This is a genomic window from Alkaliphilus peptidifermentans DSM 18978 (genome assembly GCF_900101495.1).
GTDB lineage: Bacteria > Bacillota > Clostridia > Peptostreptococcales > Natronincolaceae > Alkaliphilus_C > Alkaliphilus_C peptidifermentans.
Genome location: NZ_FMUS01000034.1, coordinates 1 through 51269, shown reverse-complemented (window position 1 = coordinate 51269; position 51269 = coordinate 1). Strand labels below are relative to the sequence as shown.

The following is a 51269-nucleotide window of genomic DNA, read 5'->3' as shown; positions in this document are numbered from 1 at the left end:
AAAAAACAACAAAATATTTTCTTAGTATTTACTCTTTAACATTGTATAGTTTTGAGGGTACAATAGTATTCTCGGTGCTAACGCACCTCAAAACAAATTGAAAATGAAAAATTGAAAATGGAAAATTAATAGATTAAATCTTTTAAGGCTCTAAAATCAATCTTCAACTTTCAATTTTAAATTTAATCCGCAAGGATTAACAAATATCGTGACAATAGCGAAGGGGTCACACCTGTTCCCATCCCGAACACAGAAGTTAAGCCCTTCAGCGCTGATGGTACTTGGCGGGAAGCTGCCTGGGAGAGTAGGACGTTGCGGTTTTAAAAAAACTTCCTTAAGTAAAGGGAGTTTTTTTTATGCCTATAAATAGGGCAGCTTCAACTAATATGAACTTGGCGGGAAGCTTTACTAGTTTATTTTTGATATTAGGTTATATTAAGACAAACCATATAATATATTTTAAGTGGTAATATTTACATAACTGAATTGGGAATAATATATATTTATGAATTATGATATAATAGGATAAAAGGTTTAGGGGGGATATTAGATGACTTTTAGCGAACTTATGAATAATGGCTGCTCCTTCGAAGAATTTATTGACCAAGATAAGGACATTAACAGGGAAAAGACTGTAGAAATATATGAAGGAATTCAACTGGATGAAAATCTTAAGGATAGGATAAAATCCATACATAAACCCTTCAATGTACTTGTATTTGCTGAAATATGGTGCCCAGACTGTATGATCAACGTTCCGGCCTTACAAAAAATAAAGGATATAAATCCTAATATTCATTTTAGTATACTGCCGAGGGACGGTAATGAGGAGTATTTAAGTCAATATAAAGTAGGTGGTAAGGTTAAAATCCCAACATTTCTTATATTAAATGAAGAATTCAAGGTTTTGGGAGCCTTCATTGAGACTCCAAAGGCTGTTAAGGACGTAGTGGACAAAGGAAATCAAGTTGAAATTATTATAGCAAAAAGAAAATATAGAAAAGGTGAATATGTAAAGGATACTATTGAAGAAATATTACAATACCTTGAAAATAGTTAGTATTCTCTATACTGTGAGTCTTTAAGCCCAGCATATGCATGCTGGTTTTTTTTCTGTCGTGATGCGCCCAGCGAAGCTGGGTCACACTGCTTAGGAAATATTAATTGATCTTAAAAGTCAATTTGCGACAAAAGGCGGGAATTTCCATCTAAAAAACAGATGTGAATTGTCAGACCCTATGATATAATGAAAAAGACTATTTACAAGGAGGGACAACATGAATAAATCCAAGAAAATATTACTGATGATCGTTATGGTTATAGCTATTTTGGGTACAGCCATATACTTAAGTGTTAATAATGAACAAATACAAGAAATAACAGAACATATTTTTGATGATAATCAGGTTTGGGCTGACTATGATATGAGAGATATATTATTAGATAGCGATCAATATTTTATTCAACCTGATGTTAGTTGGAGTCCCTACAAAGAATATCGCAAGGTAAAAGGCATTTTCATGACAGGACATAGTGTTGGATTAACCGAACGATTCAATAGAATGTTAGAACTAACTGATGAATCTGTAATAAATGCCTGGGTTATTGATGTAAAGGATGACCATGGTACTATGACATATAGATCCAGTATTCCACTAGTTAAAGAAGCTGGTGCAGATAAAATCGTTAAGGTACGGGATTTCCCTGCTATTATGGACACATTAAGAGAGCATGATATATATCCCATTGCGCGAATTGTTACCTTTAAAGATAAACAAATTACTGCCGCTAGGCCAGATTTAGCAATAAAGACTAATACAGGGCAGGTTTGGAGAGATAGAAAAGGAGATGCCTGGCTAAATCCATATAACCCAGAGTCATGGGATTATGTTGTTGATATAGCAAAGGAAGCTGCTGAAATGGGTTTTAAAGATATACAATTTGACTATGTACGCTTTCCTACAGATGGTAATAGAGCAATTATTGATTACGGCGAAGCAGGTAAAAATGAAACAATGGCAGAAACCATTGCAGCATTTCTAGAATATGCAAGAGAAGAACTCAAGGACTATGGAGTCTATATATCTGCAGATATATTTGGCCTTGTAACAACTGTTTCGGATGATATGAGACTAGGGCAGCATCTTGAAACAGTTGCATTGGCCACCGATGTTCTATTACCAATGGTTTACCCTTCTCATTATGCATTGGGAACCTATGGTGTACCAAAACCAGATTTTGATCCATACACTATAGTATACACAAGTATGAATACTGCGAGAGAAAGAATTGAAGCTATCGATACCGATAGACCAAAGGCAGTGTTAAGACCATGGCTTCAGGATTTTACTGCTAGCTACCTTGGACAAGGTTATTATCAAGTATATGGGAAAGAACAGATAAAGGCGCAAATTAAAGCCACCTATGATGCAGGTCTAGAGGAATGGGTCCTATGGAATGCTGGGAATAGATATACATGGGATGCACTAAAGAATTAAAGTTAATCGTAATAAGTAGTGTGAAATTAGTAATTAAAAGACATAAAATAGAAATCAAATAAAAAACACTGTACTATGGTATCAATGGGCCATAGTACTTTTATTTGTAAATAATTAGCACTACAACTTTCTTTCATGATTTTTTCATTAAATCACTATGCACTTTTCTCCTGTTACTATTTAATTATTCAATTTTTTTTTGAATTTTTATTTCAATTATATATAGATTTATGAGTTTATTGTGTCATTCGATTATTGACTTTGACCACTGCCTTTGGTACAATATATTGTACATGGAAAATCTATGCACACAAAATATAGTTGTTTTGGCTTTGTTTCATTTGCTTAATTAAGGGGTATATTTAGTGTAGCAATAGTACAATTCTTTATATTTTATTAGAATTTACATAAGAGAAGACTTTTATCATCTAAAGGAGAGGGAGGATTTATATGCTTAAGGTTATTAAACGTGATGGGACTATGGTTGATTTTGATAGCATGAAGATCACCAATGCAATCGAAAAGGCTATGGCAGAAACGAAAAACGGTATTGATAGAAATTTGAGTAGAGAAATTACAGCGAAAATTCTAGATGAAATGAAAGATAAAAATACACCTATAAATGTTGAGGATATACAAGATGTTGTAGAAGATATGCTAATGACAAGTCAACGAAAGGATGTAGCTAAAAAATATATTATATATAGAAGTGAGAGGGATAGAATTCGTAGTACAAGAAAGAAAAAGGAAGCTCAGCTAGTATCCGATGAATTTATAAGTAGATATAAACATAGGCCATCACCAATGAGTCAGTTAGGTGATTTTGTATACTATCGCACCTATTCAAGATGGTTATCTGATGAACGTAGGCGTGAGTACTGGTGGGAAACAATAAGGAGGGCAGTAGAATATAACTGTAGCCTTGTTGCTACTACAAGAGAAGAGGCTGAAAAGCTCTTTGATAACATCTATAATTTAAAGCAATTTTTATCAGGAAGAACCTTTTGGGTTGGAGATACGCCTGTTGCTAAGAATTATCCTATGTCAAATTATAATTGTTCCTTCTTAACTATAGATAGCTTTGAATCGTATCGTGATTTATTTTACCTCTTAATGATAGGCTCTGGAGTAGGTGCAAGGGTTTTACTAAAGGATGTAGCAAAGGTACCTAAAGTACGTACTGATTATGAAATAATCCATAAAGATTATACACCAATTGCTACAACTGAAAGGGAAGACAGTACAAGCTTAGAATTCTTCTATAACAATACTGTTAAAATAACAGTAGGGGATAGTAAAGAGGGCTGGGTACAGGCATTAGACTTCTTTTTCAAGATAATATATAGTAATGAATACAGAAACGTAAAAACAATTATAGTAAATTATGATCATGTTAGGCCAAAGGGAGAAAAACTAAAATCCTTTGGAGGAACTGCAAGTGGACATAGCAGCTTAAAGAATATGTTTCATAAGATAAGTAAAGTAATACAAAAAAGAGGCTTTATTAATGGAGCTAAACGGGTTAAGCTTAAGCCTATAGATTGTTTGGATATTGCTAACATTATAGGGGAGAATGTAGTTGTTGGAGGAGTTAGACGTACTGCTGAAATGATTCTAATTGATCAAGAAGATAATGAGTGTATTGAAGCTAAGTCAAATCTATATAAACAAATAGATGGACAATGGATTGTAGATAAAGATATTATTCATAGACAGATGAGTAACAATTCTATTTATTATACAACAAGACCCACTAGAGAACAGCTACACTGGCAAATAGAAAGGATGAGATACTCTGGAGAGCCAGGCTGGGTAAATGCAGAAGCCGCATCCAAGAGAAGAGAAAATATGAATGGAGTTAATCCATGTGGTGAAATTCTCCTGGATTCAAAGGGCTTGTGTAATTTAACAACAATTAATGTATATGCCTTTGTTAAACCAGATGGAACACTGGATATGGATGGGCTGATGGAAGCTCAGCGGTTATCAGTACGGGCAGGCTATAGAATGACTTGTGTTGAATTGGAGATTCCTGAGTGGGATGATGTTCAGAAGAGGGATAAGCTGGTAGGTTGCTCCTTGACTGGCTGGCAGGATATGATCAATGCAGTGGGACTATCAAAAAAAGAAGAGGCTCAGCTACTAAAAAGGCTAAGGGAAGTAGCCCATGAAGAGGTTAAGGCATATGCAGGAGAAATTGGAGAAAATGCCCCTCTATTAGTTACAACAGTAAAGCCAGAGGGTACATTAAGTCAGCTACCAACAGTCTCCAGTGGAGTTCACTATTCCCATTCACCATATTATATAAGAAGAATTAGGGTAAGTGCCCATGATCCGTTAGTAAAGGTATGCGAAGAGCTTGGTTATCCGGTATACCCAGAGGTTGGACAGGATTGGGAAACCTGTGTTACTAAGGTGGTTGAATTCCCAGTTAAGGCTCCATCTGGAAAAACGAAATATGATGTTACTGCTATAGAACAGCTGGAAAACTATAAGTCATTTATGAAAAACTATGTAGATCACAATTGTTCTATTACAATTCATGTTAGGAATCATGAATGGCAAGAGGTTGAAGAATGGGTGTGGAATAATTGGGATGATATTGTTGCACTATCCTTTATTTCACTAGATGATAATTTTTATAAATTATTACCTTATGAGTCCATTGATGAAGATGAATATAATCGTAGAGTACAGTTAATGAAGCCCTTTGTTCCATCATTGATTAGTAAATACGAAAAACAGGAAATAGAAGTAGAAATTGAAGACGACGGCTGTGCATCAGGTGCATGTCCTATAAGATAAGGCTGGCCCTTACCATAAATCAATGGTAAGGGCTTTAATATTTTAGAATATATACTAGTGGATAAAGAGATTATATATTCTTTAAGATATTACGGTGTATAGCCAATAGGTAATACCAGTATACAAGCAGCAATGGTAGTAAATAAGAGATAAATGTGAAAAAGATGTTCCAGCCATTAGTATAAATAACTATATCCATCATAAGTGCAATATACTCTAAGAAGGTTATAATTATACTGGCTATTAATACAATAAAATATGGATTAGCTTTTTTATTCTTTATAAAGACAATCATAAGGCATGCATAAACAGGATATAAACCAAGGTCATAAGGTAGTGTGGAGTAATAATTAAACCTTTCGGGAGACACTTTCCAGTAATGAGAATGATAGGCCCAAGTATTTATAGTATAAGCAAATACAGTTCCAATGGGGGCAATAACAATAAAAATATTTAAGTTTTTCATTATATACTTTATTGAGATTATCCATGGTACAATAAAGCCTATAATATAGTTTAATAGCATCTGTCATCCTCCTTGCATCAGATTTTTAAATATACGATTGTCCACCAAATATAGTATAAGCAAAGGATAGTATAATAATATATTGAGTATGAAAAAAAATGTAATATCAAAATTATTACCTCAAGATTAATGTTTTATGTAATGATATAAATAGTATTAACTGCTATGATATGTAAAAGTAATTTCATTGATGCTGTACTGTTGTTCTTTAAAAAGCTGTTGGATTGTAAAAAAATTTACACAATGTACAAATATATATATAATTAAAGTAAATGGGGTAAAGGGGTGAAGGCATGGAGGAATATAAAAATATATGGGAATCTTTTGTACAAGGAATGGATTTTAATCACAAGCTTATAAAGAAGGATATATTAAATTCATGGCGACGTTGTAAAATCAACAATGTTTCCCTATACGATTTTGATGGAAATATTTTAATGCAGCCAAAAGAAAAAAATAGATATGTTCTAAAATATCTACCGGAATACAAAGAAGCTCCCTATAAAGAATTTTGTAATATAGTAGAAAACTTAGAGCTTAATATCAGTATATATGATAAAAAAGCAAAGCTTAAATACATAGTAAATTACGATGATATTTATGATGATTTGTATCCCCAAATTGGATATTTTGTTGACGCCTCTGAGGAGGTAATTGGTACAAACTCCACCTGCCTGGCTATATTAGAAAACAAACCCTTCATGGTAATAGGCCCTGATCATTATAAATACATCTTTCATCAATTTAGCTGTGTAGCTGCACCCTTCTATAATGAAGATAATTCTATCGCAGGAACAGTTAACGCTTCCTTTGTACATACATCCGTTAACAACGATACCTTAAACGTAGTTTATAGCTTAGCAAGACTTTATGAGTCATTAATACTGAAAAGAGAGGTCGCTACAAAAAGTCAAGAACAACAGAAGGATAATAAAGTGAAAGATCAAAAGGAAAGATACTTCACCTTTAAAGATATTTTAGGGCAATCAGAATGTATTTACCAGACAATAAAAACCTCCAAAAGAGCAGCAGCTGTAGACGCTTCGGTATTAATTTATGGGGAAAGTGGAAGCGGAAAGGAAGTCTTTGCCCAAGCCATTCATAGTGAAAGTAAACGGAATAGGCAACACTTTGTAGCAATTAATTGTGGTGCTATTCCTAGAGATTTGATAGAAAGTGAATTGTTTGGTTATGAGATAGGGTCATTTACTGGAGCAGCTAAAAAAGGTAAAGAAGGTTTATTGGAATATGCTTCAGGTGGCACATTATTTCTTGATGAAGTAGAAAGCATGCCATTATCGGTGCAAGTGAAGATTTTAAGAGCACTTTCTTCAGCATCAATTACCAGAGTTGGAGGATTAAAACCAATTTCAATTGATATAAGGTTGATTGCAGCATCTAAAAAAGATTTAGAGGAAGAAATAAAGAAAGGCAACTTTAGAGAGGATTTATACTATCGAATCAATGTTATTCAACTAAATATACCTCCCTTAAGGGATAGGAGGGAAGATATAAAGCCTATACTAGATTACTATATAAAAGCATTTTCATATAAAAACCAGATTAATATTAATGCTGTAGAAGAAGAATATGTACAATATCTAGAGTCCTATAATTGGCCAGGAAATGTTAGAGAATTATTGAATATTATTGAGAGGTCATTGGTACTATCAGAAAATGGATTAATTGATAAAAAGGTTTTGCCACCCATTATTAAAGAAAGCTATACAATAGCTAAGCTAAAAAAAGATTTTAACCAGGTTTTTGATAAACCATTACCCAAGGACAAAACCCTATTGGAGATTGCAGAAGAGGTTATATTAGAAAGGGTACTTTTGGAAGAAGGCAACAATCTAACCAATACTGCCAAACGCCTGGGGATATCCCGCCCCACCCTTTATAAGAAAATCAGAAATTCAAATCGACTAAACTGTAAATAAAATTTACAAATTTTCATTTTGTAAATTTTATTTACAGTTTTTTTATTCTATGAAATTTGAACCCATTGATATCACTTATTACATCCATAAGAAAAGAATGGCAAGAGAATTGCAATAGATATTGATGGAGGTGATTATATGCCTTGTATTAATATCCGATTAAGAAGAGAAGGTGTTCAACTGGATATTAAAGGCTTTGCTCATAAGCTGGCACAGCAGATGGACATTGAAGTAGAAAGAATTAATATAATTGTGGATTATTATGATGAAACAGATGCTTTTATGGGCAGTAATGCAGATCAGCTAATCATTATTTTGTGGATTTCTGAAAGGAATGAAAAACAGTTTATCAAGAACTTAGTAAAATCCACAGCAGATTTAGCAAAAAAATATTTTCACAAAGAAGGAAGATCCACTGCTGTAATGTGCAATTTGATTAAGGAAGGTCACTTATTCATTAGTAATCAAATTAAAAAGGAGGAATGATAAATGAGTAAGATTATTTTAATTCATGGGGCATGGCATAATGAAATATGCTGGAAGGAAGTTGTAGATTTATTAGAAGCAGAGGGCTACGAAGTCCAGGCAATAACACTGCCGGGTAATGGTGAAAAGGACAGTAAGGATGTTACTTATGAAGATTATGTAGAGTATGTTGCACAGGTTTTAAATGACCAAAAAGAAAAAGTAATTGTTGTTGGACATTCAAGCGCAGGTCATATCATGCAAATGGCTATTCCTAAAGCAAAGGATAAAGTGGAAAAAATAATATTCAATAATGCATGGATATTACCCCATGGTAAATCACAGTTTGATTTTGTACCGGATGAAATCAAAAATGCTATGAGATTAGAAGCGGATAAAAGTGGTACGGGAGCTATTCCCATCGATCCAGGCTTTGTTAGGGGAATGTTAGCTACTGAAGCTAGTGAAGAGAGATATAATGCACTAATGGATATTCTTGTTACACAGCCATTAATAATAATGGAAACACCTATTAATGCGATGGATTTTGAAGCTTTAGATATACCAAAGGTCTTATTATATTGCACTAAAGATGTATCGGTTCCACCAGGAGCATTTGTGGGAATGTTCAAATCACTGGGGGAATATCCAATTATCGAAGTGGATTGTGATCATGAAGGGCTATTTACAGACCCAGATGTTTTTTCTAAAGGTCTCTTAGAGTGTCTCAAAATAGAGAGTGAACATACCCTATTATATTAAAAGACATTATTAAAGGGATCAGTAATTAATAATTAATAAAGTAAGGAGCTATTTTCAAAAGACTTAAATGTTGTAGAAAATTAGCTCCTTTATCTTTTTAATTTTTATTTTTATTAATTAACTGTCGTTCACCCATTTCAACTAGGTTCCTAACGATGTACCCGGTATGCTTAGAAGCTAGTGTTCTAGGGTCATCAACACCAAATTCCTTTGCAATTTCAATCTTATAATCCTCTAAGGCTTTTCTCGCATTTGGCACAACTAATTTCTTTTTAGACATTTATATACCTCCCCTTTGTGAAATTGGTTAAATATATAATGTGCAATAAACTAATTTGTATGCTGGTAAATATAATTAAAATAGAAAAAAGCTACATGTGGTTGAAAAAATTCCGGTATAAATAATCATTTCAAGCTGAAACTTAAAAAATGAAGTAATGTTAAAGTATTTGTCTTTCAAATACACAAAACCTTCAATATTATCAGGGCAAGGAGCTGCAGAGCCTATGTGGGTATATATAAACATTAATCCTGCTAAGAAAAACAAGCGTATTAAAAAACTAAGCTCACCTAATGGTCCTAGAATTGGATATAGAACAAAAGATAGAATTAATCCCCTTAATAATTGTGCAGGTAAGAACCAAATTTCTACATATTTTCTTTCTTTAGTATTTCCCATATCCTTCAAGTAATCAAGCACTCTACTTTTTCCATCGTAAATATCTTTACTTATTTTCAATGCAAACATCCCCGCTAAGGTGTAAGAAATTGTATGGATGATCATAAACCAGAAACTAAAAATTACATGCTTCATAAATAAACCTCCTTTATTTTTTTCTAACTATATATTACCATATACATAAATTTGTCATTGAGAAACAAAGGGACGGTTCTCTTGTTTCTTTTTATTTTATATGGTATAATAAACCAAAATTGGTTACGTGAGGTGTGCTATGCCAAGACAAGCAAGAGAAAAGAGTGAAAGTGGCATTTATCATATAATGCTACGGGGGACAAATAGACAGGAGATATTTCATGATGATGAAGATTGCCAAAGATTTATAGAAACTCTGGCAAAATATAAGCAGAAAAGTGATATAAAAGTATATGGATGGTGTCTTATGGGTAATCATGTCCATTTACTTATAGGTGAGGGAAAAGAAGAATTGCCTCGGTTCATGAAAAGAATAGGGGTTAGTTATGTGTGGTATTATAACCGAAAGTACAAAACTACAGGACATCTTTTTCAAGATCGATACAAAAGTGAGAAGGTTGAGAGCGATGAATATCTCTTAGCTGTCGTAAGATACATACATCAAAATCCTGTAAAAGCAGGCATAGCTAAAACTCCTGGAGAGTGGAAGTGGAGTAGCTGCCAGAGCTACTATAGAAAGAAGCCTTATCCAGTAGAACTTTTGGACATGGAGTATATATTATGTTTATTCTCAGAGGATTTAACCACAGCCCTAAGAAGGTTTATTGAATATAATGAAGAAGAAAATAGAGATAGCTTTCTTGATGATACTGATAAAAAGGATTACAGTGATGAAGAGGCCAGAGTTGAAATTGGTAAGATGATTGCAGGGTATGAAATAGCACAAGTAAAAGCTCTTTCTAAAGCTCAAAGAGATGAGATAGTGGCAAAGGTGAAGAAAATTGAAGGTTTGACCCAAAGACAGATATCAAGGATACTTGGTATTTCCTTAAGTTTGGTAAATAGGGCATAATGAAACAAAAGAACCGTCCCTGCGTTTTTTTAGGGGTCAGAGTTTCTGAGCTTTCCAGTAATGAGTTTTTTCAGTGTTCCTTTTTCGATGATCCTAGATTAGATAAAAAAGAGCCCTAGATTGTGTAATCGATGGACTCAGACTTAAGCATGGAACTGATAGTATTAAGAGAGCTGTATTTATTGATTCATGGGTGAAATCCATGATCGTCGGGGTAGGGGTAGATGAATTATACTATGATGGCTAATATTTTATAAAAGAAATAATTATGCCAATTGAAAAATACTTTAAGCCTTATGATTATTGAGTATATTTAAATAGTCTATTATTTATATACTTTATCATACTCACAATAACTAATAGATTTTAATATGATGCATTATCAGTTCATATATATGAAGATTATATCCTGATTAATAAATTATCTCTATAGACTAAATCTAGAAACTGAAACTATAAAAGTACAAAATATATTAATTTTTTTAAAAATAGAGGTTCAATCCAATACCGTAATATGTCTAGTTACTGAAAAATAATGATACTACTATTAACATAAAACTGATAGAACATGTAATAGTATAAGGAGTAGTTTTCCTCTCCTCTTTGATAGCTTTTATAGCTCCTATTAAACTAGTAACAAAAACAATGGGAGTAAGCCATATTAAATTCATTCCAATCGATATAATTATACCCATTCTTTTGCCCTCCTTTTCTGATTACCATAGCTTTGAATACTTATAAAAAATCGAAAAGTAACTATCATATTTCTAGTATTGTATGAACATTTGCTACTAAAGACCTTTATGTATTATATTAAATACGAAGGGAATGGTCGTTCCCTTCGTGCTAACTATAGATTTGCATCTGCTAAATCGTTATCTAATTCTATCACTCTCAGTGAGAACTTAATAGATAGACCACCAGGATACGTATAAGATGGCGACCATGCAACTGTATTATATCCATAGGCCGAGAATATTTTAAACTGCTCTACACGGCCTGTCTGACTAAGATTCAAAGTAGCTCCCCCCGCTCGTAACCAATGACCTAATACTCCTTGACCTGGAACACTAGCTGTTACATTTTGAGGAAATTTAAAACACGCTGAATTCAATCCATTTAACTCTGGGCTTGCTGTGGTTTCAACTTTATTATCGTAGTGTACATTTCTGTATTCAAGAGTCATGATTGATGAACTTTGATTTAATATAAAGTCAGCATTCCAAACAAAAGCAAAAATATCAGTAAATCCCCATGATGGTTGTCCATTCCAGCGAAATGACAATACTACTTGTGCGTTAGTTTTATTATTAGAACTATCATAACTATAAGAAACAACACCTGAATCTACAGTAAGTGTAGATGCTGCTAAAATTAACATTTCTTCACTACCATCGAAGTTTTTAATTGCTTTTATTTGTTCTTCTGTATAATCCATTAATTTTAGAGTTTTAATATCTAGACTTTTTAATTCTTTAATTTTATTTGTATAGAAATCTTTGTAATTTTCTATCATGTAAATTTCATCTTCTGAATAACCTTGAATCACTAATTCGTCCAAATCCATATCACTTAGTGACTTTAAAGCTTCGTATTCATTTATTGTCCGTGTCTCTAATTCAAAATCTTGTGCATAACCTAATGGAGTTAAAATAAGAATAACAAGCATACTTAATACTACAATGTTAATTACTTTACTTTTTTTCATGCGATTATCTCTCGTTTTGGTAATTAGCGTTCTAAATTTAGGATGGCCACCCAATACAAATTATACCATAATTAAATGAAAATATATGTCGTTTTTTGTAATTTATGTTTAATTTTATATTTTTTGTAAATTTGTTACAATTTGGCGATAATCAAATCCTGTCATTCCACAAGAAGAATACAAATTATATCCATGTATTAATTAACAATCCTATTGATAACAAAAATAATATTATCTACCGCACTGTTCGTTTTAGTGTAATTGGCATTTTAACTCATTTTTTTTGCTTAATGGAAGAAGAGATCTGCCACACTAGGTAAAATTAACAAATTGCTGCTATTTATCTACAGTATAAAAACTGTATAATAAATATAAAAGGAGATGGTAGTAGTGTCAATCAAAAAGTTTACCACTGTGATAATCAAAAAATGACCACCTCAAGGCAGTTTTTTAGTTTTTTGATTTGACTAGTTTAATTTTTTGATTGCTTTCTTTGAATCTGTAAGACTCACCAACAAAGGGAATTACATAGGAATAAGGAGTGAGTCTATCTAGTAGAGTTATGGTTAAAGCTTTATCGCCAAACACCCCCCAGGTCCACATAATCAAAGGGACCACATAATCAAAGGGACGGTTCTGATGATTAGTTGCTTATGATAAAGTATAATAAGAGAAAAAGTAAAAAGGAGCAATAAACATGCCACGAGTTGCCAGGGATAAAAGCAAAGGAATAAATATAGCACAAATAAAGAGCTTACCCAGAGAATGAGGATTATGGGAGTTTCACAAACACTAATATCAAATAAAAAATACATAATTATACTAGCAATCAAAAGAACCGTTACTGCGATTATTCACGATTATTTATAACAAATATGTTATTACATAGTAAATATTCAAAATAAAGAGGACTATACTATGAAATATTTTTCGAAAAATATGTTTGGATTATTATTGGTGTAATAGTGGCAAGTATACTCCTTCTAAAATTCCCATCTTGTTGTAACTCTTTCGTCAAAAGAAGACAAAAATACATCTCCGGTTTTTTTTTTATAGAAATTATTGATGATAAAATTATCTACATATCTAGTAGATATAAAAATCAAAATAAATGGGTATTTAAAAATTATGTTTGGCTATAATTTTGCTCTTGAGCTATTTTTTCATTATTTGGAAAAATATTCAACTATTTCTCTTATTTTATTATCCATTTCATCTATCAATTTTTGTGGATCTTCATTTTGAGGACAATAAATAATTACAATGTTTCTTATTTGGTACAAATATAACTTTTGATTTAATACTAATTGATTAAAATCTTTGTGTATTTTATCGTGATCTAAAGCTAAATCTTTATCTTTAAAGACGTAAATAAATATAGCACCATCTAGCAACTCAAATTTATTAGGTTTGATCTCATTAATATAAGGATATGAATTATCTTCGATTTGTGGTTTAAGATGAAGTTCTAATTCTTCAAAAACATATAGAATTTCTGAGAGGTCTAGTATTTCATTTTTTTCTTTAACACTTATAGAACAACTAGACAAAGAGATTGTAGTAGTTAAAATAATCAACATAAAGAAATAAGTAAATTTACTGATTTTACTAGTTTTTGATAAATAAATAACTCCACCTCCTTTAATTTTTTATTAATTGCTATTATAGCATTATTTAACATAATGATAAAGAATACTAGGAGTTAAATAATAATATAACAATATCTTCTTGTTTACAAAACCTTGTTTACAAAAATCAAAGTTTGTATAAATTTATAGAAGAAACAAAGGGACCATAATATAATAAAATAAAAACATGGAACATAATACCAAAAAATACAATCATATTTATATAGGAAAAAATCAAAATTAAGTTCTAGCTTCATCAATCTAAATTAAGGAGGAATCTACATGTCTAAAAATTATGGAGAGAATATGAGTTCACAAATAAGAATTTGGCAAATCATCAAGGAAGCATTACAATTATATAAAAATAATTTTAATCTTTTCATACTGTATCCTATGTATAGCTTTCTTATAGAATATATTTCTGTTATGTTAAATTTTGTTGGAGATATTGTAAGTAGGGAACATGATATATTCATAAGCTTATTAGTTTTTCCTATAATGTTGGTATCAATCTATTTTGTATCAAGAATAGATGTGGCATTCTTTATTAGTATTACAGAAAAATATAATAATTCTATTACCAACTTTAAAGATTCTTACAGTAAAGCTAAGTCTAAAACATGGGGCTATATTGGGATTAGCATAGTATTAGGTATAATGTTACTAATTCCCATTGTAATTGGTACTCTTTCATTTTTATTCATAAATAATGTTATAGTTAAATGGACCCTTACACTAATTTCAGCAATAGCATGGGCTTATATAAGTAGTGTCTACGGGTATGCTCCATTATTTAAAGTTTTAACAGATAGGATATATTACTTTGACGCAAGTAAGGAGCTTGTAAAGGGACACTTATTAAAAGTTTTTATCTTAAATGTAATGCTAGGATCAATATTTTCATTGCCTTATATCTTATACAGACACGTATATGGTGCGATGTATACATTATCACCCTTAAATAATTTTGTAATAACAACTTTAAATGGTATAGTATTGATTTTTATTATACCATTTATTAAATCAGTATCTATAATTTTATATCATAAATTAGAAAATAAACAATAAACAGTAAGGTATCTACGCTGGTATAATATTAACCCCATATACTAACTTAGATACCTTTATTTTACTTCAAATTAAAATTAAAGGATAAATATGTAGAAGTAGAAAATAATTTAAATAGTCAGGAAAAATAAATGAGGAAAACATTGTAAATTCCACATCCCTTTCCGGGAACGAAGCTTCGCCAAGGAGCATTTAATAAAAAAGAAGCACCACACCTTCTCACTGGGTGTGAAGCTAGGTCGTGTTCCTTAATAAGGTAACGATTACTATTTTTACTATGAGGTGGTTAATAAAATGGTAAATATTAAATTGAGAAATGAAACATCTTCTGATTATCGGATGGTTGAAGAACTAACAAGGGAAGCGTTTTGGAATCATCATGTTCCAGGATGCGATGAGCATTATTTATTACATATAATGAGAAAGTCCGATTCATTTATAAGTGAATTGGATTTTGTTGCAGAAATTGACGGAAATGTTGTTGGAAACATAGTATATACAAGATCTAAAATAATTGGAGATAATGGTGAATGCATTGATGTCATAACCTTTGGACCACTTTCTGTTATCCCAGAGTATCAAGGCAAAGGTGTAGGGCGTATGCTAATTGAACATACGATAGAAAATGCGAAAGAACTGGGATTCAGAGCAGTCTTAATATATGGTGACCCAAGTTATTACAGCAAATTTGGCTTTATTGAGGCTGAAAAATATGATATCAGAACACCTGACAATATGTATGCTGTTCCGCTTCAAGCACTTGAACTATATCAAGGGGCGCTATCAGATTGCGGAGGACGTTTTTATGAGGATTCGGTGTATGAAATTGATGAAATAGCTTCAAAAGAATTTGATAAGGGCTTTCCCCAAAAAGATAAACTAAACGGCTTACCTACTCAGGAAAGATTTATCCAATTAGTCAATATGAGAAAATCGAGATAATGAGCTCAATCCTATTGATAATAATTAAGGTTTATTAATCAACTGGATTAAAAGAAATTTAAACATAGGTGGTACTATGACTAAACAAAAAAGCCAAATTATTACTATAATTTCAGTATTTATAACACTTATATACATAGTTGGAGATTTGTTTGCAGGACTAAGTAATGATATATTAAGAGATATTCAAAGAATAACTCATCACGTAAGTGAACCACGCCAAATCTTCATTGAAGCCATTGTAATGCTTGTTACTATCAATGCATTCATTTTGGCTACCCTAATAATGCTAAAGAAGATGCGAAAGCTAAGTAAAACTATCAGAAGAATTATCAGTTTTGGTATCATAATTGGATTGGTATTCAATATTATCGGATTATTGTTTACAAAAATGTTAGCTGATGAGTTAGTTTATTACGAATATATGATATTTATAGACACACTTTCTTTAACACTTAAATCAGCTATAGGCATTACATTATTGCTATTAGCTAAATGATTAAGAGAGATGGCAAATACCCAATTTCTTTTTCTAAAAAAACATGGAAATTTGAGACTAGCCTCTACGCTTCAGAAAACAAAAGTTGGATAAAAGAATAAATTACAAAAAGAAAAAGGTCAAAAGTAAAATACTTTAGACCTTATTTTAATAATGAATTAATATAAAACTGTGTTTGATTCATTTAAAACATTTAATAAGTCATGTGTTTAGTGGGACAGATATAAATAGCTTATTTACTATTGTATAACGCCACAGGCCAACCGGCGCCCTGCATCTCCTGCTGGTTGAGTACGATAATCATCAGGACTCTCATGAATGAGAACTGACTTGCCAATAACATCCCAGGGCTTAAATCTATTAGTGAAAAAACACATTCTCGCAGATCCATTATTAGAAAAAATTACAGGAAAATCGCTCGCATGATTTCCATGTGGCTGATTATCAGGATTCCAATGCTCTCCAGCTGATTGGAAGGGCTCTTTAGGGTCCCCAACCTCACAGATACCAACTTCATGAATATGAAACCCATGGGGGCCAATGGGATCTTTATCCTTTGTAGCAGGTTGATAGGGAGGAAGGCCACTTACGTTTATACATACCTCTGTACCACCAGGTACATCAATAAAATAGACCATGCCATTTATGTGGGGTGCAAGGGGACCACCTTTAATTTTTGCATATGTCATGCTACGTCCCTTCGGATAGAACCAGTAGCTACCACCACTGTTCATTCTGTTCATCCAGTAATACCAGTTATGCCACACCATAGTCTGCAGGCCAACAGAAGTATCTAAGTAAGCATGATTACCTCCATAAGGATTATTTGAATTCATCTTCACTCCTCCTTTATATTAAGAAGAACCGGTAACTCTATTGGTTTCAATTTATAGTATGAGACGTTAGACATATATGTTAATAGATATTAATAACTAATGGGAGCATTTGAAAAACTCTCATATTTCTGCATTTCATATAATATATTTTAAAGTATAACAAAATGTAAAAATATTGAAGGATATAATCAACTTTTGATGAATAATGTAAAATAGAATAATATTATGATATAAACTATAGATTATGGAGTAACTTAATGAGAAGGAGGGTTTTGGTTGGAGAAGTTGTTTGACATATGCTTTAAGACTGGATTACTGTTTACAGTTGTATCATTTATATTGGGTTTAATATTTGGTGGAGAAACAGACTTAGGAGTTGAAACTGACCTAGATATTGATATTGACCTAGACTTAGATACCGATATTGAATTTGAAGGTGTTAGCAAAGGAGTTGGCACTGTATCACCATTGAAGCCAACAATTATTGCTGCTTTTGTCACAGTTTTTGGTGGCGTAGGGTTAATGGTTATAAATAAAGGATATAGTGATATTTTAGCTCTACTTATTGGAACAATTTTTGCTTTTTTTGTATCTATATTAATGTATAAGCTTATTATAGTTCCATTACATAAAAGACAAACAGTAGCCCATTCAAATAAATCTTTAATAGGGCATGAGGCCAGGGTAATATTAACCATACCCCATAACGAAATGGGTAAGATAAGGTATGTTATACATAAAAATACCTATACTGCACCTGCAAAGGCCCTGGATGACGATGGTATTATAACGGAGGGTGAAATAGTTATAATAAAAAAAATTGAGAAACATATCTTTTATGTAGAAAAAAAATAATACACTTATAATTTTGACTATGAAGGAGGTGCAAAATAGAGCTGGCTTTTTTGAGAAATAAATAACAACACATATAGGAGGGAGATTTTATGATAATACCAGCTTTAATAGTTTTAGCCATTATAATATTATCCTTGAGTATAGTATTAATGTGGAAAAAATCACCGCAGGATAAGGCGATAGTTGTAACAGGCTTACGGAAACGAGTAATCTCAGGTGGTGGAGGATTCGTAGTACCTTTACTGGAGAGAATAGATAGAATTTCACTAGAGAATATTAAGCTTGAAGTAAGAACCGATGGTGCATTGACAGAGCAGGGAGTTGAAATTAAAGCAGACGGTGTTGCAGTAATTAAAGTTAAATCAGATATGGAAAGCATTCTGTCAGCTATAGAACAGTTTAATACTGGAACAGAGCAGGGAACAATTGAAGTTATCCGTGATACAGCAAAGCATGTACTTGAAGGAAAGCTTCGTGAAATTATTTCAAAGTTAACTGTAGAGGATATATATAAAGATAGAGAAAAATTTGCTTCTAATGTTCAAAGCGTTGCCGCTTCAGATTTGGCTGATATGGGACTTGAAATAAAGGCATTTACAATTAGAGACATAAAGGACGATAATGGTTATCTTGAAGCCTTAGGTAAAAAGAGAATTGCAGAGGTTAAAAAGGATGCTGAAATTGCAGAGGCTGAGTCAAAAAGAGACGCAAAGATTAAAACTGCCGAAGCCAACAGACTAGGAGAGCAAGCAAGATTAACTGCTGAAACTCAGATTGCTGAATCAGAAAAGGATAAAGATCTGAAAGTACAGGCCTATCGTAAAGATAAAGAAACTGAAAAGGCTAAAGCTGACCTTGCCTATGAAATTGAGCAAAACAAGGTTAAAAAGGAAGTAACAGAAACAGAAATGGCAGTAGAGCTTTTAAGAAGAGAAAAACAAATCGAATTAGCAGAAAGAGATGCTATTAAAAGAGAGAAAGAGCTTGAAGCCTCCATTAGAAAGGATGCAGATGCACAGAAATATAAATTTGAAAAGGAAGCTGAAGCTAATAAGTTTAAAGAAATCCAAGATGCCGAAGCACGGGCTAGGTCAATAGAGCTTGAGGGATTGGCAAAGGCAAAGGCTGTTAGGGAAGAGGGTAAAGCTGAAGCTGAAATTATTAAAGAAAAGGGTAATGCTGAAGCAGAAGCTATGATGAAAAAGGCTGAAGCCTTCAAAATGTACAATGAAGCAGCAGTAACACAAATGATTATAGAAAAATTACCGCAAATTGCAAAGGCAGTAGCGGAGCCTCTAGCTAAAACAGAAAAAATTGTTATTGTAGATAGTGGTGGTAATAACAATGGAGCAAAAGGAGCAGGCAAAGTAACTGGGTATGTAACTGACATTATGGCTCAACTACCTGAAACAGTAAATGCTCTAACTGGTATAGATTTGAATGAAGTATTGAAGGGGTATCGGAAAAAAGAAGCAGAAAATGCCGATATACAAGAATAAAAGATGTTAAGAAACTATTTCCACTCGTAAGAGTGGATTTTTCTTTATAAGAATAAAAGGATTTATACTACATGTGCAGAATAAAAAAATAAGTTTCAAATTTATTAAAAAAAGAAATTATGTATATTAAATTTCATCTTTATACAAACTGAAAGGAGTGCAAAGGACGGTGCTGTTTAAATTAGCATATAAAATATATAAAATTATTAACTATGATTGGAGGAATATCAAGTGGATAATAACTTATTAAGAGAAAAATCTATGTCATTGGTAGGACGCAGCTTTACAGGAGTTTTGGGTACGGTTGATCAAAATGGCTTGCCACAGATTAAGGCAATGATAAAAACGGCTTCAGATGGCCTCAAAGAGTTTTGGTTTTGCTCCAATACTTCATCAAAGAGAGTAAAACAGATTTTAGAAAACCCAAATGCTAGTCTGTATTTTTATGACGAGAAATCATTTGAGGGATTAATGTTAACAGGCAAGGCAGAAGTTTCTTATGATGACAATAAGCGGAAAGAATTTTGGCAGGATGGAATGGAACGATATTATCCCCTTGGCTGCACCGACCCAGATTACGCCTTAGTAAGGTTTGTGCCAAAGAGAGGAAATTATTATCATGGCCTTATAAATATGGATTTTGAGATTTATTAAGATTTAAGGAGCATGGTAAGTCTATAAAAATAGGTTGGTGAAACTATGGATCAATTCCTACAGCAAGTTCAACAGCTTCTTAATAACAATGGATTTATTATGCTGAATGAAAACCAGAAATACCCCAGTATATGTGAATACGGCGGAGGTTGGCAGGAAGCAATTTATTTAATAAATACAAGGAAGGTTTTTCTGACTAAGCTGATTGAGGATAAAAGTACTTTTATATCACCAAAGCTTTATTATGCTATTAGGGCTTGTCAAGGATTAAGTAAAATGAAAGACAATGAAAGATATGTGTATGAGTTTATCCAGTTAAATGAACCAGTTGATATGAAGTTTATAAGACTTGGACTTCCAATTGAAGTAACTGAATTGAAAAAAGCTATGAAAACCTTGCAAAACAAGCTAATGATAACAGCAATAGGGGAGGCAAAAAGTATATCGAATAACTGGGGAGTATATTTGTGGGGTACCAGCGAGACCTGGGAAAGGGAAAGCAAAGGGGAATATATATTTGAAAATCCTCAAGAGATCATAGTAGAAATGCTAGCAGAAAAAATTAGTGATAATAAACTCAAGGCTATTATAATGGGTACTTAATTGTATTTGGATATAGTTTTGATCAAATTTAAATTTTCATTCATTACAGTTCAAATAAAATAATAGCGAGGTAGATAACAATGTGTGAAATGTTTGATATTTCCTATGATGAAATTGAAATCATCAAAGACCTTTGGGAGAAAAACCGACTGTATCATGAGAAAACATCAGAGCACTTTAAGGAATTATACCGTTTTATTAGATTTGATGAGAGAATAAAGGGTTTTAATGGATTTAATAGGGATAATATGAAAATAACTGTAGCCAAAAACAACCATGAGTATATTGGCTATTGTATATCTACTATCATGGATGGAAAAGGAGAGATACAGACACTTCATGTGGAAGAAGCTAATAGAGGGAAAGGCATCGGTAAGAAACTGTCAATCAATCATTTAGAATGGTTAAAGGAAAAGAATTGTAAAGAAATTGGTGTAACGGTATCACAAGAGAATGAATCTACAATATGGTTTTATAAGAAGCTTGGATTTTATCCCAATACATTATATATGCAACAGAAATAAAAAAGTTAAAAAGCTTCGTTATGATGCAGCATATGGCATTTGTCATATGCTGAGGTTGTTGAAAAAGTCAACAATATCCAGACTGATGAAAAAGCCACAGATTCGAGGCGCAAGAAAACCTAGCGACTGCAGCGTATACGCAATACGTAAGGGTGCTGGGTTTTTACAGCAACGAAGAAGATGGGGGTTTTTCATCAGTCTGAGCATATGACATTTGTCATATGCTTTTGTTATTATAAGCACTATTATTGTGAGCTGATAGATACTATTATATAAATATATTAGTAAAATCAGGAGGTAATGCAATGATCTTAAAGATTAATAACCTAGTGAAACGCTATAACGAGGTTTTGGCAGTAGATAATGTTAATCTATTTATTAAAGAAGGAGAAGTTTATGGTTTATTGGGCCCCAATGGTGCAGGTAAAACAACCTTGATTAATACAATACTAGGACTTACAAGATATGATGATGGAAGTATTGAGATCTTCGGAAAAGATCTGAAAAAGCATGAGTATGAGATAAAAAAAGAGATTGGAATTGTTCCTCAAGACTTGGCCATATATGAAGATCTTACTGCCTATGAAAATATCGCATACTTCGGTAGGCTATATGGGTTAAGGGGTAATCTTCTAAAGGAAAGAATAGAAGAAGCTCTGAGCTTTACAGGACTATGGGACAGGAGAAAAGATTTACCTAAGAAGTTTTCTGGAGGAATGAAAAGAAGGTTAAATATTGCTTGTGCAATTATGCATCATCCAAAGCTGATAATAATGGATGAACCTACAGTAGGGATTGATCCCCAATCACGTAAAATGATATTAGAATCGGTACTTAAGCTGAACCAAATGGGGTCAACTATAATATATACCTCCCATTACATGGAAGAGGTTGAAGCAATTTGTAGTAATATAACCATAGTAGATCATGGTAAGATTATTGCTAGAGGCACTAAGGAAGAGCTTAAGGCCATGATTTCATTTGAGGAGAGATTAAATATTGAAGTATCATCAGTTAACTATAATCTTGTTGAAGGCTTAAAGAAAATGGAGGATGTAAAGGAATGTAGCTTGGACGGTAAAAAATTGCTGATTATATCAAAAAAGAATGCCAACAACTTAAGTAAAATAATAGATGAAATAGTAAAAATGGGTGTTGAAATTCATGGAGTAAATATTGAAAAGCCCACCCTTGAAGGTGTGTTCTTAACATTAACCGGTAGATCATTAAGGGATTAAGGAGGCAATTGGTGTGAATATTATTTATATTTTATATTATACAATGGTAAGATTTATAAGAGATAAGAGGGGCCTAATACAAATGCTACTGTTTCCTATAGTATTGATATTGATTTTGGGTACAGCTCTTTCAACAATGTTTAATCCTTCCACCATCGGTAAAACAAATGTTGCATACCTAAACTTAGACGCAGGGACTGCCTCAGAAAGCTTTGATGGCTTTTTAAAGCTAGAAGAGATTGAAGATCTATTAATAGTAAAATATGTTAATACCTATGACGAAGGATTAGAAATGATAAAGACTAGAGAAGTAGCAGCAATGATATTCATAGATGAAGCATATACTGAAGGCTTACAAAAAAATGAAAAAGGCGACATTAAAGTTATTAGGAGTAATTATAGTAGCTTTGGAGCAATTATAGTAAATAGTGTAGTAGAAGGCTTTGTAAATGCAGCGAATGCTATTGAAGCTACAGCAAGCTTAGGTAGTTTTAATTCACAATTTATTAGAGAAAAAAGTATAAATAGAAGGCCCATTAGCTCATCGGGTAGGGTACCAACTGCAATGGACTACTATAGTGTAACAATGCTGGCAATGACTATTATGTATGGAGCCAGCTATGGAATACATGAAATCGGTAAGGACTACTTTGATAGTATTGGTGGAAGAATTAAGGCTTCGCCTACTAAAGCTTATGAAATGTATGTTGGAAAAACTCTGGGAGTTGTAATTACATTGTTTACACAGTCATTAATGCTAATACTCTTTACAAGGTATGTATTTAATGTAAACTGGGGAAACAATTTATGGCTAGTATTGTTTATATGCTTTTCCCTAACGATGCTTTCAACAGGTATCGGAGTAATGCTTTGTATGGTATGCTCCAGCAGACGGAAGGCATCGTCTATAATGAATATACTTGTACCCTTCTTCACATTTATTGCAGGTGGTTATATACCTATTGATAATATAGGCGGTATGCTAGACAAAATAAAGTTTTTATCACCAAATTACCTTGCTCAAAGAGCTATCTTTAATCAAGTTTTTGAAGGTGGATCTGGGGAAACACAATTATTCATTATGATTATATGGGGTATGGGGTTATTTACCTTTATGGCCTCAGCTATTGCAGGAAGGAGGCAGATACAATGACAGTTTTCTTTTATACTATAAAGAGAATATTAAAGGATAAAGGCCAAGTAATAACAATGCTGTTGGTGCCAATCGGATTTATTACATTAATGATGATGGTTTTTGGTGTGCAATTTAATATGGCAATTGGTATTGTTGACAATGACAATACAGAATTAACACAAAGCTTTATAGATAGCTTGAACAACAAAGGTACCATCAAATTTATAAATAAAGAAGAGATACAAGATCAATTATTAAGTGGAAAAATACATTTAGGGCTTGTAATACCAGCGGGATTTACTAAGGATACTATTGACATGAAAAACCCCCAAATAGAGGGTTATAGTATTAATGAAACAGATGTTACTGTTCCTGTTATGATATATATAGAAAATTTTTTAGCATCAGCAAAGCATATTGCAGCATCATCAGGAGGAGACTATAATACTTTTAAAAGGGGAATTAATGATTATTTAGATGGTTCATTTATTGTCTCAGAGATCCTTTATGATGTAGATAAGTCAGCGGGTACAACGCTAGCAGGTATGGGGTTCCTTGTTATGAGTATGATGTTTTTTTCAACATCAGCAGCCAGTATAATTATGGAGGACAGAGAGAATAAAACCTTTTATAGAATAATATCTGCACCAGTTAAGCTTAAGAGTTATATGTTTCAAAATATCATTAGCTTTTTATTCCTATTACAGTTACAAATAATCTCAGTGTTTCTTTTAATGAAATACCTTTTTAAAATGAATATGGGTCCATCCCTCATTAATATATTAATAGTTTTATTTGTATTTTCAGTTGTTTGTATAGCCTTTGCCATAGCATTGACAAGTCTATCTAAGAATTCCAGGCAAATTTCCTCACTATCTCCATTATTGATTATGCCAATGGTTATGTTGGGGGGAAGCTTTTGGCCAAGGAGCATGATGCCAGAATTGTTGATAAAGATTTCTAATCTTGTACCAACTACATGGGTACTTATTAGTCTTGAAAAAATTCTGTTTGGTAAATCCATTAGAGCAATTACTACTGAATTAGGTATACTTTTGTTATTCAGTCTAGTTTTCTTCCTATTAGGAACGTGGAAAAAATCAGAAATTGCCGATTAGTCAAAAAAATTAACTATTTAACCAATTATTTATTTATAATATTCATTATATAGTATAATAGTTATAGGTAGAGTGTCCTACAGTCTGTATATTGTTGGAATTTTCAACAAGGTAAATGTCTATAGGACATTTTCATTTAGCCATTTAAAAAAGGAGGTAACAAATTGGTTATAAAAGATAAAATAAGAGCTATAGGGATAACCTTTACTGTATTAACATTAATAAGTAGCATATATAGCATTGCAAATGGACGCCTTTATGATACTCATACACACTTAATAATGAGATTTATAATAACAGCTATAGCAATAGGATCGTTGTACGTTTATGATTGGTTTAATAAAAAACCTCTGTATTTGGTACATATAATACATTATATAATTACTATGACTGCTGTATTTTCTTTAGTTTGGGTTAATGGGTTGTTTATAGAACTACATCCTAATGCCTATAGAGATATTTTCTTAAATTACACAGTAGTATGGATAATAATTTCTTTCGGACTAACTAAGTTTATACAATGTAAAGATAAAAATAATGCAAATATTTAATATTTACTTTTGAAAATATTCAGCTTGAGGAGTAATGATAAGAGTATAATTTCTATAATAAGGTAGGATGGTGAGAAGACCATGAAAATACTTTTTAAAATCAGCTTTTTAACCTTTGTATTAATACAATTGCTTTTAAGTAGCTCTATTTCAATTGCTGAACTGATTTTTCTTCTCCTGTTCCTAGCTTCAAGTATATTTAGAGTAAAGTATTTCAACTCAATTTGGCTAGTAGCAATGGAAGCCATCCTTATATACATTGCTATAGGATATAATACTACATTTGTTTTTTTATTCGGTATTATAGCCTTCGACTTAATTGAAATGGGCTTCTATATTGGAATTGTACCTATTTTACTAATTGGATACTTAAACTTAACCTTAGATAGCATGATTAATTTCCTCTTTCTTATTTTTTTAAGCTGTTTTTTCTCATATATCAGTCATGGCTTATGGGAGAAGGAGAAGATTTTAAAGCAATCCTTTGATATGGAAAGAAAGGCTAGATACGAGCTTGATCAAACACGGATAAAGCTACTGGAGTCAAGTAAAGATATAGCCCACTTAACAGAGATAAAAGAAAGAAATAGGATTGCAAGGGAGATTCATGACAGTATAGGTCATAATATTGCTGGCATATTACTGCAGCTACAGGCTACTGAAAAATTATTTAACAAAAATAATGAGAAAGCTCTAGATCTATTGAAGAAGTCAGTTGGTGGCCTAGCAGAGACTCTAGTGCATTTAAGGGAAACAGTACATAATATAAAGCCTAAAGATAATATTGGTATTGAATATATAGAGAGTATAATAAATCATTTTCAATATTGTCCAGTTGATATCAGATTTTCAGGTGACTTTAATAAACTACCCTCAAGTCATATGGAAATTATTGCTTCAAATATCAAGGAGTCTCTTACTAACATTACAAAGCACTCTAAGGCGACAAAGGTGAATATTACTATAGAAACCAATGATATGTATACAAGGTTATTGATAAAGGATAATGGTGTTGGTTGTAGTAAAATCAAAGAAAACATGGGGCTTGGTGGTATGCGAGATAGAATTAAAAACGTAGGAGGTAGTATCTCCATTAATGGACAAGATGGATTTATGATAGTATGTGTAATACCAGTAGAAATGGGAGGTGAAATCTTTGAAGGTGTTAATTGTTGATGACGATGCTTTAATCAGAGACAGTCTGAAAATAATTCTAGAGCTTGAAGAAGATTTCCATGTTGTAGCAGTTGCTTCCAATGGACAAGAAGCATTAAATATTTGTAGCGATAATAATGTAGATCTTATTTTAATGGACATCAGAATGCCAGTAATGGATGGAGTTCTGGCAACTAAGGAAATTAAAAATCGTTATAATAATATAAAAATTATAATTTTAACAACCTTTATGGATGATGAATATATAAAAGAAGCATTGAAGAATGGTGCTGAAGGATATATTTTAAAAAGCCAGTCCTCCGATAGTATAATAGAAAGCTTAAAAATGGTAATGAAGGGCAATGTAGTATTTGAAAAGGAGGTAGCCACTACCCTAAAAACCATTATTAGCAATGAAAAACCAAAGCAAGCATGTAAGGGGGACTTCACAGAGCGAGAAATGGAAATAATGAAGCTTGTAGGTGAAGGATTATCCAATAGAGAAATAGCAGCTAAATTATATTTAAGTGAAGGCACCGCCAGAAATTACGTTACAAATCTTCTTGAAAAGCTGAGATTAAGAGATCGAACACAGCTGGCAATTTTTTATATAAAGAACATTGAGTAAAGGAGCCATTGTTGAATGACGTCCTTCACCTTAGCTGATAAAGTGCCTCTTGAAGCTGAGGAAGCACCTGCTTTTTCCTCGAGACTAGCCCCTCTACAAATGGTATCTCCTTTGATTGAATATTGAAGGCCATTGGCACCAGATGTTGGTTACTTGAATGATATAACAGGTATGAGCCCTTATTTAATATATCAGTAATAAGAAGCAGAGTAAGGTCATGGCCTTTATCAGAATAAACCTTATATATAAAGCTATTAAATTCTTCCTTGCGATTTAGAACATCATCTATATCCAAAGTAAAAACCTGGCTTATGCCAATTTTACAACTCTCCAGCTTAAACTCCTTAAAGTCTTTAAAAAAGATCTCTTCAACCGATTCACCCTCTAAAGAAGTACCCGCCTTAAACATATCCATAGCAAATGTGTCTAAATCCATATTAAGTACCATATTCAACTCCGTTACAGCCAGCCTATCAACCTCTGTAGTGGTTGGAGATTTCAAGTATAAGGTATCTGAAATAATACCAGCAACCAAAATACCAGCCACTGGGTAGGGTACCTCAATATTGTACTCCTTAAACATCTGATAAATAATTGTACAAGTACTACCGACTGGACTATTTCTGAAGGCAATTGGCATAGATGTTGATATATCCCCTAGCTTATGATGATCAATTATTTCCAATATTTCAGCCTCCCTTAACCCATTTACGCTTTGGGAGTATTCATTATGATCTACAAGGATTACATTTTTTCTACCAGAATTCATCATATGTCTACGGTTAATAAATCCGATAAAAGTATTGCTATCATCAACAACAGGATAATTTCTAAAATGGGTACTTCCCATTTCCTCCTTCACCTCATCTAGATAGTCATTTTGATTAAACTCTATAATGTCTTTATTACGCATAATTGTAGAAATATAATTACATTGATTAACAATTTTACTTACAAAATAGGTATCATGTGGCACCAAAAGCATGGTGACATTGTTTTTTATAGCCATATCTATATATTTAGCTGGAATAGGACTACTTCCAGTTATTATGATAAGCTTTACCTTCGACTCCACAGCATATTCTATAATGTCATATCGGTCTCCTACTATGATGATATCATTATTCTTTAAAATACCTTCGATGGTCTTATAATAATAGGCAATCACTGAAAGGTTACCTTCTATTTCATCAATACCACCAGACAAGACCTGTCCATTTAAGTCATCGACAAGGTTTTGAAGGGAAGTATTTAACCTATAAAAATCTCCCTTAATTAAGCCCATTGCTATATCCTTCATACTGACAATTCCTAAAAGCTTACCCTTGGCATCTAATATTGGGAGGGTTTCTAATTTTTCCTCCTCCATTAGCTTATAGGCATGCAGAATCGATGAACTTGGTGGAAGTCCCTCTATTACATCATGCTTTAAATCCTTCACCTGGGTTTTAACATCCTCAATTAGTTTAGGGTTAGGCATGTTAAAATAATTTAGTACAAACTCCGACTCTTTATTCAAATTACCAATAACACAGGGTATGGTATCTTCCATTAGCTGATTTTTAAGATAAGATAGGCCAATGGCAGAAGCCACGGAGTCGGTGTCTGGATTTCTATGACCAATTATAAAAGTTGACATTATACATTCTCCTTATTTTCTGAAGGTTTTTATCCTTATATTATTTAGTTTCTTCTTTATTAATGTATTATATCAAAAGAATAAGGTCTAAAATGTTTTTTTAAGTTTTTGTAATTGCTAGATATTAAACAAACAATATTATGAAGTACATGTCATAGTTCTTTACGAAAAAAAGAAGGCATCTCTGCCTTCTTGTATTTACTATTAAGCTAAAACTTCCTTAAGTAGTTCTATAAATTTCTTGTTTTGATCCATAGTCCCTATGGATACACGAATATAGGTTTTATACATAGGTCGTATTATCATGCCCCTCTTTTGAAGCTCTGTAAAGACCTCTTGGCAATCCTTCTTAGCATCAAGAAAAATATGGTTTGTTTCAGATGGTGCATACCATATACCCATATCATCAAATGCTTTATATAAGTATTCCTTACCTTCCTTATTTACACGGTAGCTTTCCTTAAGGAAGTCTTGATCCTCTAAGGCAGCAATGGCAGCCATTTGTGCTGAAGTATTTACGTTAAATGGCCCTCTTATTTTATTGATGTTTTCAATAATTTCTTCAGATGCAATGGTGTAACCTACCCTTAGGGCAGCAAGTCCATATATTTTTGAGAAGGTCCTCATGATTATAACATTTGGGTATTTATCCAATAAAGGAATACTATTTTTAGGATAATCATCGCGGGTAACATACTCATTATAGGCTTCATCATATAGAACAATTATGTTTTTAGGAACAGCATTTAAGAAATCTAATAATTCTTTTTCAGTAAACATTGTACCTGTAGGGTTATTTGGATTACATAGCCAAATCAACTTAGTTTTTTCTGTTATTGCCTTCTTCATTCCTTCGAGGTCATATGTAAAATCCTTCAATGGTACAACTACAGGAGTACCACCCATCATAATGGCTGTGGATAGATATCTAGGGAAGGTAACATCTGCAATAATGATTTCATCTCCATGGTTGATGAAGGTCTTGGATATTTGGTCTACCATTTCATCAGAACCACTGCTTGGAAGCACCTGCGTAGCTTTAACGCCGAAAAAATTTGCAATCGCTTCTTTTAAGTCAGTACTATTACCATCTGGATAAAGGTGTAATTCCTCAACAGATTTTACTACTGCTTCTTTAGCCTTAGGTGATGAGCCAAGAGGATTCTCATTAGAAGCTAGCTTAATAACCTCCGTTAAGCCATACTCTTTTTTTACATCTTCAATAGGTTTCCCTGGTTTATAGGGTACCAAATCCTTTATTTCTGGTCTAAATTTTAAAGTCATTTAATAAATCCTCCTCCATTTACACAAAAATTTTAAACTTTACAAATCTATTATAGCACATCAGTTTTGCGAATGGGACATAATATATATCTTAATATTTTAAGGAATAATATTTTAAATATACCATAATTATAAAAAAGAAGATTAAGGCTTTTATAAAAAAATGTTTAATTTTGGTATAAATAGCAGATAATATTCAAGAAAAAATAGTCTAATATACGTATCAATATAAAAGAGTTTATTCATAAAAAATTTATAAACTAAAGAGGGATTTATGAAAACATATAGAATATTGTATGTAATCAAAAAATTCTTACTTTACAGTATGAGGGGGAAAAGTAATGAAAAAATACGAAGCTGATGGAATTAGAAACATTGCACTATTAGGCCATGGTGGAAGCGGTAAAACAGCAATAACAGAAGCGGCACTTTATACAACAAAGGTAACAAATAGAATGGGAAAAACTGAGGATGGAAACACAGTTTCTGATTTTGATAAAGAGGAAATTGCACGAAAGATTTCTATCAGTACATCAATTATTCCTGTTGAGTGGAATGGATATAAAATTAATTTTCTAGACACCCCTGGATATTTTGACTTCATTGGTGAAGTACAGAGTGCAATAAAAGTTGCCGGTGGAATGATCATATCTGTCGATGCAACCAGTGGTATTGAGGTTGGTACTGAAAAGGCATGGGCCTATGCTATGGATAAAAAAATACCAACATTTATATTTATTAATAAAATGGATAGAGAAAATGCCGATTTTGAGAAGGTACTTAATGACTTAAGAGAGATGTTTGGTAAAAAAATTGCACCCTTCCAGATTCCTGTAGGAGAAAAGGAAGGCTTTAAGGGAAATGTTAACATAGCAAAAATGATGGCAAGAGAATATACTGGAAAAGATTGTATCGAAAAGCCAATTCCAGATGAGCTAAAGGATCAAGCCGATTCAATGAGGGAGCTATTGATGGAGTCTGTGGCTGAAAGTGATGAAGCGCTTATGGAGAAATATTTCTCAGGTGAGGAATTCACCGAGAAGGAAATATTAGACGGATTAAGAAAAGGTATTATTGCAGGAGAAATTGTACCAGTAATATGCGGCTGTGCAAACAAAAACATAGGTATTCATACCCTAATGGATATGATTATTGACTACTCACCTTCACCTAAGGATATGCCAGCTAAAAAGGGATTAAATCCAAATAATAATAAAGAAGAAGAAAGGACATTTGAGCCAAATCAACCTTTCTCTGCACAGGTGTTTAAAACAATTGTCGACCCCTATGTTGGTAAAATATCCTTATTAAAGATTATATCCGGCAAACTTACCTCTGACATGGAAGTGTTAAATGCCAATAAAGATGAAAAAGAAAGACTCGGTAATCCTTTCCTATTAAGAGGCAAAAATCAGATAGAAGTAGGGGAAGTGTTAGCTGGTGATATAGCTGCTGTTGCAAAGTTACAGCATACAAATACTGGAGATACCCTATGCGACATTAATAAGCCTATAGTCTATAGTGGTATTGAGTTTATCGAGCCACAGCTATATTTAGCTGTAGAGCCAAAGGCTAAGGGGGATGAAGAAAAAATAAGTGCTGGCCTTAATAAGCTTGTTGAAGAAGATCCATCCTTTGCATATGAAAGAAATAAGGAAACTAAGCAAACGATTATCAAAGGGCAGGGTGAACTTCATATTAAAGTAATTACCAGTAAGCTAAAAAATAAGTTCGGTACAGATGTAGAATTAAGTGACGTAAGAGTACCATATAGAGAAACGATAAGAGGAAAGTCGGACGTTCAAGGAAAACATAAAAAGCAATCTGGCGGACACGGACAATATGGAGATGTAAAAATGCGATTTGAGCCTTCTGATAAGGAATTTGAGTTTGAAGAGCAAATTTTTGGTGGTTCGGTACCAAAGTCATATATACCAGCAGTTGAAAAGGGAATAAGAGAATGCTTAGAATCGGGAGCTTTAGCCGGGTACCCAGTGGTTAACCTTAAAGCTATATTATATGATGGATCTTATCATGATGTAGATTCTTCAGAAATGGCATTTAAAATAGCAGCCTCACTAGCCTTTAAAAAAGGTGTTGAGCAGGCAAAACCTGTACTATTAGAGCCAATAGTTCAAGTGAAGGTATTTGTTCCAGATGACTATATGGGTGATGTTATGGGGGATTTAAACAAAAGACGTGGACGAATTATTGGAATGGAGCCACAGCAGAATGGCCAACAAATGGTAATGGCGGAGGTGCCACAATCCGAAATGTTTAAGTACGCTAATGACCTTCGTTCAATGACCCAAGCAAGAGGTATGTTCACAATGGAATTTGTAAGATATGAAGAAGTACCTCAAAATATCAGTGAAAAAGTAGTGGAAGCTGCTCAGGCGGCTAAAGAATAAAACCTCTAAAGCATGTGCTTAGCACATGCTTCTTTTTGTTAATTGGAAAGTTGCTGCCAACTCCTATTCAATATTGGGTTGTTAAGAGATACCAGGAGAAAAATGAAATAAAACAGCAAAAATAAGCATAAGAAGAATATAGTTTCTTATATATGTTTATTTTTGCTATTTTTGTGGAATTATTTAAATAAAACGGATTTTGATAATTTCCATAGTATGTTTTATAATAAAGGTCAAAGAAGGTCAAAGAAGATCAAAGAGGTGTTGTTATGGCACGAGTAAGTGATTTAATTGAAATTTTTTTAAAGGAGCTATTTAAAGAAACCAATAGTGGTTCTGTAGAAATCCAACGAAATGAGTTAGCTAAGTACTTCGATTGTTCTCCTTCGCAAATTAACTATGTTTTAATGACAAGGTTTACTCTTAAGCAGGGCTACACAACCGAAAGCTATCGTGGTGGTGGGGGATATGTAAAAATAACAAGACTAATGGTGAATCAAAGTCAGCATTTATTTCATATTATTACTAGAGAGCTGGGAGATAACGTTTCTAAAAGTCAAGCAGCAAGAGTAATTTACACCCTTAAAGAACGTAATATTATTACCAATAAAGAAGCAAAAATCATTGAAGCTGCCATTGATGACAATGCGATCATATCACCCATAAATATAAAAGATCAAATTCGTGCTGGTATATTAAAAAATATGCTTGCAGTATTACTACTATAGGAGGTGTCAGTATGATTTGTGACGATTGTAAAAAGAGAGATGCTGTTGTTCATATGACTAAAATGATTCATGGCTATAAAGAGGAGCTTCACTTATGTGACGTTTGTGCAAAGGCTAGGGAAAGTAGTGAGGTTGTCAACGAATTTTCTATACCTAGCTTCTTAACAAGCATACTAGATGCCAATTTCAACTCTAATTTAAAGGCCAATTATAATGCAATTATTCAATGTAATCATTGTGGAACCACATACAATAAATTTAAGGAAAGTGGTAGGCTAGGATGTGACGAGTGTCATCAGGTTTTCAAGGAAAAACTAAATCCGTTACTTCGTAGAATTCATGGCAATTCAAAGCATGTTGGAAAGGTACCTAAGCGAACAGGTGGAGCAATTCATTTGAAAAGAAAAGTAAGTCAATTAAAACAAAAGCTACAGGAGGCTATTGCGGAGGAAGCTTTTGAAAAAGCAGTTAACTATAGAGATGAAATAAGAGCCTTAGAGGAAGAGATAAACAAAGGGTAATTTCCAGTAGAAGTTTATCTATTTTAAAATATCTTTAAGCATTGGGTAAGAACTAATGTTTAAAATGAAGCTTTTTATGATGAAAATATAGCCATAGGAGGGATATATAGATGGCAAAATGGTTAAATGAAGCTGGTCCAGAGGCTGATATAGTTATAAGTAGTAGAATAAGGGTTGCCAGAAATCTAGATGGATTCCCTTTTCCCCATATGTTAAATGAAGAGGTGGGAAAGGATATAATGAATAAGGTCTATAGTGCTGTAATTGAAGGAAATGAAACTCTGATTAATAATTTTGAATTAGTTGAAATGAAGCATGTTGATAAAGTAAATAGATTAAATTACGTTGAAAAGCATATAATAAGTCCAGCCATGGCACGTAACACAACAACTGGTAGTTTACTAATAAATGAAGATGAATCCATAGCCATATTAATTAATGAGGAAGACCACATCAGAATACAATGCCTTCTACCAGGCTTCCAATTAGAAAATTCATGGAATTTGGCAGATAAGATTGATGATTTAATAGAGGAAAAAATAAAATATGCATTCGATGAGAATTTAGGCTACTTAACCTCATGTCCCACTAATCTTGGAACCGGTATTCGAGCTTCAATTATGATGCATCTACCAGCCCTAAATATAACAGGACATATTAACAGTATACTTCATGCCTCTAGCCAAATTGGCATTGCGGTACGAGGGATTTATGGCGAGGGATCAGAGTTCCTTGGAAATATTTTCCAGGTATCCAATCAAGTGACATTAGGAATTACTGAAGAAGAAATCCTAAAAAATCTAACAAATGTGGGAATGCAAATAATTCAAAAGGAAAGGTTTATTAGAGCCAGTCTTTTAAAGGAAAAAAAGATAGATATTGAAGACAAGGTTTATCGTTCATTTGGTATATTAAAGAATGCTAGAAGAATAAATTTAACGGAAGCAATGAAGCTTATTTCTGATGTGAAATTGGGGGTAGTATTAGGATTAATTGAAGAAGCAAGCCTAGAGAAATTAAATCAGTTAATGGCGATGATTCAATTGGGATTTTTACAAAAACACTATAAAGCAGAACTAACTGAGGAAGATCGTGACATAAAAAGGGCAGAAATAATACGAATGAATATTTAATTATGGAGGTGTTGTTATGTCAACATTTGGAAAATTTACAGAGAAGGCACAGAAATCTATTGTATTATCTCAACAGTTTGCTCAGGAGATGGGTCATAACTATGTTGGTACAGAGCATCTATTACTTGGGTTGATTCAAGAAGGCGAAGGCATAGCTGCTCAGGTAATGAAAAATATGGGAGTAAATCTACTTCAAATAAAGGAAAGAGTACTAACTACTGTAGGCTATAGTGAAAAAAAAGGAGAATTGCTAGGCTTCACTCCAAGAACAAAAAGAATTTTTGAATTAAGCTTCGCCGAAGCCCGTAGCTTAGGTCACAATTATGTTGGTACAGAACATCTGCTTTTAGGACTTATTCGTGAAGGCGAAGGAGTGGCCAGTAAAATTCTAAATGAGCAGGGTTTAAATCTTCAAAAAGTTAGAGAAGAAGTACTTATAATGTTGGACAATGGAGTAGGTAAAGCTGCACAAAAACCAAATAGTGCTAAAGCTGCCAATACACCTACATTAGATAAATTTAGTCGTGATTTAAATCAAATGGCATTGGAAGGAAAGCTGGACCCAGTAATCGGACGTAGCAAAGAAATAGAGCGGGTTATTCAGGTGTTAAGTAGAAGAACAAAAAATAATCCATGCTTGATTGGCGAACCAGGTGTAGGAAAAACAGCTATAGCTGAGGGGTTGGCCCAGCAGATTATCGAAGGTACTGTTCCGGAAAGCTTAAGGACAAAACGAGTGGTAACTATCGATTTACCTTCAATGGTGGCAGGAGCAAAATATCGTGGTGAATTTGAAGACAGACTAAAGAAAGTAATGGAGGAGGTTAGACAATCTGGGGATGTAATTCTATTTATTGACGAGATTCATACGATAATTGGTGCTGGGGCTGCTGAGGGTGCCATTGATGCTTCCAATATAATTAAGCCAGCCCTTGCCCGAGGTGAAATGCAAGCAATAGGAGCGACTACTCTAGACGAGTATCGTAAACATATAGAAAAAGATTCAGCCCTAGAACGAAGATTTCAGCCTATAACCATCGAAGAACCCTCAGTAGAAGATGCAATAAGTATATTAGAGGGACTGAGGGATAAATATGAAGCTCATCATAGGGTAAAGATAACTGACGAAGCACTAAAGGCAGCTGCAGAACTATCCCATAGATATATTTCTGATAGGTTTTTACCAGATAAGGCAATAGACTTAATAGATGAAGCAGCTTCTAAAATAAGATTAAAAACAGTCACTGCACCGCCAAATCTAAAGGACTTGGAAGAAAAGCTGGAGAAATTAGCAAAAGAAAAGGAAGAGGCAATAAGCCTTCAGGATTTTGAGCGGGCGGCAACGATTAGAGATGAAGAAAAAAACGTTATTGAAGAGTTACAACTAATAAAAAATAGCTGGCAAAATACCAATCAATCGAATCATCCAACAGTGGAGGTAGAGGATGTAGCAGCTATAGTATCAAGCTGGACTGGTATTCCTGTAAATAAGCTGCAACAGGAAGAATCACAACGTCTACTTCAGCTAGAAGAAATATTACATGAAAGAGTTATTGGACAAAGGGAAGCTGTAAACTCAATAGCAAAGGCCATTAGAAGAGCTAGAGTAGGGTTAAAAGACCCCAAACGACCTATAGGTTCATTCATATTCCTTGGCCCAACCGGAGTGGGAAAGACAGAGCTATCCAAGGCTTTAGCTGAAGCAATGTTTGGTGATGAAAATGCTATGATAAGAATAGATATGTCTGAATATATGGAAAAACATACTGTTTCAAGGTTAGTGGGGTCTCCTCCTGGCTATGTAGGCTATGATGAAGGTGGTCAATTGACCGAAAAAATTAGACGAAAGCCCTATTCGGTAATACTATTTGATGAAATAGAAAAAGCCCATCCTGATGTCTTTAATATACTACTACAAATTCTTGAAGATGGCAGATTAACAGATGCCCAAGGGAAAACTGTTGACTTTAAAAACACAGTTGTTATAATGACCTCCAATGTTGGAGCCCATACAATAAGAAAGCAGCGGACCTTAGGCTTTGTTGCAACAAGAGAAGAGGATAAGGTGGAAAACGAGTACCAAAAAATGAAAGAAAATGTTATGGATGAGTTGAGAAAAACCTTTAGACCAGAGTTTTTGAATCGAATAGACGACATCATTGTTTTTCATTCCTTAGATCGTGGCGATATAGGCAAAATTATAGACTTGCTTCTAAATGATTTAAACCAGCGTCTTAAAGGACTCAATATCAAGCTCGATATAAAGGAAAATGCAAAAGAATTCATTGCTGATAAGGGATATGATCCACAATTTGGGGCAAGACCATTAAAAAGAGCACTTCAAAAGCTAGTGGAGGATCGATTATCAGAGGAGATCCTCAAAGAAAATGTTAAGGAAGGAAGTCGCGTGGAAATTGATGTAGAAGGGGAAGAGCTGACTATACGAAGCATATAAATGAGCACTGGGTAGTTTACTACCCAGTTTTATTCCAAGAAATAGTTTGACGTCAAACTATTTCTTGGATTATAATACTAATAAAAGTAAGATGAAGGAGGTATAGATAAATATGAAAACTACCCATGTAATTACACTAATAAGTAGAATTAGAGAAAGGGCTAATAAACTGATTGAAAAGGAGCTGCAGAATCAAGGTCTCGAAGGCATGGTGGCCTCCCACGGAGCACTTCTTTCTGCACTATATAAAAATAATGGCAAGCTAACTATGAAGGAAATTGCGACAGCAATAGAACGGGATAAATCAACGGTCACTGAACTGGTTAACAAGCTCATGCTATATGGCTATGTAGAAAAGGTTAAGGATATAGAGGATGGTAGAGTAACACACATTTTATTAACTGTTAAAGGGGTTAATGCAAAAGGGAAATTTGATGCAGTATCTAAAAAGCTACTGAACACTGTTTACTGTGATGTATCTCAAGATGAAAGGGAATTATTAATTGGGATACTTGAGAGATTGAAGGATAACTTAGCTTAATAATTTATATTATAGAGGGGGATAACAAATGGATAAAAGAGTTGAAATCTTAATCGATAACCTGAAAAAAAGAAATATTAGTGGAGAGTATTTTGAATCCTTAGAGGATGCAAAAGAATGGTTGGTGGACTCAATACCTAAGGGAGTAATTATTGGTGTTGGAAACTCACAAACATTAAAGAAAATGAACATTAGTACAATTCTATTAGAGAAGGGACATGTTGTATACGACAAAACCTTATCAAAGACTAGAGAAGAAGCTAAAACTATAAAGAAAAAAGCACTTCTTAGTGATTGGTATTTAACTGGAACCAATGGTATTTCCTTAGATGGAGCAATAGTCAATATTGATCACAGTGGAAATAGGGCAGCTGCAATGATATATGGTCCTGATAGGGTTATAATTATAATTGGTACAAATAAAATAGAGAATAGTCTTGAAGAGGCCATTTATAGAGCGAGAAACGTTGCTGCTCCACAGAATGCTAAGCGTGCTGGACTAAACCCTCCATGCGTTGAAGCAAATAAATGTGTTGACTGCCGTTCTGATGATAGAGTATGTAACAATATACTAATTATTGAGGGGCAAGTTGATAAAAACCGAATGACTGTAGTAATAGTTGAAGAAGATATAGGATTTTAGATATTTACATATGATTTAGCAAGAATTATGATAAAATAGTAGAAGAATACCATAAAGCAGGTGATATGATGGCTAAAATTAAAAGTAAGTTTGTATGTCAGGAATGTGGATTTGAAAGTCCCAAATGGATGGGTAGGTGTAACGGCTGTAATCAATGGAATACTATGGAGGAGGAAATGGTGACGGGTAAAGCCGAGTTTAAAAGATCCCCCTCTATAATAAGCCAATCTAAGCCTCAACCGATAGGAAAGGTAAAGTCTGGTAGCTATCAAAGATATGACACCACCATCGATGAGCTGAATCGTGTTTTAGGAGGGGGGCTTGTTAAGGGGGCTCTAACTTTAATATCAGGAGAACCAGGAATTGGAAAATCTACTTTGATATTACAGGCTGGGAGTGGTATTGCAGCAAAATATGGAACTGTTCTTTATGTTTCTGGTGAAGAATCTGAAGAGCAGATTAAAATGAGAGCAGATAGACTTAATTCCATATCAGAAAAGCTTTATGTCGTATCTGAAACCAATATTAATGTTATAGAAGGATATATAAATGAATTATCACCTGTTTTCATTATAATCGATTCAGTTCAAACCCTTTATAAGGAGGAACTATCTTCAGCGCCAGGTAGTGTATCGCAGGTAAAGGAATGTGTTAATAATTTAATGAGAATAGGGAAATCATCAAATGTACCGATTTTTCTAGTGGCCCATGTAACTAAGCAGGGAGAACTTGCTGGACCAAGGGTTTTGGAGCATATGGTGGATACTGTTCTTCATTTTGAAGGGGAACGTACACAGGAGTTTCGTATTTTAAGGGCATTAAAAAACCGTTTTGGAACTACAAGTGAGATCGGAGTTTTTGAAATGAAGGAGGAAGGATTAGTAGAAGTATCTAACCCTTCTGCCATGCTTTTAGACTCCATGACGGAAGAGTCGGATGGAGCCATTGTTGTAGCGACGGTTGAAGGAACCAGACCTATTTTAGTTGAGCTTCAAGCTTTGGTAACAGCAACAAACACAGGTTTTCCGAGAAGAACTGCTGTTGGTGTAGATATTAATAGACTTAATCTAATAATTGCTGTGCTTGAAAAGAAAATGGGGTTACCTCTCATTAATTATGATATATATATTAACGTTGTTGGAGGAATTAAATTAGAAGGAACCTTTGGCGACTTAGGAATAGCTATGGCTATTTACTCCAGCTTTAAGGGTATACCAATTCCTACAAAAAAGCTAATAGCTATTGGAGAAATTAGCTTAACAGCTGATATAAGAACAGTCCCTCAATTGGAGAAAATGATTAAAGAGGGAGAAAAAATGGGCTTCCAGGTATGCGTGTTTCCCACAAGGAATCGATCGAAGATTGAAGGTATAAATAAGATAAAGCTTAATGGAGTAGATAATCTGTATTCTGCCTTAAAATACATAGAGAATAACTAAAAATATTAATATAAAACTGCTATTATGCCATTTTATGGGCAAAATAAAATATTATACCTAGTTAGGAGGGACGTAAATTTGAAGGAAGATGAAAAAAAGCAAAAACAGTTGTTGGATACAATTAAGCTTTTATCTCCAGGGACACCATTGAGGGAAGGGCTAGAGAATATTTTGAAGGGGAAGATGGGGGCTCTGATAGTAATAGGTGATAATGATGCTGTCATGAAGTTGGTTGATGGCGGATTTGCCATAAATGTAGAATTTTCACCTGCGTATTTGTATGAACTTGGTAAGATGGATGGGTCTATTATTTTAAGTAGTGATGCTAAAAAAATTCTATATGCTAATGCACAGCTCATACCAGATCCTTCAATTATTACTACGGAAACTGGTATAAGACATAGAATAGCTGAAAGGGTGGCGAAGGAAACAGGAGAAGTTGTTATATCCATTTCCCAGAGACGGAATATAATAACCCTTTATCAAGGCTACTATAAATACATCGTTCAAGATACGGGGAGAGTATTAACTAAGGCAAATCAAGCTATTCAAACCTTGGAAAAGTACAAGGTTGTATTGGATCAAGGAATGAATCACTTAAGCGCATTGGAATATGAGGATTTAGTTACAGTTTATGATGTTGTTACAGTTTTGCAAAGGACAGAAATGGTAATGAGAATAGCTGTAGAAATAGAAAAATTCATATGGGAGCTTGGAAATGAGGGGCGTCTAGTCAGCATGCAGCTGGAGGAGCTTATCGCAAATGTTAATGAAGATGGAAAGTACTTATTCTATGATTATAATGCCAATAAAGATTTAAATTCAGATGGAATTGCTAAACTAATTAAAAGCTTTTCTTCGGAAGAACTATTAGATCTCCCTAACATTGCTAAGGCACTGGGGTATGATAATAATGTAGGTGCTTTAGATATAGCAGTTTCGCCAAAGGGATATAGAATACTAAACAAGATTCCAAGGCTACCGACTACGGTAATTGATAATCTTGCAAAGGAATTTAAAGGTTTTCAAAATATATTGAAGGCTTCCATAGAAAAACTGGATGACGTAGAAGGAATAGGGGAAGTTAGAGCTAGAGCTATCAAGGAAGGCTTAAGGAGATTGCAGGAGCAAATAATGCTAGGTAGACATATATAGCTTATTAACAATATTGGTAATTAAAAAAGAGTCATAAGTACTAGAGTGATATGCTCCCCTTATAGTAAACAGTTTTATTATTTAAACTGTCTACCACAAGGGGAGCATATCAAGGTACTAATGACTCTTTTAAAATCCAATAAACTATTAAATCATATACCTTGCTCTGACTTAAGCCTGTTAGAAAACCGACTATAATAATCCATACTTTCCAAGGGTTTTCAACTGTTCATAGTGGGTAGTAATTAACTCTTCAATGTTAATATCAAATAGATTACATAGAGTTGTAAAATAAAACATATTGGCAGAAAGCTCTGCTTCTATTTTTTCTCTGCAAATATCACATAGTTCACCCTTAACATGATTCTTCATGTAATTCTTTATGTCGGAATAAGAAATATCCTCTGGAACTTCCTGCTTTTCTGCATGAATTTCTATACATCCGCAGTAAGTAGCTGATTTTGCTACAGCACGATTAACCTTAGATGAACTTTCCTGCAGCTTAGTAAGAATATCTAGTACACTTCTATGGCGGACCAATACATCATCAACTTGTGATTGAAATTCATTTATTGAAAAATTCTTCATAAAGCCATCTCCTTGAGGTTTGATAATTTTATCCATATATTTATTATAAGTGTATCTCAATTCCCTTGTCAATTAGAGGAAATTGGTTTTTTTGACATTTATCACTTCAAAGTCAGTAGAATGCTGATATACGAAGACAAACACATACTAAAAGAAAACTTATGGTAAATTTATTGAAATAATATAATTTATATAGTATACTTAAAACCATTGAATAGGAAAAAATTACTGATATGTAAAAAAATGCTATAACGATTATAAAAAAGTGATGTTAACATGTTTGTTAATAAACAAAAAAATTATTGAGCAATTTTACATAAAAAAATTGACAAGAAAAACAGTATGTGATAAAATAATTAATTTGTTTGACAATTTCTTGAAACTGGTGTATACTATATTTCATAAAGCTAGTTTTAGGAGGGTTTCCAATGTATAATATAGGAGACAAAATAGTTTATCCAATGCACGGTGCTGGAATAATTGAAGAAATAGAAGAAAAAGAGATTCTAGGTGTAAGACGCAAATACTATATAATGAAGATGCCGTTGGATGATATGCGGGTAATGATTCCGCTGGATACTATTGATGGCATTGGTATTCGTCCTGTAATACCAAATGATGAAGTAGAAAAGGTAATTGGGGTATTAGAGGCAAATGAAACAAAGATGCCTCAAAATTGGAATCGAAGATATCGTGCTAATATGGATAGATTAAAAACAGGAGATATTTATGAGGTGGCCGAGGTGGTCCGGAATTTAGTATTAAGGGATAGAGAAAAATCTCTTTCTACTGGTGAAAGAAAGATACTCAATAATGCTAGACAAATACTGTTAAGTGAAGTAATCCTTGCAACAGGACTTGTTGAGGAGGAAGTTAAGATTTTGATAGAGAATTCTATTAAGTAAAAATCAATAATTAATCCTATAAATATTTTGTAAGACTTAAGTTTCGTATTTAGGATTTACTATTGACTTTTTTGCTTTATTCTACCAAAATTAAATAGTGGTAAAAAATATAAAAAACTGAAAATGTTTTTAAATCCATTAAAATGGGCATAATGATGGATAGGAGGTGATGATTGAATGATCAATCGTATCATAAGAGGAATGCTGGCTGCCCTGGGTGCTTTGCTAGGTTTAGCAATATTTGTGTATATTACAAATGCATTAGCACCGGAGGCTATCCATAATAGCTTTATAACTTATGTTTCTGCAATAATAATTACATCTTTATTAAGTGGTGGTATTTTATTTATTCTATCACCTTGGTTAATTAATCAAGGCAGAAATTTAGCAAACTGGATTGAAAGAGAGTTGGCTAATGTCCCTATAGTTAATATAGTCCTAGGTTCTGTAGGATTAATTGCCGGACTAATTATAGCCTATTTAATTAGTGGGCTTCTTAATAATATTATTCCAATACCCTTTGTAGGGGGAATTTTATCGGCAGCTATTTATATATTTATGTCATATTTGGGAGTGACAATTGCCACTAAAAAGACTGATGAGCTAACGAGTCTACAGGCAATATTTAAAAAGAATAGTAGTAATATTAGAGAAAGAAGTTCGAAAAAAGAATCGAAGGTATCTCCTAAAATACTAGACACCAGCGTGATTATTGATGGAAGAATTGCTGATATATGTAAAACAGGATTTGTAGAGGGTCCTTTGGTTATACCAGGATTTGTTTTGGAGGAGCTAAGGCATATAGCAGATTCATCAGATTCATTAAAGCGAAATAGAGGTCGTAGAGGACTTGATATATTAAATAAAATTCAAAAAGAATTGGATATAGAAGTAAAGATTAATGAAAAGGACTTCGATGATTTATCAGAAGTTGATACTAAGCTACTAAGACTAGCGCAGGTATTAGACGGCAAGGTTTTAACCAATGACTTTAATCTAAATAAAGTTGCAGAATTTCAAGGAGTTCCAGTACTAAATATAAATGAATTAGCCAACGCAGTAAAGCCTATTGTTTTGCCTGGTGAAGAAATGCTTGTTCAAGTAATAAAGGATGGTAAAGAATCGGGACAAGGCTTGGCCTATTTAGATGATGGCACAATGATTGTTGTAGAAAGTGGCAAAAAATTCATTGGTAAAAATATAGATGTATTAGTAACCAGTGTATTACAAACTGCTGCAGGCAGAATGATTTTTGCTAAACCAAAATCAATGATTGATAAATCGGCATCATAAAATTACAAATATAGCTAGAAAATCCTTCTTAAATTAGAAGGATTTTTTTATTGAAGGGGTTTATGAAATAATCTAATTTGATTGATGTAGCATATAAGGGAAACATATTATATAATTTATATGTATATAAATTACATTAATTTATTAACAGGTACTGACAGATATTTATAAATATACATTTTAAATAAAGTTAATTTAAGGAGAATATTTATGAAACATTTGAAAAACTATGCAATTGTTGTGGCAGCTGGTAAAGGACGTAGAGTTGGAAGGGAAATAAATAAGCAATATATTAAAATAAATAATAAGCCTATTGTTGCATATACTCTAGAGGTTTTACAAAAGAGTATATCTATTGATGGAATTATTCTAGTGGTAGGAAAAGGCGAAATAGATTATTGTCGCGAAAAAATAGTAAATAAGTATGATTTAGCAAAAGTTATTTCAATTATTGAAGGAGGCAAAGAAAGGGTAAATTCTGTTGCCAATGGTATTGCTAAACTACCAAAGGATTGTAGTATTGTTATAATACAGGATGGTGCTAGACCATTTTTATCCGAAGAAATGATAGAAATGACTATTACTGGTGCTGAAGAGGTTGGTGGCGCAATTGTTGCGGTTCCGGTTAAAGATACTATAAAGGTGGTTAATAGTAATATGGAGGTTGAAAAAACCGTAGATAGGAGTAAGCTTTGGTCTATACAAACACCACAAGCCTTTAAGGCTTCTTTAATAAAGGAGATATATCAAACATTATCTGAAGCGGATAAAGAAATAACTGATGATGCCATGTTATTTGAAAGGGCGGGATATACAGTTAAAATAATTATGGGAAGCTATAGAAATATAAAAATTACAACACCTGAGGATTTGTTTGTTGCTGAAGAAATGATTAAGAAGGAAAAGGGGGAGTCTAATGTTTAGAGTAGGCTTAGGATATGATGTACATAGATTGGTGGAGGGTAGAAAACTTATTCTAGGAGGAGTAGAGATACCCTATGATAAAGGTCTTCTTGGACATTCTGATGCAGATGTATTACTTCATGCCATTAAGGATAGCTTATTGGGGGCCGCAGCTTTAGGTGACATAGGAAAGCATTTTCCAGACTCAGACGAAGAATATCGAGGAGCAGATAGTATGATGCTTTTGGCAGAGGTATATAGGTTATTAGCTGATCAAAATTATGTTGTGAATAATGTTGATGCAACCATCATCGCAGAAAAACCTAAAATGGCTCCATATATTAAGGAGATGAGAATAAATATTGCAACAACGTTGCATTTACAGGTTGAGCAGGTAAATGTGAAGGCAACAACCACTGAAGGACTGGGCTTTGCTGGTAAAGGAGAAGGGATTGCAGCACAAGCGATCTCATCAATTATTTATAAAACAAATTTGGAGGGTCGATAATGATACAGGTAAAGGGTTTATGGAAATCCTTTAAGGATGTTGAAGCTTTAAAGGGGTTAGATTTTTATGTAAATAAAGGAGAAGTATTGGGACTCCTTGGCGAAAATGGGGCAGGTAAAACTACTACATTAAGGATATTGGCAACAATGCTAAGGGCCGATAAAGGAGAAGTAATTATAAATGATGTGAATTTATTAAGCGCCCCAGGGTCTGTAAGAAGTCAGATCGGGATCTTGTTTGGTGGCGAAAGTGGAATCTACGATCGGTTGACAGCTAGGGAAAATATATATTATTATGGCGAATTAAGCGATATGAGGAGAAAGGAAATAGAAGAAAGGATAGATTATTTGGTAGATTTATTGAATATGGAAGAATATATAGACAGAAAGGCTGGTAAGTTTTCTAAAGGAATGAAGCAAAAGGTGGCAATAGCCAGATCAATTATTCATAATCCGCCTATAATGCTTTTTGATGAGCCTACCTCGGGATTAGATGTAACCGCCGCCAGACTAATTCATAAGTTTATTGAAACCTGTAAAGAAGAAGGTAAAACAGTTATATTCTCCAGCCATTCAATGGCAGAAGTAGAAAAGCTGTGTGATAGGGTAGCTATTATACATAAAGGTACTATTATTGAAACAGGTACTTTAAATGAATTAAAAGAAAAATACAATATGGAAATGGAAGACATATTTGTTGAATTGGTGGGTGAGAAAAATGAATTTTAGACATGTATGGGTTGTGTTTAAGAAGGAGCTTAAGGATATTTTCAGAGATAAAAGAACCTGGATTGCCAGTGTACTAATTCCAGTTATGGTTTTCCCATTAATGTTTTTATTCATGGATATGGGAAGGAGTAAGCTGGAAAGAAATCTTCAGGAGGATATCAGTGTAGTGATAGCTTTAGGAGAAGCAACGGAGCTGGCTGACCACATAAGAAGCGCATCTGGCTTGAAGGTAATTAACGAAGTAGAGCCAATAGCAGCTCTTCAAGCGGGAAAAATAAAAGCAATTATTGAAATAGAGGAAAATTTTCAAGAAAAGCTTCATCAACAGATCCCTGGTGAAGTAAAAATCATTTTTGATGAGGTAAGTAGTGAATCTAGCATGTCTGTATCTATAGTGGAGAGGGTCATTTATGATTTTAGTGAAATGGTACGCTTGGAAAGACTAAAGGATTTGGATATTAATCCCGATAGACTTCAGCCAACAGCCATCACAATTCAGGCCTTTGTTCCAGAAGGGAAAGAGTCAACAGGGGGTATGGAATTGATGCTTATTTCCTTCCTATTACCATTTTTATTAATGATGTATCCAGTAATTGGAGGAATGCCAGCTGCTATTGACTTAGGAGCTGGAGAAAAGGAAAGAATGTCGTTAGAACCGTTGCTTTCCACCAGCGCAGATAGACTCTCAATATTAGCTGGAAAATATTTAACCATTCTTTTAGCATCAATAATAGGTGTGGTTACCTCCCTCATTGGAATATTTGCAGCAGCAACTATTTCACCTGATATGCTACCAATTGGTGTAAGAATTTCACCTATATCTATGATTATACTAATTGGAACATCTCTATCGATTGCAATGATTCTATCAGGTATTATGTTGTCCATAAGTGTTTTTGCAAAATCCTATAAGGAGGCAGGAACATACCTTAGTCCTATTACCATATTACTAATGGCTCCTGCGTATTTAACTATGTTTATGGATGTACGAACCTTGTCAGATGTAATGTTTTTTGTACCTTTGCTAAACAGCATATTATTGATGAAGGAAGTTTTAGTAGATATAATTAATCCTTTACATATTATTACTACCTTTGGTATATCATTAGTTTTAGTTGTACTTGCTCTCCTTCTAACCAAATATATGTTTAATAAGGAATCAGTTATATTCAGATCTTAAAAATTTGTTAAATATTTATCTAAGTTCTTGAAAATAAAAGTGGATTAGTATAAACTAATTGTATTTAACCCATATATTGCCTTATAGCAAGGATATTTTATGTAGCAGTAAAATAGTAACGGAGTAAGAAACTACAAGGTGAAGATGGGGAATTATAAATTATATAGGTAAAAAGGGGGATACAAATGTTTAATGCATCAAAAAAGATTAGCGTCAGTATAGTTTGTCTACTATTATTTACTATACTATTTTCACCAGTACAAGCTTGGGCAAATGAGAAACAAGATTATACAATGCTTCATGGTTTTCAATTGGTGGAAGAAACAGTTGTAGAAGAAATCTATTCGGTAGTAAGGGTTTTTGAACACATTCAAAGTGGAGCAAAGCTTATTCACTTAGAAAACGATGATAGCAACAAGGTGTTTAGTATTAGCTTTAGAACACCGCCTTTTGATGATACCGGGATTCCTCATATATTAGAGCATTCAGTATTGAATGGTTCAGAGAAGTTTCCTGTAAAATCACCCTTCATAGAAATGAATAAACGTTCACTAAACACATTTCTAAATGCATTAACCTATCCAGATCGAACTTCTTATCCAGTAGCAAGCAGGAATGATAAAGATTTTAAAAATTTGATGGAAGTATATTTGGATGCAGTGTTTTATCCAAGTGTACTACAAGAAGAAATGATCTTTATGCAGGAGGGCTGGCATCTGGAACTAGTTAGCCCCGATGCAGAGCTAAACTATAATGGCGTTGTATATAACGAAATGAAGGGTGCCTATTCAAATCCTATTAGTGTTTTGATAAAAGAAGTTCAAAGATCACTTTTCCCTGAAACTCCATATGCATTTGATTCAGGCGGGGATCCCGATGTGATTCCACAGCTAACCTATGAATCCTTGATAGAGTACCACAATACCTATTATCACCCTTCAAATAGCTATATCTATTTGTATGGAAATTTAGATTTAGATGCCACCTTAAGGTTCATTAATGATGAATATTTATCTAAGTTCGAAAAGAAAGAAATAGAATCTACTATCGCAAAGCAAAAACCATTCCAAGAAAGAGTATATAGTGTTGGTGAATACGGATTACCAGAAAATGCAGATCCAAGCAACAAGTCATACATAAGTTTGAATTATGCAATTGATGAAGTCATGAATAAGGAAACTATGCTTGGATTCTCAATACTTTCTTCAATTCTCATGGATACTGAATCTTCACCTTTGCGCAACATGCTTTTAGAAAAAGAAGTGGGAGCCAATGTCTTTGGAATGTTTTACACTATGAAGCTACAGCCTAGCTTTAGCATAATAGTTAATAACGCTAATGATGAAAAAACGAAAGAATTTGAGACTATAGTTACTGAGTCATTAAAGGGAATTGTAGACAATGGTATTGATCGTGAGCTTATAAATTCTATATTCAATACAATCGAAATATCCATGAGAACCGAAAATTCAATTGCAAATAGAGGCTTTGGATATCACGATTCTGTTTTTTTAGCGTGGCTGTATGATCATGAGCCTACTCTTTATCTATCATATGATAACGAGTTAGCCACTATAAAGAATAAAATAGATGATAACTATTTTGAAGATTTAGTTCAGAAATACTTACTGAACAATACCCATAGCTCTGTAGTTACATTAAATCCAGTACCAGGGTTGGAAGTTGCAAAGGGACAAAAGCTAAAGGCTGAGTTAAACCAAATTAAAGAGAAGTTATCTCATGAAGAGATCCAATCACTAGTGGAAGAAACTGTAGCATTAAGGAGATGGAGAGAAGCGCCAAATACTGAAGAGGCATTAAAGACATTGCCAACCTTAACACTTGAAGACTTATATCAAGAAAGAGAAGCCATTGGATCAAAGGTGGAAATATTAAACGATGTAACTATACTAAGTCATCCAATATACACCAATAAAATTGCCTATGCAAATATGTATTTTGATTCAACTAAGGTACCCCAGGAACAGCTTCCATATATAGCATTACTAACTCAATTGCTGGCAAGAATTGATACAAATAATTATACATATCAACAGCTAACTAATGAAATTTTCAATAGCCTTGGAGGATTAAGTTTTAGTATAGACCTTGTAACAGATATTGAAGATCAACATAAAATTCATCCGAAACTAAGGGTTTTCATGTATACTGTTACAGATAGGCTGGAGGATGGATTTGAAATTTTGCAGGAAATTATACATAATAGTAATTTTGAGGATGTTAATAGATTAAAGCAGCTAGTAACCCAATTGAAGACTGATGTTGAAAACAATTTAAATAGTAATGGAATCTCCATTGCTCAAACACAATTGGCCCGCAGATATTCGAAATCTGCTCAATATTACGCAAATGTAAGTGGAATTGACTATTATTATTTTTTAATACATGTGGAAGAAATGTTGGAAAATAATCCGGAGTATGTAATTGATAGTTTAAAGGAAGTAAACCAGCTAGTATTTCAAAAGGAGAATTTAATCGTTGGTGTTACTATAGAGGAAGAAGCTTATGATTCATTCAAAAAGGCCTTTATTCCCTTTAAAGCATCTTTATCTTTAAAGGAAGTTGAAAATCCTTTTAATACATATGTATTTGAAATTCCTAGTGGCAACGAAGGAATTGTGAATGCAGAAAAAATACAGTATGTAGCTAAGGGAAATAACTATATCGATCTAGGCTATGAATATAGTGGTAAAATGGATGTTCTTGCACGAATATTAAATACAGAATACTTATGGAATCAATTAAGGGTATTAGGAGGGGCATATGGTGGAGGTATGCAGCTATCTAATAGAGGAGATATGGTATTCTACTCATTTAGGGATCCTAATATAAGTGAAACCTTAGCTGTTTATGAAAGCATACCAGGTTATTTGCGTTCGTTTAATGCAGATGAAGAAGAAATGCTTAATTATATTATCGGAACGATTGCACAGTATGATCCACTCCTTAGCCCCCATGAAAGAGGGGCAATGGAGGATAAATATTATATGATGCAAATTACAGATGATTATATAAAAATAATAAAAGAAGAAATTCTAAGCACTACTGCTGAAGATATTAGAAATTTTGCGGAGCTAGTTGAAGACCTATTACAACATAGCCAGTATGTTGTAGTTGGTTTTGAGACTAAGATAATGGAAAATGAAAATCTATTTGATAATATAACCAATATTTTAGGTCAACAACAAATTAACTATCTTCCAGCAAGAGAATACTTAGAGCTATTGGGAGCCACAGTAAGCTGGGATGATACAGACCCACAAAATCCAATTATTATAGTAGAGGTTGCAGATACTAGAATATTACTGCATGTAAATACAACATTAATGGTAATTAACGAATACCAGCATCATTTACAGGGTAAAATAGAACTAAAGGATTCAAAAACCTATGTTCCAGAAGAGGTTATAGAAATACTCTATTATTTAATTCAACAGCCTTAATAGATGTAACTATTATTTGAAAAAAATGCTATCTACGCCTTGACATGAATAATGGTTTCATATCTTGAGTTTTACACCTTGGAGGGAAAATAAAAGCCTATAACCTTTGTATTTCAAAGATTACGGGCTTTTTAACTTACTCACTAGTCTGTTGTTCTACAGATTATTTTTTGGTTTGAGATATGATGTTTTTAATTTCTCCTAAGGTCATAAATCTCTTCGAGAAATCTATGTTAGTTGCTTTTCCTAAATTTTCAACAACTTCATCGTAATAGTCAAACATGTAATAATTCTTGTCTACGTAAGTCCCAGAAATACTATTCATGGCATTTACCAATGTTTTAGTAGAATATCTGTTGTCGGTTTCCCTCTGTAGCAGTCTTAGTA

47 protein-coding genes, 1 rRNA gene and 1 pseudogene are annotated in these 51269 nt (G+C 33.3%); 38 read left to right on the top strand and 11 right to left on the bottom strand.

Translation table 11 applies throughout. The annotated features are described in order from the left end of the window. Nucleotides 1-204: 204 nt before the first annotated feature. From rrf to nrdJ, 4 genes are all read left to right on the top strand, one after another. Nucleotides 205-321, top strand: a 5S ribosomal RNA gene (rrf, locus tag BLP68_RS18995). Between the two features lie 229 nt (nucleotides 322-550). After that, a complete protein-coding gene (locus tag BLP68_RS18990) occupies nucleotides 551-1060 on the top strand; it encodes a thioredoxin family protein (RefSeq protein WP_091547083.1) in 510 nt (169 codons plus the stop codon). A 217-nt stretch (nucleotides 1061-1277) separates the two neighbouring features. Continuing rightward, nucleotides 1278-2498, top strand: coding sequence for a putative glycoside hydrolase (locus tag BLP68_RS18985; RefSeq protein WP_091547081.1), 1221 nt, complete (start codon nucleotides 1278-1280; stop codon nucleotides 2496-2498). Between the two features lie 450 nt (nucleotides 2499-2948). Continuing rightward, nucleotides 2949-5303, top strand: a complete 2355-nt coding sequence (nrdJ, locus tag BLP68_RS18980) for a ribonucleoside-triphosphate reductase, adenosylcobalamin-dependent (protein WP_091547079.1) — start codon at nucleotides 2949-2951, stop codon at nucleotides 5301-5303. Nucleotides 5304-5373: 70 nt separating this feature from the next. On the opposite strand, the gene BLP68_RS18975 is transcribed toward nrdJ, so the two are convergent. Further along, the gene (locus tag BLP68_RS18975) at nucleotides 5374-5829 is read right to left on the bottom strand and encodes a hypothetical protein (RefSeq protein WP_091547077.1); all 456 of its coding nucleotides are present in this window, start codon (nucleotides 5827-5829) and stop codon (nucleotides 5374-5376) included. A 293-nt stretch (nucleotides 5830-6122) separates the two neighbouring features. Here BLP68_RS18975 and BLP68_RS18970 point away from each other — a divergent pair, with 293 nt between their 5' ends. From BLP68_RS18970 to BLP68_RS18960, 3 genes are all read left to right on the top strand, one after another. After that, a complete protein-coding gene (locus BLP68_RS18970; RefSeq protein WP_091547075.1) occupies nucleotides 6123-7769 on the top strand; it encodes a sigma-54 interaction domain-containing protein in 1647 nt (548 codons plus the stop codon). Between the two features lie 138 nt (nucleotides 7770-7907). Then, entirely contained in the window at nucleotides 7908-8255 is a 348-nt protein-coding gene (locus BLP68_RS18965) for a hypothetical protein (RefSeq protein WP_091547072.1), read from the top strand. Nucleotides 8256-8258: 3 nt separating this feature from the next. Next, nucleotides 8259-8996: an alpha/beta fold hydrolase gene (locus BLP68_RS18960; protein ID WP_091547070.1), complete on the top strand. Its 738-nt coding sequence runs from the start codon at nucleotides 8259-8261 to the stop codon at nucleotides 8994-8996. Nucleotides 8997-9093: 97 nt separating this feature from the next. Here BLP68_RS18960 and BLP68_RS18955 read toward each other — a convergent pair whose 3' ends face one another. Both BLP68_RS18955 and BLP68_RS18950 read right to left on the bottom strand, forming a co-directional pair. Next, nucleotides 9094-9276 carry an alpha/beta-type small acid-soluble spore protein gene (locus BLP68_RS18955; protein ID WP_091547068.1) on the bottom strand — a complete coding sequence of 61 codons (183 nt, stop codon included), beginning with the start codon at nucleotides 9274-9276 and terminating at the stop codon, nucleotides 9094-9096. Between the two features lie 75 nt (nucleotides 9277-9351). After that, nucleotides 9352-9810, bottom strand: a complete 459-nt coding sequence (locus tag BLP68_RS18950) for a hypothetical protein (RefSeq protein ID WP_091547065.1) — start codon at nucleotides 9808-9810, stop codon at nucleotides 9352-9354. Nucleotides 9811-9949: 139 nt separating this feature from the next. Between BLP68_RS18950 and BLP68_RS18945 the strand changes: the two genes are divergently transcribed. Then, a complete protein-coding gene (locus BLP68_RS18945; protein ID WP_091547063.1) occupies nucleotides 9950-10723 on the top strand; it encodes an REP-associated tyrosine transposase in 774 nt (257 codons plus the stop codon). A gap of 850 nt (nucleotides 10724-11573) precedes the next feature. Here BLP68_RS18945 and BLP68_RS18940 read toward each other — a convergent pair. The 3 genes from BLP68_RS18940 to BLP68_RS18935 form a co-directional block, all read right to left on the bottom strand. Continuing rightward, the gene (locus tag BLP68_RS18940; protein ID WP_091547061.1) at nucleotides 11574-12431 is read right to left on the bottom strand and encodes a hypothetical protein; all 858 of its coding nucleotides are present in this window, start codon (nucleotides 12429-12431) and stop codon (nucleotides 11574-11576) included. A gap of 450 nt (nucleotides 12432-12881) precedes the next feature. Beyond that, nucleotides 12882-13034: an ATP-binding protein gene (locus BLP68_RS22500; RefSeq protein WP_242877037.1), complete on the bottom strand. Its 153-nt coding sequence runs from the start codon at nucleotides 13032-13034 to the stop codon at nucleotides 12882-12884. Nucleotides 13035-13597: 563 nt separating this feature from the next. Then, nucleotides 13598-14011 (bottom strand): hypothetical protein, encoded by a 414-nt coding sequence (locus BLP68_RS18935; protein WP_091547059.1) that lies wholly within the window; start codon nucleotides 14009-14011, stop codon nucleotides 13598-13600. Between the two features lie 330 nt (nucleotides 14012-14341). On the opposite strand from BLP68_RS18935, the gene BLP68_RS18930 reads away from it, so the two are divergent. From BLP68_RS18930 to BLP68_RS18920, 3 genes are all read left to right on the top strand, one after another. Beyond that, entirely contained in the window at nucleotides 14342-15127 is a 786-nt protein-coding gene (locus BLP68_RS18930; RefSeq protein ID WP_091547057.1) for a hypothetical protein, read from the top strand. 294 nt (nucleotides 15128-15421) lie between these two features. Then, a complete protein-coding gene (locus tag BLP68_RS18925) occupies nucleotides 15422-16069 on the top strand; it encodes a GNAT family N-acetyltransferase (protein WP_091547054.1) in 648 nt (215 codons plus the stop codon). 76 nt (nucleotides 16070-16145) lie between these two features. Continuing rightward, entirely contained in the window at nucleotides 16146-16568 is a 423-nt protein-coding gene (locus BLP68_RS18920) for a hypothetical protein (RefSeq protein ID WP_091547052.1), read from the top strand. A gap of 239 nt (nucleotides 16569-16807) precedes the next feature. Here BLP68_RS18920 and BLP68_RS18915 read toward each other — a convergent pair whose 3' ends face one another. Continuing rightward, nucleotides 16808-17404, bottom strand: coding sequence for a superoxide dismutase family protein (locus BLP68_RS18915; RefSeq protein ID WP_330389237.1), 597 nt, complete (start codon nucleotides 17402-17404; stop codon nucleotides 16808-16810). Between the two features lie 276 nt (nucleotides 17405-17680). Here BLP68_RS18915 and BLP68_RS18910 point away from each other — a divergent pair, with 276 nt between their 5' ends. The 11 genes from BLP68_RS18910 (at nucleotide 17681) to BLP68_RS18860 (ending at nucleotide 27364) form a co-directional block, all read left to right on the top strand. Beyond that, nucleotides 17681-18259, top strand: coding sequence for an NfeD family protein (locus tag BLP68_RS18910; RefSeq protein WP_091547049.1), 579 nt, complete (start codon nucleotides 17681-17683; stop codon nucleotides 18257-18259). An 89-nt stretch (nucleotides 18260-18348) separates the two neighbouring features. Continuing rightward, entirely contained in the window at nucleotides 18349-19758 is a 1410-nt protein-coding gene (locus tag BLP68_RS18905; RefSeq protein ID WP_091547046.1) for a flotillin family protein, read from the top strand. 231 nt (nucleotides 19759-19989) lie between these two features. After that, a complete protein-coding gene (locus BLP68_RS18900; RefSeq protein WP_091547043.1) occupies nucleotides 19990-20412 on the top strand; it encodes a pyridoxamine 5'-phosphate oxidase family protein in 423 nt (140 codons plus the stop codon). A gap of 45 nt (nucleotides 20413-20457) precedes the next feature. Continuing rightward, the gene (locus BLP68_RS18895; protein WP_091547041.1) at nucleotides 20458-21015 is read left to right on the top strand and encodes an AlkZ-related protein; all 558 of its coding nucleotides are present in this window, start codon (nucleotides 20458-20460) and stop codon (nucleotides 21013-21015) included. A gap of 80 nt (nucleotides 21016-21095) precedes the next feature. After that, nucleotides 21096-21539, top strand: a complete 444-nt coding sequence (locus BLP68_RS18890) for a GNAT family N-acetyltransferase (RefSeq protein WP_091547039.1) — start codon at nucleotides 21096-21098, stop codon at nucleotides 21537-21539. 305 nt (nucleotides 21540-21844) lie between these two features. Continuing rightward, on the top strand, nucleotides 21845-22777 hold the full coding sequence (locus tag BLP68_RS18885; RefSeq protein WP_091547036.1) for an ABC transporter ATP-binding protein: 933 nt from the start codon (nucleotides 21845-21847) through the stop codon (nucleotides 22775-22777). Nucleotides 22778-22790: 13 nt separating this feature from the next. After that, nucleotides 22791-23930: an ABC transporter permease gene (locus tag BLP68_RS18880; protein WP_091547033.1), complete on the top strand. Its 1140-nt coding sequence runs from the start codon at nucleotides 22791-22793 to the stop codon at nucleotides 23928-23930. Continuing rightward, nucleotides 23927-25030: an ABC transporter permease gene (locus tag BLP68_RS18875; protein ID WP_176759110.1), complete on the top strand. Its 1104-nt coding sequence runs from the start codon at nucleotides 23927-23929 to the stop codon at nucleotides 25028-25030. The genes BLP68_RS18880 and BLP68_RS18875 overlap by 4 nt, the downstream gene beginning before the upstream one ends. 164 nt (nucleotides 25031-25194) lie before the next feature. Beyond that, nucleotides 25195-25581, top strand: coding sequence for a DUF6608 family protein (locus BLP68_RS18870; RefSeq protein ID WP_091547029.1), 387 nt, complete (start codon nucleotides 25195-25197; stop codon nucleotides 25579-25581). 81 nt (nucleotides 25582-25662) lie between these two features. Beyond that, complete coding sequence (locus BLP68_RS18865; protein ID WP_091547027.1) at nucleotides 25663-26757, top strand: sensor histidine kinase; 1095 nt, start codon at nucleotides 25663-25665, stop codon at nucleotides 26755-26757. Beyond that, nucleotides 26744-27364, top strand: coding sequence for a response regulator transcription factor (locus BLP68_RS18860; RefSeq protein WP_330389239.1), 621 nt, complete (start codon nucleotides 26744-26746; stop codon nucleotides 27362-27364). The genes BLP68_RS18865 and BLP68_RS18860 overlap by 14 nt, the downstream gene beginning before the upstream one ends. A 25-nt stretch (nucleotides 27365-27389) precedes the next feature. On the opposite strand, the gene BLP68_RS18855 is transcribed toward BLP68_RS18860, so the two are convergent. Together BLP68_RS18855 and hisC are read right to left on the bottom strand one after the other, a co-directional pair. Beyond that, nucleotides 27390-29003 carry a putative manganese-dependent inorganic diphosphatase gene (locus BLP68_RS18855; RefSeq protein WP_091547023.1) on the bottom strand — a complete coding sequence of 538 codons (1614 nt, stop codon included), beginning with the start codon at nucleotides 29001-29003 and terminating at the stop codon, nucleotides 27390-27392. A 204-nt stretch (nucleotides 29004-29207) separates the two neighbouring features. Continuing rightward, nucleotides 29208-30287, bottom strand: coding sequence for a histidinol-phosphate transaminase (gene hisC, locus BLP68_RS18850; protein WP_091547021.1), 1080 nt, complete (start codon nucleotides 30285-30287; stop codon nucleotides 29208-29210). A 341-nt stretch (nucleotides 30288-30628) separates the two neighbouring features. Here hisC and fusA point away from each other — a divergent pair, with 341 nt between their 5' ends. From fusA to disA, 9 genes are all read left to right on the top strand, one after another. Beyond that, nucleotides 30629-32698, top strand: coding sequence for an elongation factor G (gene fusA, locus BLP68_RS18845; protein WP_091547018.1), 2070 nt, complete (start codon nucleotides 30629-30631; stop codon nucleotides 32696-32698). A gap of 269 nt (nucleotides 32699-32967) precedes the next feature. Continuing rightward, nucleotides 32968-33426, top strand: a complete 459-nt coding sequence (locus BLP68_RS18840) for a CtsR family transcriptional regulator (RefSeq protein ID WP_091547017.1) — start codon at nucleotides 32968-32970, stop codon at nucleotides 33424-33426. Between the two features lie 11 nt (nucleotides 33427-33437). Then, nucleotides 33438-33947 carry a UvrB/UvrC motif-containing protein gene (locus tag BLP68_RS18835; protein WP_091547014.1) on the top strand — a complete coding sequence of 170 codons (510 nt, stop codon included), beginning with the start codon at nucleotides 33438-33440 and terminating at the stop codon, nucleotides 33945-33947. A gap of 110 nt (nucleotides 33948-34057) precedes the next feature. After that, nucleotides 34058-35080 (top strand): protein arginine kinase, encoded by a 1023-nt coding sequence (locus tag BLP68_RS18830; RefSeq protein ID WP_091547012.1) that lies wholly within the window; start codon nucleotides 34058-34060, stop codon nucleotides 35078-35080. Between the two features lie 16 nt (nucleotides 35081-35096). After that, a complete protein-coding gene (locus BLP68_RS18825; protein WP_091547010.1) occupies nucleotides 35097-37535 on the top strand; it encodes an ATP-dependent Clp protease ATP-binding subunit in 2439 nt (812 codons plus the stop codon). A 112-nt stretch (nucleotides 37536-37647) separates the two neighbouring features. Then, entirely contained in the window at nucleotides 37648-38076 is a 429-nt protein-coding gene (locus tag BLP68_RS18820; protein ID WP_091547008.1) for a MarR family winged helix-turn-helix transcriptional regulator, read from the top strand. A 28-nt stretch (nucleotides 38077-38104) separates the two neighbouring features. Further along, nucleotides 38105-38719 (top strand): lactate utilization protein, encoded by a 615-nt coding sequence (locus tag BLP68_RS18815; protein ID WP_091547006.1) that lies wholly within the window; start codon nucleotides 38105-38107, stop codon nucleotides 38717-38719. Between the two features lie 68 nt (nucleotides 38720-38787). Then, complete coding sequence (radA, locus tag BLP68_RS18810; protein WP_091547005.1) at nucleotides 38788-40158, top strand: DNA repair protein RadA; 1371 nt, start codon at nucleotides 38788-38790, stop codon at nucleotides 40156-40158. Nucleotides 40159-40236: 78 nt separating this feature from the next. Further along, nucleotides 40237-41313, top strand: a complete 1077-nt coding sequence (gene disA / locus BLP68_RS18805) for a DNA integrity scanning diadenylate cyclase DisA (protein WP_242877036.1) — start codon at nucleotides 40237-40239, stop codon at nucleotides 41311-41313. 192 nt (nucleotides 41314-41505) lie between these two features. Here disA and BLP68_RS18800 read toward each other — a convergent pair whose 3' ends face one another. Then, the gene (locus BLP68_RS18800; protein ID WP_091547000.1) at nucleotides 41506-41901 is read right to left on the bottom strand and encodes a DUF1573 domain-containing protein; all 396 of its coding nucleotides are present in this window, start codon (nucleotides 41899-41901) and stop codon (nucleotides 41506-41508) included. Between the two features lie 428 nt (nucleotides 41902-42329). Between BLP68_RS18800 and BLP68_RS18795 the strand changes: the two genes are divergently transcribed. The 7 genes from BLP68_RS18795 (at nucleotide 42330) to BLP68_RS18765 (ending at nucleotide 50882) form a co-directional block, all read left to right on the top strand. Continuing rightward, nucleotides 42330-42806: a CarD family transcriptional regulator gene (locus BLP68_RS18795; RefSeq protein ID WP_091546998.1), complete on the top strand. Its 477-nt coding sequence runs from the start codon at nucleotides 42330-42332 to the stop codon at nucleotides 42804-42806. A 177-nt stretch (nucleotides 42807-42983) separates the two neighbouring features. After that, on the top strand, nucleotides 42984-44099 hold the full coding sequence (locus tag BLP68_RS18790) for a PIN/TRAM domain-containing protein (protein WP_091546996.1): 1116 nt from the start codon (nucleotides 42984-42986) through the stop codon (nucleotides 44097-44099). Between the two features lie 210 nt (nucleotides 44100-44309). Further along, nucleotides 44310-45023: a 2-C-methyl-D-erythritol 4-phosphate cytidylyltransferase gene (gene ispD / locus BLP68_RS18785; RefSeq protein WP_091546993.1), complete on the top strand. Its 714-nt coding sequence runs from the start codon at nucleotides 44310-44312 to the stop codon at nucleotides 45021-45023. After that, the gene (ispF, locus tag BLP68_RS18780) at nucleotides 45016-45510 is read left to right on the top strand and encodes a 2-C-methyl-D-erythritol 2,4-cyclodiphosphate synthase (RefSeq protein WP_091546991.1); all 495 of its coding nucleotides are present in this window, start codon (nucleotides 45016-45018) and stop codon (nucleotides 45508-45510) included. Before ispD ends, ispF begins: the two co-directional genes overlap by 8 nt. Then, nucleotides 45510-46238 (top strand): ABC transporter ATP-binding protein, encoded by a 729-nt coding sequence (locus BLP68_RS18775; protein WP_091546988.1) that lies wholly within the window; start codon nucleotides 45510-45512, stop codon nucleotides 46236-46238. Before ispF ends, BLP68_RS18775 begins: the two co-directional genes overlap by 1 nt. After that, a complete protein-coding gene (locus BLP68_RS18770; protein ID WP_091546985.1) occupies nucleotides 46228-47418 on the top strand; it encodes an ABC transporter permease in 1191 nt (396 codons plus the stop codon). Before BLP68_RS18775 ends, BLP68_RS18770 begins: the two co-directional genes overlap by 11 nt. A gap of 185 nt (nucleotides 47419-47603) precedes the next feature. Further along, on the top strand, nucleotides 47604-50882 hold the full coding sequence (locus BLP68_RS18765; RefSeq protein WP_091546983.1) for an insulinase family protein: 3279 nt from the start codon (nucleotides 47604-47606) through the stop codon (nucleotides 50880-50882). Nucleotides 50883-51045: 163 nt separating this feature from the next. Here BLP68_RS18765 and BLP68_RS18760 read toward each other — a convergent pair. Next, a pseudogene (locus tag BLP68_RS18760) lies at nucleotides 51046-51269 on the bottom strand (hypothetical protein); the annotation flags it as partial.

Coding starts and splice junctions, on each gene's coding strand:
- BLP68_RS18990 (WP_091547083.1), top strand. CDS start 551: ATGACTTTTAGCGAACTTATGAATAATGGCTGCTCCTTCGAAGAATTT.
- BLP68_RS18985 (WP_091547081.1), top strand. CDS start 1,278: ATGAATAAATCCAAGAAAATATTACTGATGATCGTTATGGTTATAGCT.
- nrdJ (WP_091547079.1), top strand. CDS start 2,949: ATGCTTAAGGTTATTAAACGTGATGGGACTATGGTTGATTTTGATAGC.
- BLP68_RS18975 (WP_091547077.1), bottom strand. CDS start 5,829: ATGCTATTAAACTATATTATAGGCTTTATTGTACCATGGATAATCTCA.
- BLP68_RS18970 (WP_091547075.1), top strand. CDS start 6,123: ATGGAGGAATATAAAAATATATGGGAATCTTTTGTACAAGGAATGGAT.
- BLP68_RS18965 (WP_091547072.1), top strand. CDS start 7,908: ATGCCTTGTATTAATATCCGATTAAGAAGAGAAGGTGTTCAACTGGAT.
- BLP68_RS18960 (WP_091547070.1), top strand. CDS start 8,259: ATGAGTAAGATTATTTTAATTCATGGGGCATGGCATAATGAAATATGC.
- BLP68_RS18955 (WP_091547068.1), bottom strand. CDS start 9,276: ATGTCTAAAAAGAAATTAGTTGTGCCAAATGCGAGAAAAGCCTTAGAG.
- BLP68_RS18950 (WP_091547065.1), bottom strand. CDS start 9,810: ATGAAGCATGTAATTTTTAGTTTCTGGTTTATGATCATCCATACAATT.
- BLP68_RS18945 (WP_091547063.1), top strand. CDS start 9,950: ATGCCAAGACAAGCAAGAGAAAAGAGTGAAAGTGGCATTTATCATATA.
- BLP68_RS18940 (WP_091547061.1), bottom strand. CDS start 12,431: ATGAAAAAAAGTAAAGTAATTAACATTGTAGTATTAAGTATGCTTGTT.
- BLP68_RS22500 (WP_242877037.1), bottom strand. CDS start 13,034: ATGTGGACCTGGGGGGTGTTTGGCGATAAAGCTTTAACCATAACTCTA.
- BLP68_RS18935 (WP_091547059.1), bottom strand. CDS start 14,011: ATGTTGATTATTTTAACTACTACAATCTCTTTGTCTAGTTGTTCTATA.
- BLP68_RS18930 (WP_091547057.1), top strand. CDS start 14,342: ATGTCTAAAAATTATGGAGAGAATATGAGTTCACAAATAAGAATTTGG.
- BLP68_RS18925 (WP_091547054.1), top strand. CDS start 15,422: ATGGTAAATATTAAATTGAGAAATGAAACATCTTCTGATTATCGGATG.
- BLP68_RS18920 (WP_091547052.1), top strand. CDS start 16,146: ATGACTAAACAAAAAAGCCAAATTATTACTATAATTTCAGTATTTATA.
- BLP68_RS18915 (WP_330389237.1), bottom strand. CDS start 17,404: ATGAATTCAAATAATCCTTATGGAGGTAATCATGCTTACTTAGATACT.
- BLP68_RS18905 (WP_091547046.1), top strand. CDS start 18,349: ATGATAATACCAGCTTTAATAGTTTTAGCCATTATAATATTATCCTTG.
- BLP68_RS18895 (WP_091547041.1), top strand. CDS start 20,458: ATGGATCAATTCCTACAGCAAGTTCAACAGCTTCTTAATAACAATGGA.
- BLP68_RS18890 (WP_091547039.1), top strand. CDS start 21,096: ATGTGTGAAATGTTTGATATTTCCTATGATGAAATTGAAATCATCAAA.
- BLP68_RS18885 (WP_091547036.1), top strand. CDS start 21,845: ATGATCTTAAAGATTAATAACCTAGTGAAACGCTATAACGAGGTTTTG.
- BLP68_RS18875 (WP_176759110.1), top strand. CDS start 23,927: ATGACAGTTTTCTTTTATACTATAAAGAGAATATTAAAGGATAAAGGC.
- BLP68_RS18865 (WP_091547027.1), top strand. CDS start 25,663: ATGAAAATACTTTTTAAAATCAGCTTTTTAACCTTTGTATTAATACAA.
- BLP68_RS18855 (WP_091547023.1), bottom strand. CDS start 29,003: ATGTCAACTTTTATAATTGGTCATAGAAATCCAGACACCGACTCCGTG.
- hisC (WP_091547021.1), bottom strand. CDS start 30,287: ATGACTTTAAAATTTAGACCAGAAATAAAGGATTTGGTACCCTATAAA.
- fusA (WP_091547018.1), top strand. CDS start 30,629: ATGAAAAAATACGAAGCTGATGGAATTAGAAACATTGCACTATTAGGC.
- BLP68_RS18840 (WP_091547017.1), top strand. CDS start 32,968: ATGGCACGAGTAAGTGATTTAATTGAAATTTTTTTAAAGGAGCTATTT.
- BLP68_RS18835 (WP_091547014.1), top strand. CDS start 33,438: ATGATTTGTGACGATTGTAAAAAGAGAGATGCTGTTGTTCATATGACT.
- BLP68_RS18830 (WP_091547012.1), top strand. CDS start 34,058: ATGGCAAAATGGTTAAATGAAGCTGGTCCAGAGGCTGATATAGTTATA.
- BLP68_RS18825 (WP_091547010.1), top strand. CDS start 35,097: ATGTCAACATTTGGAAAATTTACAGAGAAGGCACAGAAATCTATTGTA.
- BLP68_RS18820 (WP_091547008.1), top strand. CDS start 37,648: ATGAAAACTACCCATGTAATTACACTAATAAGTAGAATTAGAGAAAGG.
- BLP68_RS18815 (WP_091547006.1), top strand. CDS start 38,105: ATGGATAAAAGAGTTGAAATCTTAATCGATAACCTGAAAAAAAGAAAT.
- radA (WP_091547005.1), top strand. CDS start 38,788: ATGGCTAAAATTAAAAGTAAGTTTGTATGTCAGGAATGTGGATTTGAA.
- BLP68_RS18800 (WP_091547000.1), bottom strand. CDS start 41,901: ATGAAGAATTTTTCAATAAATGAATTTCAATCACAAGTTGATGATGTA.
- BLP68_RS18795 (WP_091546998.1), top strand. CDS start 42,330: ATGTATAATATAGGAGACAAAATAGTTTATCCAATGCACGGTGCTGGA.
- BLP68_RS18790 (WP_091546996.1), top strand. CDS start 42,984: ATGATCAATCGTATCATAAGAGGAATGCTGGCTGCCCTGGGTGCTTTG.
- ispD (WP_091546993.1), top strand. CDS start 44,310: ATGAAACATTTGAAAAACTATGCAATTGTTGTGGCAGCTGGTAAAGGA.
- ispF (WP_091546991.1), top strand. CDS start 45,016: ATGTTTAGAGTAGGCTTAGGATATGATGTACATAGATTGGTGGAGGGT.
- BLP68_RS18775 (WP_091546988.1), top strand. CDS start 45,510: ATGATACAGGTAAAGGGTTTATGGAAATCCTTTAAGGATGTTGAAGCT.
- BLP68_RS18770 (WP_091546985.1), top strand. CDS start 46,228: ATGAATTTTAGACATGTATGGGTTGTGTTTAAGAAGGAGCTTAAGGAT.
- BLP68_RS18765 (WP_091546983.1), top strand. CDS start 47,604: ATGTTTAATGCATCAAAAAAGATTAGCGTCAGTATAGTTTGTCTACTA.